The following is a 47,901-nucleotide window of genomic DNA, read 5'->3' as shown; positions in this document are numbered from 1 at the left end:
AGGAAGATGACGTCCGGGTCGGCGCCGTTGATCTCGGCGATGACCCGCTCCCAGAACACCACCGGCTTGGTGTGCGGGTTGTCGACCCGGAAGATCCGCACCCCGTGGTCCATCCAGTACCGCAGCACCCGCACGCTCTCCGCGACCAGCCCGTCCAGGTCGGCGTCGAAGGCGATGGGGTAGATGTCCTGGTACTTCTTCGGCGGGTTCTCCGCGTAGGCGATCGTGCCGTCGGCCCGGTGGTGGAACCACTCCGGGTGCTTGTGCACCCACGGATGGTCGGGCGAGCACTGCAGCGCGAAGTCCAGGGCGATCTCAAGCCCCAGCCCGCGGGCCCGCCCCACGAACCAGTCGAAGTCCTCGATGGTGCCCAGCCGCGGGTGGACGGCATCGTGGCCGCCCTCCGGCGAGCCGATCGCCCACGGCACCCCGACATCCTCCGCCGACGCCGACAGAGTGTTGTTGCGGCCCTTGCGGAACGTGGTGCCGATCGGGTGGATCGGCGGCAGGTACACGACGTCGAAACCCATCCCCGCGATCGCCGGCAGCCTGCGCGCCGCGGTACGGAACGTGCCGTGCGGCTGCTCCGCGGTGCCCTCCGAGCGCGGGAAGAACTCGTACCAGGCGCCGTACAGCGCCCGCTCCCGCTCCACCAGCAACTCCCGCGGCGCCGACGCACTGACGTGCTCACGCAGCGGATGGCGGGCCAGTACCGCGTCCACCTCCGGCGTCAACGCCGCCGCCAGCCGGGAGGCGGTGGGACGGGCCTCGTCCCGCAGGGCGTCGACGGCGGTGAGGAGGACCGTCCGCCCGGCTCCCCCGGCGGGGACGCCGGAGGCCGCCCGCTCGTACAGCCGCGCGCCCTCCTCCAGGACCAGGTCCGTGTCCTGGCCCGCCGGGATCTTGATCTGCGCGTGGTGGCGCCAGGTGGTCACCGGGTCGCCCCAGGCCTCCACGTGGTAGGTCCAGCGGCCCGGACCGTCGACGGTGACGGTGGCACCCCAGCGGTCGGTGCCCGGGGCCAGTTCCCGCATGGGGGTCCAGGGGCCGGTCCGTCCCCTGGGGTCGGTCAGGACGACGTTGGCGGCGACGGCGTCGTGTCCCTCGCGGAACACGGTCGCCGAGACCTCGAACGTCTCGCCGGCCACGGCCTTGGCCGGCCGGTGGCCGTGCTGGACGACGGGGTGGACGTCCAGGACGGGAATGCGCCCGATGCCTGCGGTGTCGCCCGCGGAGGGTTTCTCCGGGGCCGGCGGTCCGGCGTCGACCGGGCGTACGGGGGGTTCTTCGGTGCTCGGTGTCGTGGGTGGTGACGAGTGGTGCGTGGCGGGCATGACCGCTCCTGTCCGCGTCAACGTGGGTGGGCGGATGGCTGTGGGGAGGTGGGTCCTGCGAAGTGTTCCCTGTGGTGCGTCCGGGGGGACGCACCGGGGGGAGCCTTCCCACCCTATTCGGGTGAGCAATCCGGCACGTAACTAACTACTCACGTGTATGTGTACACCCGTGACCGGCCCCGTTCAGGACGAAGAGGCCGGTTCCCGCGCTCTGTCCCTACGAGCCCGGCACCTGGAGGAGTTTGTCCGGTGAACCGGGACCCCGGCCGGATATCCTCCCGGATTCGGCCTCTTCGGCGAGCGCTCTGGACACCTGTGCGGGGGTGGCCGTGGGATGGCCGGCCAGGTAGAGCGCGGCCGCGCCCGCCGCGTGCGGCGCCGCCATCGACGTACCGGAACAGGTGGCCCGGCCGGTGTCGCTCGCGGCGGACGCCGAGGTGATCGACACGCCCGGGGCGAACAGGTCGAGCGCGGAGCCCTGGTTGGAGAAGGGGGCTTTGGCGTCCCTCCGGTCGGTGGCGCCGACGGTGAGCGCCTCCCGCACGTCCGCGGGCGAGTGGAGCGCGGCGGCGGTCCCGTCGTTGCCCGCCGCCACCGTGTAGGTCACACCGGACGCGATGGAGGCGCGTACGGCGGCGTCCAGCTGCGCGTTGTGCGGACCGCCCAGGCTGAGGTTGGCGACCGCCGGCTTGCGGGCGTGCGCGGTGACCCAGTCGACACCCGCGATGACCTGCGCGGTCGTGCCCACGCCCGCGTCGTCCAGGACGCGTACGGCGACCACCTTCGCCTTCTTGGCGACGCCGTAGCGGGTGCCGGCGACGGTACCGGCGACATGCGTGCCGTGGCCGTTGCCGTCCCCGGCCGTCCTGTCTCCGTCGACGAAGTCCCAGCCGTAGGCCGCCCGGCCGCCGAAGTCCCGGTGCGTGGTCCGGATGCCGGTGTCGATCACGTACACCGTCACCCCGGCGCCCGCCGGTCCCGGCGGCCCGTAGCTCCGGTCCAGCGGCAGGCGCGGCTGGTCGATGCGGTCCAGCCCCCATGACGGCGGGTTGCGCTGCGTGCGGTCGAGGGCGACGCGGGTGTCCTGGGCGACCGAGGCGACCCGGGGGTCCGCCGCGAGCCGACGCGCCTGCCGGGCGCTCGCCCGCACCGCGTAGCCGTTGAGCGCACTGTCGTAGGTATGGCTGATTATCGCCCCGTACTCTTCGGCAACGCGCTTTCCGGCCGCCGACCGGGCCTGCGTTCCCCCCTCCAGTGTCACCAGGTAACTTCCGCCGACGGAACCGGGCTGTCCGGCGCCGGATATCCGCCCCTCCGGCGCGGCGTGCGCGGGCAGGGTGATGGCCGAAAGCGCCGCGGCACAGGCCAGCGCGATCAGGCCCCCCGCCCGGCGCAGACGCCGTGTTCGCGTCCGTGCCATGGTGTGTCTTCCCCTCCTCGGCTCGGCGTACGACGGCCGCGGGCCGCCGAGTCCCCCCGGCCCGGCCGGTACACCACCGGAAGCCTCTCGTGCGGGTGTGAAGCGCCACAAGACGGCCTGAGGGGAAGGAACCGGCCAAATCGGCTCACGGAACTCTCAGGGCGCCGCCCGGCGCCGCTCCCCGCCGCGCGGGCCCCGCCCGTCGCCGCGGACGTCCGCCGGCCGCTCGATCGGAAGCGTCGGGCGATGCGCCGTAGTCTTGATCGGAGGCCGTCGGGCGATGCGCCGTAGTTGCGAAGCCCTCCGCACCTATACCGTCGAGCTTGACGACGAGACGCACAGTGCCGTGCGTCCTCTTCCGCACGTCTGGAGAGGTGGCAAGTGAAGGCGATCCGTCGATTCACCGTCCGACCCGTGCTCCCCGAAGCCCTCCGGCCACTCAGCGACCTGGCCCGCAATCTGCGCTGGTCCTGGCACGCGGAGACCCGCGACCTCTTCCAGTCCGTGGACCCGGAACGCTGGGCCGCCTCCGAGGCCGATCCGGTACGGCTGCTGGGCAGCGTGCCGACCCGGCGGCTCGCCGAGCTGGCCGAGGACCGCCGCTTCCTGCGCCGTCTGCACGCCGTCGTGGACGATCTCAACGACTACGTCAGCGGCGACCGCTGGTACCAGTCCCAGACCGCCGGGCTCCCCGCCGCGATCGCCTACTTCTCGCCCGAGTTCGGTGTCACCGCCGCCCTGCCCCAGTACTCCGGCGGCCTCGGCATCCTCGCCGGCGACCATCTGAAGGCGGCCAGCGACCTCGGCGTACCGCTGATCGGCGTCGGGCTGCTGTACCGGCACGGCTACTTCCGCCAGACCCTGTCCCGGGAGGGCTGGCAGCAGGAGCACTATCCCGTCCTCGACCCCAACGAACTGCCCGTCGCCCTGCTCAAGGAGGCCGACGGCAGCCCGGCCCAGGTCTCCCTGGCGCTGCCCGGGGGCCGGCAGCTGCGCGCCCGGATCTGGCTGGCCCAGGTCGGCCGGGTCCCGCTGCTGATGCTGGACTCCGACGTCGAGGAGAACGACCTCGGCGAGCGCGGCGTGACCGACCGGCTCTACGGCGGCGGCAGCGAGCACCGGCTGCTCCAGGAGATGCTCCTCGGCATAGGAGGAGTACGGGCGGTGCGCACGTACTGCCGGCTGACCGGCCACCCCGCGCCCGAGGTCTTCCACACCAACGAGGGACACGCCGGATTCCTCGGCCTGGAGCGCATCGCCGAGCTCTGCGACCAGGGCCTCGACTTCGACTCCGGACTGGAGGCGGTACGCGCCGGCACCGTCTTCACCACCCACACCCCCGTGCCGGCCGGCATCGACCGCTTCGACCGCGAGCTCGTCGCCCGCCACTTCGGCACCGACGCGGAACTCCCGCGCATGGACGTCGGCCGCATCCTGAACCTGGGCATGGAGACCTACCCGGGCGGCGAGGCCAACCTCTTCAACATGGCTGTGATGGGCCTCAGGCTGGCCCAGCGCGCCAACGGGGTGTCCCTGCTGCACGGCCAGGTCAGCCGGGAGATGTTCGCGGGGCTCTGGCCGGGCTTCGACGCCGAGGAGGTGCCGATCACCTCCGTCACCAACGGGGTGCACGCGCCGACCTGGGTCGCGCCGGAGGTCCTGCGGCTCGGCGCCCGGCAGATCGGCGCCCAGCGCACCGAGGACGCCATGACCGTCGGCGGCTCGGAGCGCTGGGACGCGGTCGCGGACATCCCCGACCAGGACGTCTGGGAGCTGCGGCGCAACCTGCGCGAGCAGCTGGTCACCGAGGTGCGGGAGCGGCTGCGGGCCTCCTGGCGCCAGCGCGGCGCCGGCACGGCCGAGCTGGGCTGGGTCGACGGCGTACTCGACCCCGACGTCCTCACCATCGGCTTCGCGCGCCGCGTCCCGTCGTACAAGCGGCTGACGCTGATGCTGCGCGACCGCGACCGGCTGATGGACCTGCTGCTGCACCCCGAGCGGCCGGTCCAGATCGTCGTGGCGGGCAAGGCCCACCCGGCCGACGACGGCGGCAAGCGGCTCGTGCAGGAACTGGTCCGGTTCGCCGACGACCCGCGGGTCCGCCACCGGATCGTCTTCCTCCCCGACTACGGCATGGCCATGGCGCAGAAGCTGTACCCGGGCTGCGACATCTGGCTCAACAACCCGCTGCGCCCGCTGGAGGCGTGCGGTACCTCCGGGATGAAGGCGGCCCTCAACGGCTGCCTCAACCTCTCCGTCATGGACGGCTGGTGGGACGAGTGGTTCCAGCCCGACTTCGGCTGGGCGATCCCCACCGCGGACGGCGCCGGCACCGACCCCGACCACCGCGACGACGTCGAGGCCGCCGCGCTCTACGACCTCCTCGAACAGCGGGTGACCCCCCGCTTCTACGAGCGCGGCCAGGGCGGTCTGCCCGACCGCTGGATCGAGATGGTCCGCCAGACCATCACCCTGCTCGGACCCAAGGTGCTGGCCGGCCGCATGGTCCGCGAGTACGTGGAGCGGCTGTACGTGCCGGCGGCCCTCGCCCACCGCTCGATGGACCCCGGCACGGCCGGCGAACTCGCCGTCTGGAAGGCCCGGGTGCGCGCGGCCTGGCCGTCGGTGACCGTCGACCACGTCGAGACGTCCGTCGCCACGACCACCGCGGAACTCGGCACCACGCTCGGCCTGCGGGTGCGGGTGGGGCTCGGCGACCTCGGTCCGGACGACGTCGAGGTCCAGGCGGTCTCGGGCCGCGTCGACCCCGAGGACCGGATCGCCGACGCGGCCACGGTCCCGCTCAAACCGGCGGGTGGCCTGGACGCGGAGGGCCGCTGGCTGTACGAGGGCCCGCTCTCCCTCGACCGCACGGGCCCCTACGGCTACACGGTCCGCATCCTCCCCGCCCACCGCCTCCTCGCCTCGGGCGCGGAACTGGGCCTGGTGGCGGTCCCGTCGGAGGAACCGGGGGAGGCCCCGGGGGTGTTGCTGCGGTGACGGCTCCGCCGGACGGCGGGGATGACCTCCGCCGTCCGGCGGTCGTGAGGTCACTGTCCGGCGGCCGCGAGCGCGCCGGTCGCGGGCGGGGCGGGGACGCGGGGGATGCGCTCGGTCGCCGGTCCACCGGCCGGTCGCCCGTCCGCCGGTCACCCCGGGCGGCCGGTGGTCAGGCGTCGTTCAGGTCGGCGCAGAGTCTGCGGAGGGCCGTGCCGCAGCGTCGGGCGTACGCCTGTTGCAGGCCCCGGGTCGCCGGGCCGCCTGCCCGGGCGTACCACTTCGCCGCGCGGCTGAACGCGGAGATCGTCAGCCATACCGTGCCGTCGCCCGTGCGGTCCACGACGAACGACTCCTCGCCGCTCTCGGGATGGCCGGAAAGCGTCCCGTAGGCCCAGCCCGCGCGGCGGTGTTCCTCGACCGTCCACACCACGCGGCACGGTGCCTTGATCATGCCGGCGAGGGTGACGGTGACGTCGACGTCCGGGGCGGCCCGGTCCGCGCTCGTGTCGACGCCCATCCCCAGCGCGCGGTGCATCTCCCAGGTGAGGACGGCCTCGGAGGCTCGGCGGAAGACCTCCTGGCCCTCGCCGATGCGGGTGCGCACGTGCAGGCGGTGGAAGCCGGGCGGGCAGAAGCCGGCCTCCCGGGTCGCGCCGACGTCGGCGTACGTGAAGGACATGGGACCCAAGGGTAGGGCGGCCCCCGGAGCAGCTGTCGCTCCGGGGGCCGCCCTTGCCAACTGGTCGGTGACTAGCTGACGTTGACCGCCGTCCAGGCGGCGGCGACCGCCTTGTACTCGGCGCTGGTGGACCCGTACAGGGCGGACGCCGCGCTCAGCGTGCCGGTGCGGGCCGACTTGTAGTTGGTCGTCGACGTGAAGTACGTCGTCAGCGCCTTGTACCAGATCTGCAGCGCCTTGGCGCGGCCGATGCCGGTGACCGCGGTGCCGCTGTAGGTCGGGGAGTTGTAGCTCACCCCGTTGATCGTCTTCGCGCCGCTGCCCTCGGACAGCAGGTAGAAGAAGTGGTTCGCGACGCCCGAGGAGTAGTGGACGTCCTTGTTGCCGACGCTGGAGGACCAGTAGTCCGACGAGCCGCCGTCCTTGCTGGGCTTGTCCATGTAGCGCAGCGGGGTGCCGTCGCCGTTGATGTTGATCTTCTCGCCGATGAGGTAGTCACCGACGTCGTTGGAGTTGGCCGCGTAGAACTCCACGCCGGTGCCGAAGATGTCGGAGGTGGCCTCGTTGAGGCCGCCGGACTCGCCGGAGTAGTTCAGGCCCGCGGTGTTGGAGGTGACACCGTGGCTCATCTCGTGGCCGGCCACGTCCAGCGAGGTCAGCGGGTGGGTGTTGCCGTCGCCGTCGCCGTACGTCATGCAGAAGCAGCTGTCGTCCCAGAACGCGTTGACGTACGCGCTGCCGTAGTGGACGCGGGAGTACGCGGCCACGCCGTTGTTCTTGATGCCGCTGCGGCCGAAGGTGTTCTTGTAGAAGTCCCAGGTCACCTGGGCGCCGTAGGCGGCGTCGACGGCCGCGGTCTGGTCGGTGGTGGAGCTGGAGGCGGCGCCGGTGCCCCACGTGTCGTCCGCGTCGGTGAACAGGGTGCCCGCGGAGGAGCTCGTGGTGTGCGACTTGTTGTACGTCTTGTGGCCGCCGCGGGTGCCGTCGGTCAGCTGGTACGTCGAGCCCGACAGGGTCGTGTTGAGGCTGACCGAGCCCGAGTAGAGGCTCTTGCCGGTGCCGGTCTCGATGCCCTGGTACTCGTAGAGCTTCTTGCCGGTGGCGGCGTCGGTGATGACGTGCAGCTCGTTGGGGGTGCCGTCGTCCTGGAGGCCGCCGACGACCGTCTCGTAGGCCAGGGTCGGCTTGCCGTCGCCGGCCCAGATCACCTTGCGCGGGGCCGCGTCGGCGCTGGTCTTCGCGGAACCGGCGGCCTTCGCCGCGGTCAGCGCCTGCTTCTCCGCCTTGGCGGCGGTGACCTGCGGCTTGACCGAGGCGACCTTGACGCTGGCCTTGACCGCCTTGGTGACACCGCGGGTCGCGCCGGACGCCGACTGGTGGACGACAAGGTCGCCGCCGAGCACCGGGAGGCCCGCGTAGGTGCGCTCGTAGCGGGTGTGGACCGCGCCGTCGGCGTCCTTGACGACGTCCTTGACGACCAGCTTCTCCTTGGCGCCGAGGCCTATCTCCCGGGCCGTCTCGGCGGCGGCGGCCTGCTGCTTCCTGACGAGGGAGGTGCGCGCGGCCGCCGACAGCTGCACCGGGGCGCCGGCGAGCGTGGCGGTCTTGCCGGTGGACTCCGCGGGGGTCTGGGCGGCTGCGGTGCCGGAGGTCAGTCCGGTGGTGAGCAGGGCTCCGGCCGCGACGGCGGTGGCGATGGCCAGAGTGGTGCGCTTGTGACGCGCGTAGAGGGGGCTCACGCAAGCTCCTTTGTGGGGGAGTCCGGCAGGCGTGGGGTCGCCCGCCGGAGCGGTGTGAAGTTGCTGTGCAGCGGCTGGGGGAAGACTGACATTGAGGGCGCGTACATGTCATGACCCCGAAGTGATGTTGGCCGAAAATCGACTATCGGGTGAACATTGCGGGAATGTAAACGGGCTCGGCCCCGGTAAAGGCGACGTCAAGCGTCAACCCGGATGTCGGCATGGTCATGGCAAAGGAAAAGGCGCCGTCCCGGGGAGTCGAACCACCGGGACGGCGCTCTGTCGGGGCCCGTCGGGCCGTGCGGTCTACGGGAAGGTGAGCTTCCAGCTGTTGATGTGGCCGGTGTCCTGGGCCGCCTGGTCCTGGACCTTCAACTTCCATACACCGTTGGCTACTTCGGAGGACGCGTCGACCGTGTAGGTCTCGTTCACGTTGTCCGCCGAGTCGGAGGAGCTGAAGTTCTTCAGGCGGTACGTCGACCCGTCGGGGGCCACCAGATCGACGACGAGGTCACCACGCCAGGTGTGCACGATGTCCACCGCGACCGCCAGGTTCGACGGCGCGTTTCCCGTCCGCCCGGACACCGTGATCGAGGACGTCACGGCCGCCCCGTTGTCCGGAATCGATACGTCGGCGGTGTTCTCGAAGGAGGTGCCGCCACCTCCGCCGCCACCGGGGCGCGACCCGACGGCCACACCCGCCCACGCGTTCTGCACCGCCGTGTACTCGGCGCTCGTCGTGCCGTACAGCTCACCGGCCGCCGCGAGGGTGCCGGTGCGGGCGCCCGCGTAGTTGGTCGTGGACGTGAACTTCGTGGTCAGCGCCCGGAACCAGATCTTCTCCGCCTTCGCGCGGCCGATGCCGGTCACCGGCAGGCCGTCCGAGGTGGGCGAGTTGTACGTGACACCGTTGATCGTCTTGGTGCCGCTGCCCTCGCTGAGGAGGTAGAAGAAGTGGTTCGCCGGCCCCGACGAGTAGTGCACGTCGACCGAGCCGATACCGGAGTACCAGCTGTCCTTGGACGCGCCGTCCTTGCTGGGCTTGTCCATGTAGCGCAGCGGCGTGCCGTCGCCGTTGATGTCGATCTCCTCGCCGATGAGGTAGTCACCGACGTCGGAGGAGTTCGCCGCGTAGAACTCGACCGCCGTGCCGAAGATGTCGGAGGTGGCCTCGTTGAGGCCGCCGGACTCGCCGGAGTAGTTGAGGCCCGCGGTGTTGGAGGTGACGCCGTGCGTCATCTCGTGGCCGGCCACGTCGATGGCGGTCAGCGGGTGGGTGTTCCCGGAGCCGTCGCCGTAGGTCATGCAGAAGCAGCTGTCGTCCCAGAAGGCGTTGACGTAGTTGTTGCCGTAGTGGACCCGGGAGTAGGCGCCGACGCCGTCCCCGCGGATACCGCTGCGCCCCTGCACGTTCTTGTAGTAGTCCCAGGTCAGCGCGGCACCGTAGTGCGCGTCCGCGCCGGCCGTCTCCAGGTTGGAGGCGCTGCCGTTGCCCCACACGTCGTCGGGCCCGGAGAAGAGCGTGCCGGTTCCGGACGTGCCGTGGTTGAGGTTGTACGTCTTGTGGTTGCCGCGCGTGGTGTCGGTCAGGTTGTACGTCGACCCCGACTGCGCGGTGCCGAGCGTGACCGTGCCGCTGTACATGGTGTTGCCGGTGCCGGTCTCGATGCCCTGGTACTCGTAGAGCTTCTTGCCGGTGGCGGCGTCGGTGACGACGTGCAGCGCGTTGGGCGTGCCGTCGTCCTGGAGGCCGCCGACGACTGTCTCGTAGGCCAGGGTCGGCGTGCCGCTGCCGGCCCAGATCACCTTGCGCGGGGCGCGGTCGGCGGCCGGCGAGGTGGCGCCCGCCGACCGCGCGGCGGACAGGGCCTGCTTCTCCGCCTTGGCGGCGGGCAGCGCGGCCGAGGTGGTGGCCGGCCTGATCGCGGCCCGGGTGGCCTTGCGGACCGTTTCGGTGGCGCCCGACTTCGCGGTGTCGACGACCAGGTCGCCGCCGAGCACCGGGAGGCCGGCGTAGGTGCGCTCGTAGCGGGTGTGCAGGGTGCCGTCCGCGTCCTTGACGACGTCGCGGACGACGAGCTTCTCCTTGGCGCCGAGGCCGAGGTCCCTGGCGGTGTCCGCCTTGCCGGCGTCGGCCTTGCGTATCAGCGCGGCGCGCTGGGCGGGGGTGAGCCGGACCGACTCGGCGCCCGGCCGGGCCTTGCCCGCGGCCGACGGGGCCCGTTCCGGTGCCGCCGAGGCGGCGCCGGACTGGACGGCCGCCGCGATCAGGGCGGAGACGCCGACGAGCGCGACGGCCGCGGCGCGGCGGTGCGTGGTGTGCCGGCGGGGGGTGTGGGAGGTGCGTCTGTGGGAGGAACTGCTACTCAACACTGACTCCTTCTGCGTGGCCGCGGGTCTCGCGACCAGGGGAGACCGGTCGGCGGACAAGCCGTCCGGGCAGAACGGGGCGTTGCGCGGAACCAGGTGTGCGTGAGCTGCGGCCACCCGACGCAGCGGCGAAGCTGTGGGGTTGCTGTGAGGCGGCCGTGGGAAGAGTCGCAGGAGATTGCGCTTCCTGTCAGGAGCGCGTCAGGAGATTGGCCGGAAATCCTCCGTTGTCCGGTAGTTCATGTTCGATATGCGGAGCCGTGGGGGTGCGGGCGACCGCGAGGCGAGGGGCCGGAGGGCCTCGGCGGGTCAGCCGTCGGCGGCAGCGTGGCTGGTGGCCGGTGGCTGGTGGCCTACGGCGGTCGTCGGGCTGGTACCCGATAGCCGTTGGCCTACGGCGGATCGGCGGGTCGGCAGGCGGCGGATCGCGTGGCCGCGTGGGTCAGGCCGGGTCCCGCCGGTCCCCGTGCCAGGAGTGCCACAGCGCCGCGTACGCCCCGCCCGCAGCCACCAGTTCGTCGTGCGTGCCGAGTTCCGTCAGCATGCCGTCCTCCATCACCGCGACCCGGTCCGCGTCGTGCGCGGTGTGCAGCCGGTGCGCGATCGCGATGACCGTACGGCCTTCGAGTACGGCGGCCAGGGCGCGCTCGGTGTGACGCGCGGTCGTCGGATCGAGCAGGGCGGTGGCCTCGTCCAGGATCAGTGTGTGCGGGTCCGCCAGCACCACCCGGGCGAGGGCGAGTTGCTGGGCCTGCGGCCCGTCCGTGCGCCAACCGCCGTCCCCCAGGCGGGTGTCGAGGCCCTCGGGCAGCTCGCGAACCCAGTCGGAGGCTCCGACCGCGTCCAGGGCGGCCCACAACGCCTCGTCCGCGGCGGCCGGTTCGGCGATCAGCAGGTTGTCGCGGACGGAGCCGAGGAAGACGTGGTGCTCCTGGGTGACCAGTACGACCTGCCGGCGCAGCCGCTCCGGACCGAGGCCGACCACTGGCACCCCGCCCACCGTGACGGTGCCCGCGCTCGGCGCGTCGATGCCCGCCAGCAGCCGGCTCAGTGTGCTCTTCCCGGCACCGGACGGCCCCACCACCGCGAGCCGCTCCCCGGGCCGTACGGTCAGGTCCACGCCGTGCAGCACCTCGCCCCCGCGGTCGTAGGCGTACCGCACGCCCGTCACGTCGATCCGGTCGCCGGCCGGCGCCAGGGCGTCGTCCGCCGTGGCCCGCGGCGCCCGGGCCAGCCCCTCCACCCGGGCGAACGAGGCCCCGCTGCTCTGCAGGTCCTCGATCCGCATGAGGACCTGGTCGAGGGGTTCGCTGAGCTGCCGCAGGTACAGGGCCGCCGCCACGACCGACCCGAGGCTCATCACGCCCCGCGCGTGCAGCGCCCCGCCGATCAGCAGCACCCCCGCCACGGGGACCAGGTAGGACACCTCCACCACCGGGAAGAACACCGTGCGCAGGTACAGGGTGTGGAAGCGGGTGCGCCGGGACGTCTCCAGTGCGTCCCGGCTCGCGGCGACCCGCCGGTCCTCCAGCCGCAGCGCCTCGACGGTGCGGGCGCCGGCCGCGGTCGCCGCGAGGATCTCGGCGACGTCCGAGGTGGCCGCGCCCTCGGCGAGATAGCCGTCCCGCGCCCGGCGCAGATACCAGCGCAGGACGCACCAGATCGGCAGCAGACACAGCACCCCGACGGCGCCGAGCAGCGGGTCGAGCAGGAACACCACCCCGAGCAGGAACAGGAACTCCGCGCCGTTGATGAGCAGTTCGGGCCCGGCGTCCCGCAGGGTGGTGCCCACCGTCGCCACGTCGGCGGTCCCGCGCGCGGTCAGGTCGCCGGTGCCGGCCCGCTCCACGACCGAGGCGGGCAGCGCCAGCGTCCGCTCGACGAACTCCTCACGCACCCGCGCCAGCGTCCGCTCCCCGAACCGGTGCCCCACGTAGCGGGCGGACCGCGCCAGCAGCAACTGCGCGAGCGCGCACAGCAGGATCCACGGCGCGAGCCGGTCCACGGCCGCCACCCCGCCCCCGGCGCGCACGTCGTCGATGATCCGTCCGAGCAGCCAGGGCCCCGCCAGCCCGGCGGCCGCCGCCAGCGCGTTCAGCCCCACCACGGCGGCGAAGGCCCCCCGGTCCGCCCGCAGCAGTCGCCCGGCGGCCCGCCGGACGTCGGCCGGTTCGGCGACGGGGAGTTGGCCGGATGTCGGCTGACTCATCGCAAGGTCTCCTCGGTGGCGGTGGCGGTGGCGGTGGCGGTGGCGGTGGCATCGGCATTGGCATTGGCGTTGGCTGCGGTGGTGCCGGCACTGTCGGTCACGGTCGCGGTCGTGCTCGCGGTCACGGCCATCGCGTCGGCCGCGGCAGTGGCCGCGACCGTCGCCCGCTCCACGACCCTCGCCCGGTCCACAGGCGGCGGCCGCCCCGGTTCGTCCTGTGCCGACCGGTCCGGCGGCGGGGTCACCGCACGGCGTCCTCGGCCGCCGTGTCGCGGGCCACGAGTGCCCGGTAGCCCGGCTCGCGGTCCAGCAGTTCGCGGTGGCTGCCGGTCGCCGCGACCTTGCCGTCGACCAGGTAGTGCACGGTGTCGGCGCGGGCCAGGACCAGCGGCGAGGTGGAGGTGACCAGGGTCGTACGGCCCTCGCGGGCGGCCTGGAGCCGTTCGGCGACGCGGGCCTCGGTGTGGGCGTCGAGCGCCGAGGTCGGCTCGACGGCGAGCAGCACCTCCGGGTCGGCGAGCAGCGCCCGGACCAGCCGCACGCGTTGCCGCTGCCCGCCGGACAGGCTGCGGCCCTGCGCGTCGACCGCCGAGTCCAGGCCGTCGGGCAGGCCCTGCACGATGTCGTCGGCGACCGCCGTGTGCAGGGCCCGGGCCAGGTCGGCCGGTTCCCGGTCAAGCCGCCCGCCGACCAGTTCCCGAAGCGTGCCCGCGAAGAGGTCGGCCTCGTGGTCGGCGACCAGGATCCGGTCCCGCAGCTGCGGCAGCGCGATCTCGTCCAGCCGTATCCCGCCCCAGGTCGCCTCCGTCGGGACGTACCGGCCGAGCCGGTCGACCACGGCGGCGCAGTCGGCCGGGCGGCCGGCGGCCAGCACGGTCAGCCGCCCCGGCAGCACCCGCACCCCGGACTCCGGGTCGTGCAGCGCCGCGGGCTCCGCGGGCGCGTCGCGCGTACCGCCGTCCGGCATCGGCTCCAGCCGCAGGAACCGTACGACGCGCCGTGCGGCCACCAGACCGCGGCTGATCTGGTAGCCGCACTCGACCCAGAACGCGACCGGGCCCACCAGCACCGCGACATAGCCGTACACCGACACCAGTTGGCCCACGCTGATGTCCCCCCGGGCGGCCGTCCGGGCCGCCAGCCAGGTCACCACGGCGAGGAACAGCGTCGGCAGGCCCACCCCGAGGGCCTGGACCCAGCTGGCCACCGCCCCGACCCGGTAGCCCTGCGCCCGCAGCCGCTGCGAGTCCTGGTGGAAGGCGTCGGCGAACAGGCGCTTGCCGCCCAGGCCGTTGAGGACGCGCAGTCCGCCCGCGAGGTCGGCGATCCGCGCGGTCAGCACGCCCTGCCGCTCCCGGTACTCGGTCTCCGTGCCCTGCAACCGGGTGAGCAGTGGCCCCACCACCACGATGATCAGGGGCATGCCGAGCAGCACCACCGCGGCCAGCTCCGGCGAGAGCGCGACCAGCAGTCCGGCGACCGCCAGGTAGGCGACGACCGCGCCCACGCCGGGGCCGACGACGGTCAGGGCCTGGCTGATCGTCTGCACGTCGCCCACCCCGATCGTGACGACCTCACCGGCCCCCACCTGCCGGGGCAGCGCGGCGCCCAGCCGCAGGGCCTGGCCGACGACCACCTTGACCGTGCGGAAGTTGGCGTCCATCCGCACCCGGGTCATCGTGCGGTGCCGCATGATGCTCAGCCAGGCGTTGAACGCGCCCACCGCGAACAGCGCCCCGCACCAGCCGGCGAGCGCCATGGAGTCACCGGGCTCCAGCCCCTCGTCGATCGCCCGGGCCATCAGGTACGGCGTCGCCGCCAGCAGCACCATCCAGGTGCTGCCCAGCAGCGCCCCGGCGGCGGCGCGGCCGGGCTGCCGGCGCACCAGCCACCACAGATACCGGGCGCCGCCACGGCTGTCGGGCGTGCCGGGGTCCTCGTACGCGTCGATCAACAGGTCCCCCTAGGGCGTGGTTCACGCCAGACTGTCCTGCCAGGCCCGGTGCAGGTCCGCGAACCGGCCGGTGCCCGCGACGAGTTCGTGCGGGGTGCCGTCCTCGACGATCCGGCCGTGTTCCATGACCAGCACCCGGTCGGCGATCTCGACGGTGGACAGCCGGTGCGCGATCACGACCGCGGTACGCCCGCGCAGCACCGTCGACATCGCGCGCTGCACGGCCCGTTCGCCCGGGATGTCGAGGGAGCTGGTCGCCTCGTCGAGGATCAGCACCGCCGGATCCGCCAGCAACGCCCGTGCGAACGCGACGAGTTGGCGCTGCCCCGCGGAGATGCGGCCGCCGCGCTTGCGGACGTCCGTGTCGTAGCCGTCGGGCAGCGCGCTGATGAAGTCGTGCGCGCCGATCGCCTTCGCGGCCTGCTCGATCTCGTCGCGGCCGGCGTCGGGGCGGCCGATGGCGATGTTCTCGGCGACCGTGCCGGAGAACAGGAACGCCTCCTGGGTCACCATGACGACCCCGCGCCGCAGTTCCGGCACGGACAGCTCGCGCAGGTCGACGCCGTCCAGCAGGACCCGGCCGTCGGAGGCGTCGTAGAACCGGGCGAGCAGCTTGGCCAGGGTCGACTTGCCCGCCCCGGTGGAGCCGACGACGGCGACCGTCTGCCCGGCCGGGATCGTCAGGTCGAAGCGGGGCAGGACCTCGCCGCCGGTGCGGTAGGCGAACCGGACGCCGTCGAAGGCGACCTCGCGGCCGGGGTGCTCGGAGGCGAGCGGCGGCAACTGCCGGGGGGTGGCCGGCTCGGGCACGGACGGCGTCTGCGCCAGCAGCCCCGCGATCTTCTCCAGCGAGGCCGCCGCCGAGTGGTAGGAGTTCAGGAACATGCCGAGCCGGTCGATGGGGTCGTACAGCCGGCGCAGGTACAGCACGGCGGCCGCCAGCACCCCCAGCTCCAGCGAGCCGCCCGCGACCCGCTGGGCGCCCCACAGCACGATCAGCGCGACGGCCGTGTTGGCGACCAGCCGGGAGCCGGTGACATAGCGGGCCATCTCCAGGAGCGCGTCGCCGTTGGTCCGCTCGTGCCGCCGGTTCAGCACCCCGAAGTCGGCTGCGTTGACGGCCTCGCGGCGGAACGCGCGCACCGGCCGGATGCCGTTCATCGTCTCGACGAACTTGACGATGACGGAGGCGATGGCGGTGGAGCGCTGCGCGTACACCCGCTCGGCGCGCCGCCGGTAGACCCGCACGAGCAGGTACAGCGGCACGAAGGAGGCCACCGCGACCGCGCCGAGGCCCAGGTCCAGCCAGAGCAGCAGGGCCGAGACGTAGACGAAGGACAGGACGACCGTGATGAGTTCCTGCAGTCCCTCGCTGAGCAGTTCGCGCAGCGACTCCACGTCGGTGGTGGAGCGGGAGATGATCCGGCCTGAGGTGTAGCGCTCGTGGAAGTCCAGGCTGAGGGCCTGCGCGTGCCGGAAGATGCGGCCACGCAGGTCCAGCAGCACGTCCTGGTTGACGCGGGCGGAGGCGACGACGAACGCGTACTGCAGTCCGCCGGAGACCAGCGCGCACAGCAGACCGCCCACGGCCACCGCGATCAGCGGCCCGTGGTCGGCGCGCCGGAAGGCGGGCACCGCGCTGTCGATGGCGTACGCCACCAGCAGCGGGCCGGCCTGCACCGCCGCCTGCTGGAGCAGCAGCAGGAGGGTCGTGCCGGCCACCCGGGCCCTCATCGGCGCGAGCAGGGAGCGCAGCAGCGCGGCCGTCGCGCCCGGGGGAGTGGGCAGGACGTCCCGGTCGAACAGGTCGCCGGAGGCGTCCGCCCGGGGCGCCGGGTGCTCCGCGCCGGCCGGCCCGTCACCGGACGGTCCCCCGCCGGGCCGCTCCTGGCCCTTTGCGGTGGTCGTGGGCGCCGTCATCGCTCGTCCTCCTCGGTGCCGACCATCAGGTGGGCGTACTCGGCGTTGGTGCGCAGCAGTTCGTGATGGGTGCCGACGGCCGCGATCCGGCCGCCGGACAGCAGGGCCACCCGGTCGGCGAGCAGCACGGTCGACGGGCGGTGCGCCACGATCAGCGCGGTGGTGTCCGCCAGGACCTCGCGCAGTGCCGCCTCGACGGCGGCCTCCGTGTGCACGTCCAGCGCGGACAGCGGATCGTCCAGGACGAGGAACCGGGGCCGGCCGACCACGGCTCTGGCCAGCGCGAGGCGCTGCCGCTGCCCGCCGGACAGGCTCAGCCCCTGCTCGCCGACCTGGGTGTCCGTGCCCTGCGGGAGCGCGTGCACGAAGTCGGCCTGCGCGACGGCCAGCGCCCGCTCCAGCTCCGCTGTCCCGGCGTCGCCGGCAGCCCCCATCAGGACGTTCTCGCCGACGGCGGCCGAGAAGAGCGTGGGTTCCTCGAAGGCGACGGCCACCTGGGAGCGCAGCTCCTCGCGGGACATCGCCGTGATGTCGGCGCCGTCCAGCGTGATGCGGCCCGAGGTGACCTCGTGCAGCCGGGGGACGAGCGCGGTCAGGGTGGTCTTGCCGCTGCCGGTCGCGCCGACCAGGGCCATCGACTCGCCGGGGCGGATGTGCAGGTCCACGCGGTCCAGGACGGGGACCGTGTCCTCGGGGGCGTCGGGGTAGCGGAACCGTACGCCGTGGAAGCGCAGTCCGCCGTCCCCGGCTTCCGGGCGGTGACCGTCCGCGGTGGTCGCCGGGTTCTCCGGCTCGGCGTCCATCACCTCGAAGTACCGCTCGGTGGCCGTCGCCGCCTCCTGGCTCATCGCCAGCAGGAAGCCGATGGAGTCCACGGGCCAGCGCAGGGCCAGCGCGGTCGACAGGAACGCCACCAGCGTGCCCGCCGACAGCTCCCCGTCGGCCACCTGCACGGCCCCCAGGACCAGCGCCGCGCCGACCGCCACCTCCGGCAGCGTCACGATGACGCCCCAGATCGTCGCCAGCAGTCTCGCCTTGTGCAGCTCCGTGCCCCGCAGGGTCCGCGACAGCTCGCCGAACGCCCGCGCCTGGCTGCGGTGCCGCCCGAAGCCCTTGATGATCCGGATGCCGAGCACGCTCTCCTCGACGACCGTCGTCAGATCCCCCACCTGGTCCTGCGCGCGCCGCGCCACGTCGGCGTACCGCCGCTCGAAGACCACGCAGGTGACCATCACGGGGACGGCCGGGCCGAGGATCACCAGCCCGAGCGTCCAGTTCTGGAGCAGCATGATGATCACGCCGACGAGGATCGTGACGGCGTTGACCAGCAGGAACGTCAGGGGGAAGGCGAGGAACATCCGGACCAGCATGAGGTCGGTGGTGGCCCGGGAGAGCAACTGGCCCGAGGCCCAGCGGTCGTGGAAGGCGATCGGCAGCCGTTGCAGGTGTCCGTACAGCCCGGCCCGCATCTCCGCCTCGACGTGCGACAGCGGCCGCGCCACCAGCCAGCGCCGCAGCCCGAACAGCAGGGCCTCCGCGCAGCCGAGCAGCAGCAGGTACAGCGCCCCCAGCCACACGCCCGCGGTGTCGCCGTCGGCGACCGGCCCGTCCACCATCCACTTCAGGACGAGCGGGATGACCAGCCCGGTGCACGAGGCGACTATCGCGACGACGGCCGCGGTGAACAGCCGCACCCGCACCGGCCGGACGAACGGCCACAGGCGCAGCAGGGTGCGGACGGCGGAGCGGTCCTCGGCGGTTGCACGTGTAGTGGACATCAGTGCCGAGCCTACGGATCGACACTGACATCGCCCACCGAGTTTTGGCCGGACCCGGGTCCGCCTCCGGTCGTAGGACCTGCGGGTTCGAGGGGGAGGGCCACCCGTCCGTCCGACCGGTCGTACGCGCGCGTCAACCGATCGGTGGATGCCCCTTCGAGCGCGTCGGCCGATGTGCCGGACCGCCGCCCGGCGCGACGCTGGGGCCATGCCCGTCATCGAAGTGACCGACCTGCGCAAGTCCTACGGCGGCCGAGCCGTCGTCGACGGCGTCTCCTTCTCCGTCGAGGAGGGCGAGATCTTCGGCGTCCTCGGCCCGAACGGCGCCGGCAAGACCACCACCGTCGAGTGCGTCGGCGGGCTGCGCGTGCCCGACGCCGGCCGCGTCCGTGTCACCGGCCTCGACCCCGTCGCCGACCACGGGAAAGTGGCCCGCGTCCTCGGCGCGCAGCTCCAGCAGAGCGAGCTCCAGGACAAACTGACCGTGCGTGAGGCCCTGGAGCTGTACGCGGCCTTCCACGCCCACCCCGCCGACTGGGGTCCGCTGGCCGAGCGCCTGGACCTCACCGCCCGCCTCGGCACCCGCTTCGGCCGGCTGTCCGGCGGTCAGAAGCAGCGGCTGTTCATCGCGCTCGCCCTGGTCGGCAACCCCCGGATCGTCGTCCTCGACGAGCTCACCACGGGCCTCGACCCGCGGGCGCGCCGGGACACCTGGCAGCTCATCGAGGACATCAGGGCGAACGGTGTCACCGTCCTGCTGGTCACCCACTTCATGGAGGAGGCGCAGCGGCTGTGCGACCGGATCGCGGTGATCGACCGGGGGCGGGTGGCCGCCCTGGACACCCCGGCCGGTCTGATCCGGCGCGCGGCGGGCTCCACCGTCGTCAGCTTCACCCCGTCCGCGCCGCTGGACGACCGCGACCTGAACGCGCTCCCCGGGCTGGCCTCCGTCGAGCACCGGGACGGCCGCGTCACGCTCTCCGGCACCGACGAGACGGTCAACGCCGTCATCACCCTCCTCGCCCGGCGCCACGTCACCGCCCACCAGCTCCGGGTCGGTGACGCCACCCTCGACGACGCGTTCCTCGACCTCACGGAGTCCGTGGCATGAGCACCCTGGTGAACCCCGCCGTCCTGCGCACCGAGATCCGCCTCTTCCGCCGTGAACCCGCCGGAGTCTTCTGGATCCTGCTGTTCCCCGCCCTCCTGCTGGTGATCCTCGGTTCCATCCCCTCCTTCCGCGACCCCGACCCGTCCTTCGGCGGCCTGCGCCCGGTCGACGCCTACGTCCCGGTGACCGTCCTGCTCGGCCTGATCGTCGGCGGCCTCCAGTCGATGCCGCAGACCCTCACCGGCTACCGCGAGCGCGGCATCCTGCGCCGGATGTCCCTGACGCCCGTCCGGCCGTCCGCCCTGCTGTCCGCGCAGATGCTGGTGTACGGCGGCGCCGCCGTGGCGTCGGCGCTGCTCGCCCTCGCGGTCGGCCGGCTCGCCTTCGCCGTACGCCTGCCGAGGCAGCCCTTCGGATACGCCGTCGCCCTGCTCCTCGCCGCCCTGGTTGCCCTCGCGCTGGGCGCCCTGATCTCGGCGCTGTCCCGCACGACGAAGATCGCCGGCGCCGTCGGGTCGGCGGTGTTCTTCCCGTCGATGTTCTGCGCGGGCGTGTGGCTGCCGGTGCAGGCCATGCCGGACACCCTCGCCCGGATCGTCGGGTACACGCCGTTCGGGGCCGCCGCCCAGGCGCTGAACCGGGCCGCGGCGGGCCACTGGCCGGGCTGGACCCACCTGGGCGTGCTCGCGATGTGGGTGCTGCTGCTGTCCGGCGCGGCGACGCGCTGGTTCCGCTGGGAGTGAGCCCGGCCGTGCCCGACACTGAGGCCATGACGGACAGGGCGGTGACGGCCGGGGCGGTACCGGTGGGGGCGGGGCCGGACCGGGCGGAGGGCACGGCGGCCGTCCGGACGTCGATGCCGGGCATCGCGGTCCGCGGCGCCGTCGCGGTGGACGGGACGCGGCGGGCGATGTTCCACCGCTGGGGGCCCTACGGGCTCCTCGCCGTCAGCACCCTCGCCTGCGTCGTCTCGGCCGCCCTCGTCGGCATGACCCGGACCGGGGAGTACGCGACCACCGTCCTCGTGCTCGCGAGCCTCGCCCTCCAGCTGGCCTGGGGCAGGGCGGCCCGCACCCGGCCGGGCCCGTCCGGGGCGGGCGCCGCCTACTACGTCCTGCGCTGGATCCTCGGCTTCCTGCTGTGCTGGCTCAACCCGTTCTTCGGCTTCTACGCCGTCACCGGCTACTACGACGTCACCCGTCTGCTGCGCGGGCGGGCGGTGAAGGTGGGCCTCGTCGCCACCGCCGTCACCATGTCCGGCTCCCAGGTCGGCGGCATGCCGCCGCACGGGCTGGTGCTGTGGCTGGGCTTCGGCCTGGTGCTCGGCGCCAACATCGCCCTGCTCGCCGTCTTCAGCCACCTCGCCGCGCAGGACGACGCGCACGCCCTCGTCCAGACCGCCACCATCGCCGAACTCGAACGCACCAACACGGCGTTGCAGCAGGCCCTCGACGAGAACGCGGCCCTGCACGCCCAACTCCTGTTCCAGGCACGGGAGGCCGGGGTCGCCGACGAGCGCCGCCGCCTCGCCGCCGAGATCCACGACACCCTCGCCCAGGGCCTGATCGGGATCATCGCCCAGCTCCGGATCGTCGCGGACACCCCCGACCGCGACGCGGCCCGCGCGCACCTGGACCGTGCCGCCGGACTGGCCCGGCACAGCCTGGGAGAGGCCCGCCGTTCCGTGCAGAGCCTCGCCCCGGTGGCCCTCGCCGACGACCTTCTGCCCGAGGCACTCCGCAAGACGGTCGCCGAGTGGAGCGAACGCACCGGCGTGCCCGCCGAGTTCACCGTCACGGGCACCGCCGAGCAACTCCACGACGAGGTCTCCGCCACCCTCCTGCGCATCGCCCAGGAGGCCCTGTCCAACACCGCCCGGCACGCGGCCGCCGGCCGGACCGGGGTCACGCTGTCCTTCATGGGCGACGAGGTCGTCCTCGACATCCGCGACGACGGCCGCGGGTTCGACGCCCGCGCCCGCCCCGCCCGCACCGGCACCGGCGGCTTCGGCCTGGCCGGTATGCGTGCCCGCGCCGAACGCATCGCGGGCACCCTCACCGTCGAGTCCGAACCGGGCCACGGCACGGCGCTGTCGGCTCGCGTACCGTTGGTTCGCCATGACAGCTGACGCGCCCGTCTCCCTGCTGATCGTCGACGACCATCCCGTCGTACGGGACGGTCTGCGCGGCATGTTCGAGTCCGCGCCCGGGTTCGCCGTGCTGGGCGAGGCGTCCGACGGCGCCGAGGCCCTGGAGCGGGCCGCCGCCCTCGACCCCGACGTGATCCTCATGGACCTGCGCATGCCCGGCACCGGCGGTGTGGCGGCGATCGCCGAGCTGACCCGGCGCGGCGCCCGCGCCAGGGTCCTCGTGCTGACCACGTACGACACGGACTCCGACACCCTGCCCGCGATCGAGGCGGGCGCGACGGGCTACCTCCTCAAGGACGCCCCGCGCGACGAACTGTTCACCGCGGTCCGCGCGGCCGCGCAGGGCCGTACGGTCCTGTCCCCGGCCGTGGCCTCCCGCCTGGTCTCCGCGGTCCGTACCCCCAGGGCTCCCGGCAACGAGCCGCTCTCCGCCCGGGAGCGCGAGGTGCTGGCCCTGGTCGCCCGGGGCACCTCCAACCGCGAGATCGCCCGGGAACTGTTCATCAGCGAGGCAACGGTGAAGACCCACCTCACCCACCTGTACGCCAAACTCGGCGTCAACGACCGCGCGGCGGCGGTGGCGACGGCGTACGAACGCGGAATCCTCGGCTGAGCCGCTGGTTCAGCCCCTCCGGCGTTCGAGGAGCCGGGGGTCCGGGGGCAGCGCCCACGGAGACGGTCCGCTCAGCGCACCTTCAGCAGAAGCACCGACCGCGCGGGCACGGTCACCACCGCCCCCGCCCGATGCGTCACCCCCGGCGCGTCGGCCTGCGCCTCCCGCGACGTGTCGACGACGACCTCGTACCGCTCCGCCCACGGCGGCCCCGGCAGCTCGAAGCCCGCCGGCCGGTCCCCGGCGTGCAGCACCGCGAGGAAGCTGTCGTCGAGGATCGCCACCCCCCGCTCGTCGCGGCCCGGGATGTCCCGCCCCGACAGGTACATCCCCAGCGTGGCGGCGGGCGCGTACCAGTCCCGTTCCGTCATCTCCGTGCCGCGCGCGGTGAACCAGGCCAGGTCCCGCAGCCCGTCCGCCGAGTGCGCCCGCCCGGAGAAGAAGGCCCGGCGGCGCAGGACGGGATGCTCGTGCCGCAGCCGGATCAGCCGGGAGGTCAGGTCGAACAGGGCCTTCCAGCCGGGGTCCTCCAGCAGCCCCCAGTCCAGCCAGCTGATCTCGTTGTCCTGGCAGTAGGCGTTGTTGTTGCCGCCCTGCGTACGGCCCAGTTCGTCCCCGGCCACCAGCATCGGCACGCCCGTCGACAGCAGCAGCGTGGTCAGCAGGTTGCGCAACTGCCGCCGCCGCAGCGCCCGTACGCGCTCCTCGTCGCTCTCGCCCTCCACGCCGCCGTTCCACGAGCGGTTGTCGTCCGTCCCGTCCCGGTTGCCCTCGCCGTTCGCCTCGTTGTGCTTGCGCCCGTAGGACACCAGGTCCCGCAGGGTGAAACCGTCGTGCGCGGTCACGAAGTTGACCGAGGCGTACGGCCGGCGGCCACCCCACGCGTACAGGTCGCTGGACCCCGACAGGCGGTAGCCCAGATCCCGTACGTCCGGCAGCGCGCCCCGCCAGAAGTCCCGCACGGCGTTGCGGTACCGGTCGTTCCACTCCGTCCACAGGGGCGGGAAGGCGCCCACCTGGTAGCCGCCCGACCCCACGTCCCACGGCTCGGCGATCAGCTTCACCCGCCGCAGCACCGGATCCTGGGCGATCACCGCGAGGAAGGGGGACAGCATGTCGACGTCGTGCATGGAACGCGCCAGCGCGGCCGCGAGGTCGAAGCGGAAGCCGTCGACGCCCATCTCCGTCACCCAGTACCGCAGTGAGTCCGTGATCAGGCGCAGCACGTGCGGCTGCACGACGTGCAGGGTGTTGCCGCAGCCCGTGTAGTCCGCGTACCGCCGCGCGTCCGACTGCAACCGGTAGTAGCCCCGGTTGTCGATGCCCTTCAGGGACAGCGTCGGGCCCAGCTCGCCGGCCTCCGCCGTGTGGTTGTAGACCACGTCGAGTATGACCTCGATCCCGGCCGCGTGCAGCGCGCCCACCATGCGCTTGAACTCGCCGACCTGCTGCCCGGTGGTGCCGGAGGCGGCGTAGCCGGCGTGCGGGGCGAAATAGCCGATCGAGTTGTAGCCCCAGTAGTTCTTCAGCCCCCGGCGCAGCAGGTGGTCCTCGTGCGCGAACTGGTGCACCGGCAGCAGCTCGACCGCCGTCACACCCAGCTTCACCAGGTGCTCGATCGCCGCCGGATGGGTGAGACCGGCGTAGGTGCCGCGCAGTTCCTCGGGGATGCCCGGATGCAGCTTGGTGAAGCCCTTCACGTGCAGTTCGTAGATCACGGAGTCGGCCCACGGCGTCTTCGGGCGCCGGTCGTCGGCCCAGTCGTCGTCGTCATGGACGACGACCCCCTTCGGGACGTACGGCGCCGAGTCCCGGTCGTCACGCACGGTGTCCGCCACCTGCTGCTGGGGCCAGTCACGGACGTGCCCGTACACCTCGGGCGGGAGGGCGAAGTCGCCGTCGACCGCGCGCGCGTACGGGTCGAGAAGCAGCTTCGCCGGGTTCCAGCGGGCGCCGGTCCACGGGTCCCACCGGCCCCGCACCCGGTAGCCGTAGCGCTGTCCGGGCATCACCCCCGGCACGAACCCGTGCCAGATCTCGTGCGTCAGCTCGGTCAGCCGCGCCCGCGTCTCGCGGCCCGCCTCGTCGAACAGACACAGCTCCACCGACTCCGCCCCGCCGGCCCACAGCGCGAAGTTGGTGCCCGCCACCCCGTCCGGGCCGACCCGGAAACGGGCCCCCAGGGGCGTCGAGGCACCAGGCCACACCGGCACGGGCACCGTGCGGTGCACGCCGTTCGCGGCGGCGGGGCGCCCGTCTCCGGCGGCGCGCCCCTCGGCCACCGCCTCCTGCTCGGCTGCGCTGGACACCTGTTCAGCCTCCCACGACTCGTGGAACGACCTGAAAGGCGCGTACGGCGTCCCGGCCGCGGCTCCCCGTCGCGTCGTTCTCCCCACTGTTCTGCCCAGAGCTTGGCTCGCACTCACGTTTCCCCGAAGCGCACCCGGTCGTTGGGTATCCCGTGAGGCATGCACAAGGGCGCGCGCGACGCGTGGGGGCCGCACTGGCCGCCGTACTGACATGGGCAGGACTGCTGGCCGGAGCCGCCGGCTGTACTTCGGAGGGCCCGAGTGCGATCGGGCAGGTGTTCGGGAAACCCCCGGCACCGGAGGACGTCATCCGGGTCACACCCGACGACGGGAGCCGGGACGTACGGCCCGGGGAGAGGCTCCTGGTGCGGGTGCCCGGCGGGCGCATCGAGTCGGTGCGGGTCGTCAGGTCCCAGGACGCCCAGGAGTCCCCGGTGCCGGGACACGTCTCCGAGGACGGCCTGCGCTGGGAGCCGGACCAGGCGAGGCTGGCGCTGGCCGCCCGCTACACGGTCGACGTGGTGGCCCTGGACGGCCGGGGACGGCGCTCCGCCCGGCACACCACCTTCACCACGTACGTCCCCGACAAGCGCTTCATCGGGTACGTCACCCCGGAGAACCGCTCGACCGTCGGCACCGGCATGATCGTCTCCCTGGAGTTCAACCGGGAGATCGCGCACCGGGCCGCCGTCGAGCGGGCGATCCACGTCACCGCGCAGCCGCCGGTCGAGATCCGCCCGCACTGGTTCGGCCACGCCCGCCTCGACTTCCGCCCCGAGCGGTACTGGAAGCCCGGAACACAGGTCACCGTCTCCCTGCGGCTGCGGGACGTCGAGGGCGCGCGCGGGGTCTACGGGCTGCAGTACCGGACGTTCTCCTTCACCGTCGGCCGCAGCCAGGTCTCCCTGGTCGACGCGGCCCGGCACACCATGGACGTCCGGCGCGACGGCGACCTCCTCGCCACCGTCCCGGTCACGGCAGGCGCCCCGAAGACGACCACGTACAACGGGAAGATGGTCGTCACCGAGATGCTGGAGGTGACCCGCATGAACAGCCGCACGGTCGGCTTCGGCGGCGAGTACGACATCCCGGACGTCCCGCACGCCATGCGCCTGACGGACTCCGGCACCTTCCTGCACGGCAACTACTGGGCGCCGGACGCCCCCGGACACGTCAACGTCAGCCACGGCTGCGTGGGACTGCGGGACGTGAAGGGCGGCAGCTCCGACTCGCCCGCGGGCTGGTTCTTCGACCGCAGCCTGGTGGGCGACGTCGTCGAGGTCGTCCACAGCAATGACAAGAAGGTCGCTCCCGACAACGGCCTCGGAGGCTGGAACATGGGCTGGCGGGCGTGGAAGGCGGGCAGCGCGCTGCCCGGCGCGGTTGGGACTGAACGGTGACCTTGAGCTGACACGATGCTCAAAACCCGCCGGTTACTATGCGCCGATGCGTGCGCTTGGCGCGCCGGGGCGGGCCTGACCAGGCCCGGCGAGGGGAGAAGAGTTGAACGTGCCGATATCGGGGGCGTCGGTTGACGCGCGCGGGCGGGGCCGTAAGAACCTGTGGGCACCGGTGGTCGGGGTGCTGCTGCTCGCGGTGACGGCGTGCGGAGGGGGCGGCGGTACGGAGTCCGGAGCCGGGGGCGCGAAGGACCAGGACTCCTCCGCCGCGCCGGGCAAGCAGTCGGAGGCGGTCGTCTCGATCGCCCCGAAGGACGGCGCCAAGTCCGTCGACACCAGCGGCGCCCTGAAGGTGGGCGCGGTCAAGGGCAGGCTGACGCAGGTCGAGGTCAAGAACCCCAGGGGCACCGCGATACCGGGGAAGATCACCGCCGACGGCGCGAGCTGGACGCCGGACACGCACCTGGCCGCCTCCACCACCTACACCGTGCACGCCGTCGCCAAGGACTCCGCGGGCCGTACGGCCGCCGAGGACTCCCGCTTCACCACCCTGACCCCGCAGAACACCTTCATCGGCAACTTCACTCCCGAGGACGGCTCGAAGGTCGGCGTGGGGATGCCGTTCTCGATCCGCTTCACCCGGGGCATCACCAGCCCCGAGGACGTCGAGAAGGCCATCACGATCAGGACCGAGCCCGCCGTCGAGGTCGAGGGCCACTGGTTCGGCAACGACCGTCTCGACTTCCGTCCGGAGAAATACTGGAAGGAAGGCACCAAGGTCACCGTCGGCCTCGCGCTCGACGGTGTCGAGGGCCGCGACGGCGTCTACGGCAAGCAGTCCAAGACCGTCACCTTCACCGTCGGCCGCGACCAGGTCTCCGTCGTGGACGCCAAGAAGCACACGATGAAGGTCATGCAGGACGGCAAGGTCGTCAAGACGATCCCGGTCACCACCGGCAAGCCCGGCTACGACACGTGGAACGGCCGTATGGTCATCAGCGAGAAGCTGCGGGTGACCCGGATGAACGGCGAGACGGTCGGCTACGGCGGCGAGTACGACATCAAGGACGTGCCGGACGCGATGCGCCTGACCAACTCGGGCACGTTCATCCACGGCAACTACTGGGGCGGCGACGCCTTCGGCAACTACAACGCCAGCCACGGCTGCGTCGGCCTGCAGGACGTGCGGGGCGGCTCCGACCGCGGGCTTCCCGCGGGCTGGTTCTTCGACCACTCGATGGTCGGCGACGTCGTCGAGGTCAAGCACAGCAACGACCGGACCGTCGACCCGGACAACGGGCTCAACGGCTGGAACATGTCCTGGGACAAGTGGAAGGCGTGACCCTCCGGCGTGCGGCGTCCGGCGTGTGACGCCTGCCGTCCGACGCCCACGGCCCCGGTGTGAGGTACCGCACCGGGGCCGTGGGCGTTAGTGCCCGTTAACCTGCCTGCATGACCGTGAATCTCGAAGTCGCCGAAGGCGTCGGCACCCTGCGGCTCGACCGCCCGCCGATGAACGCGCTGGACGTCGCCACGCAGGACCGGCTCAAGGAGCTCGCCGAGGAGGTCACCCGTCGCGAGGACGTACGCGCGGTGGTGATCCACGGCGGGGAGAAGGTGTTCGCGGCGGGCGCGGACATCAAGGAGATGCAGGCCATGGACCACACCGCGATGATCCTGCGGGGGAAGGCGCTGCAGGACGCGTTCACGGCGGTGGCCCGCATCCCCAAGCCGGTGGTGGCCGCCGTCACCGGCTACGCGCTGGGCGGTGGCTGCGAGCTCGCCCTGTGCGCGGACTTCCGGATCGCCGCCGACAACGCCAAGCTCGGCCAGCCCGAGATCCTGCTCGGCCTCATCCCGGGCGCAGGCGGCACCCAGCGCCTTGCGCGGCTCGTCGGCCCCTCGAAGGCGAAGGACCTGATCTTCACCGGCCGGATGGTGAAGGCGGACGAGGCGCTCGCCCTGGGGCTGGTGGACCGGGTGGTCCCGGCCGCGGACGTGTACCCGCAGGCGCACGCCTGGGCGGCGCGGCTGGCGCAGGGCCCGGCGATCGCGCTCCGCGCCGCGAAGGAGGCGATCGACACCGGCCTGGAGACCGACATCGAGACGGGCCTGACCGTGGAACGCAACTGGTTCGCGGGCCTGTTCGCCACCGAGGACCGGGAGCGCGGGATGCGCAGCTTCGTGGAGGAGGGGCCGGGCAAGGCGAAATTCGCCTGAGCCCCTTGCTGTTGACACGGCGTCTGATCCGGGTCCCCCGATGGGACGGTTTATGGCAGCCTCAAGGCAGCCATAAGACCGTCGTGCCGGGGGAGCCCGCCGATGATCTCCGGCCGGCCCTGCTCCGCAGGTGAGGGGGGCTGTCAGGAGCGCCGAAGTGCCCCGGGCATATGCCGAACGACTCTTGCGGAACAGGGGATTCCGGGGGGCGTATTCGGTGGGAACGGCCCCGGCGGGCGTTCTGGGCGGCCATGATGGGGGCATGGCGGGGCTGGAAGGCATCGAACAGCCGCGGGGACACAGTCGTGCGGCCGCGGCACGCTGGTCGCCTGCGGTCGAGGACGAACACGCGCTCAGAGCATTGGAGTTGTTCGGCAATCCCGCCGAGGCCGAGGTTCCGCTGTCGTCCCGCCCCGAGTCCGCCGCCACCGCCCGCCGGCTGACCCAGGTGGTGGTCCTGCGCCAGTGGGGCCTCACCCCGAAGATGACCGAGGACGCCGTCTTACTCGTCTCGGAGCTGGTCGGCAACGCCGTGCGCCACACCGGCGCCCGCGTCTTCGGGCTCCGCATGCGCCGGCGCCGCGGCTGGATCCGCATAGAGGTCCGCGACCCCTCCCGCGGCCTGCCCTGTCTGATGCCGGTCCAGGAGACGGACATCAGCGGACGGGGCCTGTTCCTCGTCGACACCCTGTCGGACCGCTGGGGCGTCGACCTCCTGCCGCGGGGCAAGACCACCTGGTTCGAGATGCGGGTCGCGGACCGCTGACGGCACCGTAAAGACTCCGGACAGAACCGCCGCCACTCCACCAAATAGCCGGTTTTCACCCGCAACACCCCTTAAATGGTGCGGGTGACCACGACCGACCGCCGCGCCGCGCTGCGCACGGGTGCCGCGCTCCTCGCCGGGAGCACGCTCGCCGCCGGGTGCTCCACCGACGGCGCCGTCGCACCCCCCGCCACCACCTCCCCGACCGCACATCCCCCCGCGCCGGGCCCCGCCCCCCGCCGGTTCCCCGGGCAGCCCGTCCAGCTCACCCACGGCCCGCGCGACCGCCCCCGCATCGCCCTCACCTTCCACGGACAGGGCGATCCCGCCATCGCCCGCGCCCTCCTCGGCGAGGCCGAACGCCACGGCGCCCGCGTCACCGTGCTCGCCGTCGGCACCTGGCTCGACGACCACCCCGAACTCGCCCGCCGCGTCCTCGACGGCGGCCACGACCTCGGCAACCACACCCAGCGCCACCTGGCCGTCAACGCCATGTCCGAGGCCGAGGCCCACGCGGAGATCACCGGCTGCGCCGACCGGCTGCGCAGGCTCACCGGCTCCATCGGCACCTGGTTCCGCCCCTCCCGGGCCGCCCGCGCCTCGCCGCTCGTCGAACGCCTAGCCCGCGCCGCGGGCTACCCGCACGTCCTGTCCTACGACGTCGACTCCCTCGACTTCACCTCGCCCGGCGCCCCCGCCGTCACCCGCACCGTCCTCGGCCGGATCCGCAACGGGTCAGTGGTGAGCCTGCACTTCGGCTACCCCGGCACGGTCGCCGCGCTGCCCGCCGTACTCGAAGAGCTCGACCGCCGCGGACTGCGCGCGGTCACCACCACGGAGTTGCTGAGCTGATGCGCCCCACCGATGTCACCCGCGCCCTGGTCCTCACCGCCGCCCTCTCCGTCCTCGCCTCCCTCACCGCCTGCGGCTCGACCGCACCGCGGCACGCGGACCACGGCCACGAGACCAAGACCGCCCACGTGCCGGCCCCCCCGCCCAGGAAGAAGACCGCGCCGGGCCTGGCCGGCATGCCACCCCTGCTCGACCCGCGGGACGTGTACGCGGCCGACCGCCCCGGCCGGCTCTCCCCGGTGGTGCGCGACTTCCCCTCCCGGGTCTACGTCCCCAACACGGAGTCCGACACCGTCTCCGTCATCGACCCGAAGACCTACCAGGTCATCGACACCATCAGGGTCGGCCGCCAGCCCCAGCACGTCGTGCCGTCCTGGGACCTGAAGACGCTGTGGGTCAACAACGACCGCGGCAACACCCTCACCCCCATCGACCCGAAAACCGGAAAGGCCGGCCGGTCCGTCGACGTCCACGACCCCTACAACCTGTACTTCACGCCCAACGGCAGATACGCCGTCGTCATGGCCTCCCTCGACCGCGAACTGGCCTTCCGCGACCCGCACTCCATGAAGCTGCTGAAGACGGTCCCGGTCAGCTGCTACGGCGTCAACCACGCCGACTTCTCCCCGGACGGCCGCTACTTCATCGTCTCCTGCGAGTTCAGCGGCGAACTCCTCAAGGTCGACACCGCGCGGATGAAGGTCGTCGGACAGCGGAAACTGCCCTTCCCGGGCGCCATGCCCCAGGACGTCAAGATCTCCCCCGACGGGAAGAAGTTCTACGTCGCGGACATGAAGGCCGACGGCATGTGGGTCCTGGACGGCGACACGTTCGGCGCGCCGGTGCTCCTGCCCACCGGCAAGGGCGCCCACGGCCTCTACGTCAGCCGCGACTCGCGGGAGATGTACGTCTCCAACCGCGGCGAGGGCACCATCTCCGTCTTCGACTTCGCCCGCGGCGAGGTCACCAGGAAGTGGCACCTCCCCGACGGGGGCAGCCCCGACATGGGCGGCGTCTCCGCCGACGGCAGGGTCCTGTGGCTGTCCGGCCGCTACAACTCCGAGGTGTACGCCATCGACACCCGCGACGGCGCCCAGCTCGCCCGCATCAAGGTCGGCAACGGTCCGCACGGCCTCGCCGTCTACCCGCAGCCGGGCCGCTACTCACTGGGGCACACGGGCATCTTCCGCTGACCCTGGCCGTCGCGTGGCCGCTCAGCGGGGGGTGAGGAGTGCCTCCGCGCCCACCGGCGCGTAACCCGCCGCCTGGAACGCCCGCATGCTGCGGGCGTTCCCCGGTGCGATCTGGGCCCACACCGGCTCACCGCCGCCCAGGTGCCGCGCGGCCACCGCCAGGGCCCGCCCCAGCCCCCGGTGCCGTACCCCCTCGTCCACCTCGACGGCCACCTCCAGCCTGCCCGCTATCCCGCGGCCCAGGACCAGCACCCCGCCCTCGGCGGTCCACACCCGCACCTCGTCGCGCCGCCCGAGCGAGCTCAGCACCCGGGGATGGCCGGGATCACCGACCTCCGCCAGGGCGAGCGGCGGCCCGCCCGGCAGTGGGGAGCCGACCGTCATCACGTCGATCGTGTCGGTGCGGCGCCCGGTGCGGGCCAGGAAGGCGTCGAGGAACCGCGCGTTCATCGAGGCGGCCAGCGCGTCGCAGTCGGCGTCCGCCAGGGTCCGGCGCACCCACGCCGGGTCCTCGTCCGTGAAGACGACGGAGTGCGCGGTGAACGACAGGACGCCGGCGTCGCGGTGGGAGTGCTGAGCCACGACCGTCGTACCGCCGTCGGCCGGCGGGAAGACGCCCCTGGCCGCCGCGTCGAGAATGTCCCGCAAGGTCTGCGCCATCGTTCCCCGTCCCCTTCGTGCGCCTCCCGGGCCCCTGCCCGCGGAGAGGCCCACCCTCGCAGACGTGCCCGGGTGGTCGCGGCACGGGACGCTCGGACGGGCCGATAACCTGACCTGCGTCAGCACGACAGCACGTAACGAGCAGCACGAGCAAAAAAGGGGCGGACCGGTGGCGGACATCGACGAGGCACGCAAGCACTTCGAGCGGATCGACACGGACGGTGACGGCTACATCACCGCGGCCGAGTTCAAGACCGCCCTCGCCCAGGGGGGCGACTGGAACGTCACCGAGTCGGTGGCCGAGGCGATCATCAAGAGCCGTGACCTCAACGGCGACAGGGTGCTGGACTTCGACGAGTTCTGGGCGCACCTGAACAAGTGACGCGGTCCGCAGGGGCGCCGGTCCGGCCACGGACGGGCGCCCCTTCGCCGTACCCGGCGCACCCGTTCGGGCCCCTTCCGGAATAGGGCGATGCGTCCGGTGGTTGGTGGTGCCCGTCGGCGGAGCCGCCCGGCTCCTCGGACATCCGACCCCCGGAAACGGCGAGGCGAGTCATATGAAGATCGGCATCATCGGCGCGGGCAACATCGGCGGCAACCTCACCCGGCGGCTCAGCGCCCTCGGTCACGAGGTCTCCGTCGCCAACTCCCGCGGCCCGCAGACGCTCACCGAACTCGCGAAGGAGACGGGCGCGACCCCCGTCACGGTCGAGGAGGCGGCCCGCGGCGCGGAGATCGTCGTGATCACCGTCCCCCTGAAGGCGGTGCCCGGCCTCCCGTCGGGCCTGCTGGACGGCGCCGCCGACGGCGTGGCCGTCATCGACACCGGCAACTACTACCCGAAGCAGCGGGACGGCAGGATCGCCGAGATCGAGGAGGGCGTCACCGAGAGCCGCTGGACCGAACGGCAGCTCGGCCACCCCGTCGTCAAGGCGTTCAACGCGACCTTCGCCCAGGACCTCCTCGACCGTCCGCGCCCGGCCGGCGACCCCGACCGCGTGGCACTCCCGGTGGCCGGCGACGACGAGGCCGCCAAGCGCAAGGTGCGCGACCTCATCGAGGAACTCGGCTTCGACACCGTGGACGCGGGCGGCCTCGACGACTCCTGGCGCCAGCAGCCCGGCACCCCGGCGTACGGCCTGACCGAGGACGTGCGGGGCGTGACCGACGCGCTGGCGCAGGCGAGCCCGGAGCGGTCGCCGGACTTCACCGCGTAGGCGGCCCGCTCACACGGTCTCCAGGGGCACATGCGGTCCGTCCGGCAGCGTCACCTCGACCGGGTCGCCGGGCCGCACGGTCCCGCCGCTGACGACGACACTCATGATCCCCGAGCGGAACCGGGTCGTCCCGTCCTCGCCCCGCACCACCAGCTGCCTCATCAGTCCCTTGCCGAGGGTGTCGATCTGCGCGCAGGGGTTCCGCAGCCCGGTGACCTCGACGACGGCCTCCTCGCCGAGCCGCAGCAGCGTCCCGGCCGGCAGGCCCAGCAGGTCGATCCCCCGGGTGGTGACGTTCTCCCCGAGCGCTCCCGCCGTGACCTCGAACCCGGCCGCCCGCACCTCCTCGAACAGCTCCTCGTGGATGAGGTGCACCTGCCGCAGGTTCGGCAGCGAAGGGTCCCGGCGCATCCGGAACCGGTGCTTCACCGTCGTCCCGGCGTGCACGTCCCCCTCCACGCCGAGCCCGGCGAGCAGGGTGATGCTCTCCCGGTTCGGCTTGGTGAACGAGTACCTCCCGTTGCTGCTGACCGCAGCGACCGCGCCACCCATGACCCGAGGCTCCCCTCATCCGCGCGGTCGCCGTCGCACCGCGGTCCGGAGCCTAGTGCGGGGGAGCGGGTCAGGCGTCCTGGGCCCACTTCCGCAGCGCGGCCCGGCTGGTGAAGTCGGCGACGTCCTTGTCGTGCGGGCTCTCGCTGTACTGGTGGAACCGCCACTTCGCCCTGATGCGCGGCTCGCCCGCGGTGACGTAGTCGGCGATCCACAGACCGTCGCCGGCGTACGAGGTGGTGTCGATGTTCAGCCAGAAGTCCCGGTTCGTGTAGAGGATGACCCGGTGGTGGGGCCGCAGCTCCTTCACCTTGCGGATGAAGCGGTCCTTCTCGGCGTTGCCCGCGTGCGTGCCCTCGCCGGTCGTCTCCCAGTCGACGGCGAGGATGTCGCCCGCCTTCTCCGGGGCGTGCTTGACGAAGTACTCGGCCTGGGCGGTGAGGTCGCCGGGCCACAGGAAGTGGTAGAAGCCGACGACGAGCCCGGCGTCCCGGGCCCTCTTCGTCTGGGCGGCGAGCCTCGGATTGACGTACGAACGCCCCTCCGTCGCCTTGATGAAGACGAAGGAGATGTTGTCCGTCTCGTAGGACGACGACTGATACGCACTCACGTCTATGCCACGCAACATGGGGTCTCCCTGAAGTGCCGTGGAGGGGCCAGGCGTTGGCCTGTCCGACTCTGTTTCCCACCTTGACACGGGAGATCCGCCCGCACGCGGGACTTGTCGCGGAAACGTGACGGCCGCCAGCCCGGGGGAGCGCCGGCTCGATGGCGGATGAGCGAGTGCCCCGCCCGCACTTTCCCGCTCCTGGCCCCGTCGGTGCCGCCGCTGGGCCGTCCTGGAGTTGTCAGGACCTGGCGAGAGCCAATCTCTGACAGGCATCCTCGATCCAGCCGAAGGGGACCCCGCTGGGCAGAGCGTCGTCACGCATGTCGGTTGTCAGCGCGCCCCAATTGTCATAGCCGTGGGCCTTCGCTATCGAGTCCCTGACCCTGTTCTCATGCCGAGGTGTCACCTCCGTGCGGCTCATCTTGTGATCCCTCAGTCGGCGAACCGCATGCCACAGCATCACTTCCGTCTCGAACTGCCTGAAATGATGAATCTTGTCCATCAGGTTCGCGGACAGAGACGGAATGTCCAGGAAGAGGTGCGCGAGAACCGGCTCGACCGAGGAATTTCGGGACAGCTTCGACTCGCCCCCGGTGGTCAGTCCTCCGAAATCCAGCTGTCCGGCCAGCAGGAACCGGATGTATTTCTGATACCGACCGGTTCCGAAGATGAACGGAGGAAGTAACAGATCGAGTTCTTCGCGGCTGTGGCCGAGAAGCGGGTCGTGCGAGCAGTATCGCGGCCCTTGGCTGAATTGACGATCGTTTCCATCGGCACCTGCCTGGTCGGGCAGGATCGAAAGAAAGCGAACAGCTCTCAGCGCGTCCACCTTCTTGATGTCGACGGAGGCTGCGACTTCACCTATCACGCCACTCGGGTCATCGATCCCGGCCTTCTTGAACAGAAGCCGCCAGACCCGGTCGGGATAGTACGACTCGGCGGCGACGCGGTGAAGCTCCACACCCTGGGATCGGGTGATCAGCTTGAGGCCGTACAGCTTTCGGATCGCTGCACGAATATTGACCAGGGCGACGCTCACCGCCGAGTGGTCGTTGTCGGGATCCGTCGCCACCACCACGGGGTCATCCGACTCGAAGAGGCCGGACCTGTACATCCTGTAGACGGCTCCGACACCGTGGACGCCGACGGGCCAGCATTCCGCGGCCCGTATGGCCCCCATACTGGACGCTCCGACGATCTGAGCGCCGTCGCGAGCCACCTCGACTACCTCTCGTGGTGACACCGGGAGCACCTGCGAAAAGGATCCGTCGATGATGAGGATCCGGGAGCTTCCGCTTTCTCTGGCCCTGTAGACGTCGCCGCGTTTCGCGGGGGGAAGAACGTGCGCCTGTGGCAGAAGGGCCCGTGCCTCGCCCGGCGGCAGGGACGGCCCGGTGAATATCGTGGTTTTCATGGCTCAGATCACCGATTCCAGCAGGCGGAGGGTGGGGGTGCGTGAACTCTCACCGTAGGGAGACGCGAGGCCCGGAATCAGGACACGAACCACCGGCACGCCGAGATCCTCGCGGGTAAGTTCTGTCACCAGGCACTTCTCGTGTCCTGCGTCCCGCAGCCGGCCGACGACCGCGTGTATGTTCTGCAGGATGCTGTCGCTGCCGCCCTTGGCCTGCGGGAACGCCAGGGAGCCGGGGTTCCGGTAAAGAGAGTCGATCCGCTTCAGCTCGGCCGGCCTGCGCCTGGCGCGCCCGGTTTCGAACACCTCTCGCGCGCCCGTGGCGAAGCTGGCGTGACCTTGGCACGCCTCGGTGAGAGCGCGAACCAGCGCTCGTTCGGGCTGGAGGTCGGCCCCGTAGCCGGGGAAGTAGGTCACCCTGCCCTCCTGCCCGAAATAGCCGTCGTCGAAAAGGACGACCCGGATGACCGGCACATCGATCACGTTGGTCAGATCCTGTATCCGGACAACCAGCCCCTGACCGGTGAGCGCTTCGATGAGCTCCTTCGCGGTTCCGGCTGGAACCGACTCCGGGGATATGACCCTCAAGGGTCGACGAGGGGAGAAAAGCGGGTCGTGGTGAGCGGTGTAAAACGCTTCCTCCGACACCGCGTCGCGCTCGATGAGCTCACAGACCGCGTGGAGGACCGCCTCCGAATACGTATTCCCGGAGGCGAGCCCGTTGGTCTCTATCCGAGCCGTCATGCATTCCGTGGACGGATTGAGGACGAGGTCGGTCGGCACCAGATGATGGCCCCCCTGTGCCAGGTCGTATGCTCCCGTCCAGGAAAAAACAGCGTCGGGCCGGTACGTCGTGTCGTGCGGCAGGCTGAAGTCTTCCGGGTCGACCGCAGCGGCGGGAGCGAGTTCCTTGTAGGAACCCCTGACGATCCGGCGGGCCGGAATTTCCTCGGCCGAGACTCGCTCGATCGCCTCCATGACGGCGCTGAGCTTCGCCGCGATCGGCGTCGCCCCCTTTCCCGCGCTCACTGTCAGGTCCTTGGCCAGAGGGGTCACGGCCGACCACACGGGGGAGCTGATGTAATCCAGGGGGGTGGTGTCGTACACGCGCGTGACGGGGACGCGAGGCAGCAGTGGTTTCAGGGAGTCCCATGTCTCCTCGAAACTTCTGGCGTGTCCGGCTTCCGAACTTTCCGCATCAGGCTGAAAGCTGTCCGGGCGCAGGGCTGTCAGGCTGTTCGGGTTGACCATCATTGCGATGCCTTATCTGGAAGCGGAGATCGACGGGAACGCGGACCGCCGCGCGTCGCTGCGGTTCAGGAGCCGGCGGAGACGGCCGGCGAGGACCGAGGGGTGACGATCGCCGCTCTACGCGGCCCTGCCTGTGCTCGTCACGGCACAGGGGACCGCGACGGCCCGGTCCGCAACCGTGCGGCCTGCCTCAGGCATCCCGCGTGACCACGAGGTCGTCGGCGAAACGCGCCCCGAAGTCCCCCTTCCACACAGCGGTCAGCCGAGGCAGCTCCTCCAACAGGCCTGTCGACGCGAGTTGCAGCATCATCTCCCTCATGACCTGCCGCGTGAGTCCGGCGGCCAGACACGCGTGCCGGCCCCGCCCGAAGGCGACATGGCGAGCCCCGGCCCTGTCCGCACGGAAGGTGCCCGCGTCGGCGAACCGCCTCGGGTCGCGGTTGGCCGCCACGAGTACGAGGACCACGCGCGACTCGGCCCGTACGGTGTGACCGTGCAGGGTCAGATCGGACAGTGCGCGCCGCGTGGCCAAGTGGAAGGGCGTGGCCAGCCGCAGCGCCTCGTCCACGGCTCCGTCGATGTCTTCCTTCAGGTCTATGGCGGCGCTCTCCGGGCCGGTCAACGCCTCCAACAGGCGTGCGACAGCCGCCGCGGTGGGTTCCAGCGCGCCACTCACCAGCTGGGCATATATCGCGGTCGCGTCCAGAAGATCCAACGTCCCGTCGGACAGAGCGCGGCTCAGCGCCGAGGCGAGGACCCCCCGGGGAGCCGCGCAGCGCTGCGCGACGAGCCCGGTCAGTTCGTCCAGGGCCTCTTCCGCGAGCCGCCCGATGCCAGGGTCGTACGTCTCGATCGGCCCGACGGCCAGAATCCGGGTGGCGCAGTCCGCGAGCTGTGCCAGGCCGTCCGGCTCCTCCTCCAGGAGATTGCTCAGGCCGGCTGCCAGAGCCGGCCTGACGACATTGGCGAACAACCTGTCAGGCGTCACCGTGGAACTGGTCGCCGCGACGGAATCCGCCATCGCGGCGACCATCTGCCGAACAGCGGCAGGCGTGAACAGCGGCAGGAGCAGACGCCTCATACCGGTGTGCCGCGGCGGATCGGAGAACACGGGCCAGCGGTCGATGAACTCCGTCACCCGCCAGTAGGTGTTCTCCTGCTCTTGCGTCAGCGAGGGCGGGCAATAGGTCTCCACCTGGGCGCCGAGCCGGAGATCAGGGAGAAGTTCGTACACGTCGTCGTATCGCGTCACGTACCACGTGTTCGTCCTCTCGTCCCAGTGCACACCGTGCGACTCACGCAGTTCGTCGAACCACTTGACCGGTTCCGCTTCCCGGTCCGTCGGGATCTGCGGCACCGTGGTCTCCGCCGTTACGTTGTCCATCACAAACCAACCCGTTCAATTCACGCGCTTCATAAGGCTGACGGAGTACCGGGGGAGGGGGCTACAGGAGCGATCGGTCAGCGAGCAGATAGCTCGTCAGCTCCTGTCGCGCTTCGGCCGACTCCGGCACGGCCGCATACGTCGTGGTGATCTGCCGCCGCTTGTCGGCACCGCCGAACGACGCATGGTAGGAGTGCGGATCGAAGGCGATGAGGTCACCGGGGGAGGAGTCGATGGTGAAGGCGGGCACCTCGGCAGGCCGCATCCCGAGGCGACGCAGCGGGTTCTCCATCTCCGCGGCGAACGAGTCCCAGCTCCCTCCTCTGCGGTGGGTGCCGGGAATGATCCGCAGCGCTCCGGTGTCGCCGTCGAGCGGCTCCAGATACTGGACGATCTTGAGGAGCCGCAGAGCACGGTGGTTGCCGTCCCGGTGCCAGTAGGTGGCACCGTCGTAGCGGACTCCGTCGCCGCCGACATAGACGACGTCCGTGCCCAGCAGCCGACGTGCCACCTGAGGACACCGGTCGTCGGCCAGGAGCACCTTCTGGAGCACCTCGCTGCGCTCGGCGATCCGGGCGACACCCGCACGCCCCTGCCGACCGACCTGCGGGAAGTTCTCGAAGACGTCTTCGAAGGCGTCGTCGACGGCCGGCACGACATCGTTCTGCACGCCGCGCAGGTGGAGGAACCCGAACGTCCTGAAGCGGGTGACCCCGGCGTCGGTCACCGACAAAGAGGTGAGTCTCATCCGATTGACACCGATCCGGAGACGTAGCGGTTGAGGAAGTAGCGACGCGTGTCGCGCTGCTCGGTCTCGGTCACCGGGTCACCGACACAGTTGAACGCCAACTGTCGTCGTATACCGCCGTGCCATGCCGAGTGCAGGACGTTCGTGTCGAAGACGATGACGTCCCCGGGATGGGAATCGACGACCACCGCCGGAACGTCGCCGCCGGGGAGGCCGAGGTCCTCCCCGTGCCTGATGACGTGCTGGGTCGGTTCCCCGAGCCAGCCGTTGTCGGCTCGATGCGAACCGGGAAGGAAACGCAGGGCACCCGTGTCGTGCGCGGTGGCATCCAGGTACAGAACGAAACGCAGGAACGGCGTGGTGTAGAAGCCGTCCGAGTGCCAGTACGAGTCGCCGACGAGTGCGTTGGCATCGCTGGTGATGACCTGGTGGTTGCGCTCGAAGAACGCCCCACAGATCGCACCCACCCACGCCGATCCGGAGATCAGCTCCAATTCGGGCATCTCGTTGAGGGCATCGAACCTGGTGACCCTCTCGTTCGGCGTACCGTCCGCCGGCAGATCGATCAGCCGGCCGAAAGCACGCTGCAATTCCTCCACGGTGTCCGCGGCCGCCCCCCGGAGGTGGGCGAATCCGAACACCCGCAGCTGCTGCGCGACGTCCGCCTCATCGAGTGACATGGGACCGCCCGGGTGCGGAGTGCCGAGCAGCGGACGTGAGCCAGGCCGGCCCCGCCCCGTAGTCATCCAGCTGCTCCCTGGTCCGAGGGCCGATGACCACGGCTTCGGGGCTGTAGATCTCGTGAATCTCGGAGATCCTGGCGGCGATCGCCTTCGCCCTGCGCTCGGGCGGTACCGCCCGCAGCCGAGAGCCGCCCGAGAAGAGACTGCGGACCACGAGACGGTAGTCGGCGAGGAGGCGCGTCACGTTCGTGTCCTGCGGATCCAGCTGGTCCGCCTCGCACATGACGACGCTGCCGGCGGGTAGCCTGCCGGCGATCTGAGGCAGACTCACGTCCGGCAGGAGCACACTGACGCCCACCAGATCCGCCTGCCCCGTCTGTGAGCAGTACCGGGCGAACCCGGCGAAGTCGATGCCCGACACACGCCTCGGCTCCGGATTGTGCACGAAGGCGACCTCGACGTGGTCGCGCCCGAGCCGCTTCAGGCTTCCCTGCAGCGACTTGGCCATTCCTTCGAGGCTGTAGTCCAGGGTGGGAAGCGGCGTGGTGGTGTCGATCCCGACCTTGGTCCAGACCGACGCGTCGCCGGGAAGGTACGCGCCGAGGTCTTCCTCCGCTCTCCCGCGGGCATACACGGGCGAGGTGTCGAACGTGGTGAAGCCCTGGGCGATCGCACCTTCGACGAACTCCCGGCCCTCGTCCTCGTCGCGGCCCAGCACCATCAGGCCGTTGAAGGACCCCGAGCAGCGCATGGTGCCGATCACCACGGACGGCTGATCCTGCATCGTGTTCATGGACAACTCACCCTTCGTGGGATTCCGAACGGCAGATCGCCATGCAGGCCAGACCGGTGGTCGGTGGTTCGCAGAACGACTGCTCGAGCGCTTCGCTGATCTCCTGCCGCGTCGCGAAGACCGACACCTGCTGAGAGCTGTCGTACGGGCAGCGGCGCAGAAAGCCGTCCGCTGACAGGTACAGCCGCGCGGACTGGCAGGACCGGACGACCGGGCCGCGCAGCCACTCGTGGTACTCCGACACCACTGTTCTCAGCTGCTCCGACATGCCGAAGAACGTGTCGATCAACGCCAGGTCGCGTTTGAGGTGGGGATTCTCGAAACGGAATGTCGGCGACGGCAGCAGCGGGCTGACCTCCACCGGGACGTCGGCCGTCTCGACCACCGAGACGATGGCCTTCAGGTCGTCTTCGTCCAGCTCGTAGGCGGTGACATGCAGGCTCGCCCGACGGTGTCCCAACGCCTCGAAGACCTTCGGCGTCGAGAGGATCGTCCGGCCGGTGCGGCCGATCTCGTCCGCTCTACGGCTGTCGGCGGAGACGGTGACGTGACTGAGCATGCCGGCGACACCGGCGAGGGCATCGAGTCGCGGCCCGGTCCTCGCGGCGGTGACCACCGAGGTGCGGAAACCGAACTGGAGCGCGACGCGCACGAGTTGACGGAACTCCGGGTGATCGGTCGGCTCGCCGCCCGACAAGCACAGCTCGTCCACGCCGAGTTCGTGGAGCCGCGACAGAGCCCGGGCGTAGGTGCTGAGGCTCAGGACGTCGCGTCCGACATCGGCCCGGAAGCAGAACCGGCAGTTCACTTCGCAGTTGTCGGCGGTCGAGACGAGCACTCCGCGGAGTGCTCCGAGGCTGTCGGTCACTGCAACCCCGTCTGGTCGGTGAGGGCGAGTTCGAGACCCACCTGGAAGAAGTCGCACATCTGCGGATCGGGCTCGGGGTTGTTCCGGAGCGAGACGTCGTTGCGGGACGGACCACCGCACACGGCGGCGGCGGGGCACTCTCCGCACTGCTTCGCCGGCAGGAGGTTCTTGGCGGCTCCGGCCAGCAGCTCCGGCTGCTCCCGAAGCTGACTGATCGGGAAGACGAACGAGTCGTCACGCCAGTTCAGATCGAGGATGGAGATGCGCCCGCGGGACAGCAGAGCCGCGTTCAGGCCGCCGTCCTGCTGAATGTGCTCGTACATCTTCGGCAGGCGGGTGTCCAGGGCCTGATAGATGCGGTCGAGTGAGGAGAACAGCATGGCACCGCGGGACAGCGCGAGAAGCCGCGAACGGAACACCGCGCGGCACAGCGCCTCGCCGTCGACGTGCCAGCGGCCGGAGATCGGAATGGGGGTGTTGACGTAGATGAAGTTGATGCCGAGGGACAGCACGTACTCGACGGTGTCCGGCAGGTTGCTCACATTGATCGGCGTGGGGGTGAGGTTGCAGCCCACGTGCACCCCGGCATCGATCAGCCGCTGGATGTTCCGGTGGATCCGCTTGTCCGCAGGTTTGCCCGACAGCAGGAACCGCTCGACCTTGTTGTCGTCCGGAGCCCCGTCGAAGGACACGCCCACGCCGTACTTGAACTTCTTGAAGTGCTCGATCATGGGGTCCTTGATCAGGACACCGTTGGTGACGACGGTGAACTGCACGCGCCCCACGCCGTGCTTCTCGGCGAGTTCGAGAGCGTACTCGTCTCCGTACTGCATCAGGTCGAACCGCGTGGTCGGCTCACCGCCGAACCACTGAATGGTGACCTCCTCCTCGCCGGCGTTCTGCTCGAAGAGGTACTCGAGCCCTTCGCGGAGGTCGGGGATGGTGATGTCGTCGGCGCCCGTGTTGGTGTCCACGAAGCAGTACGTGCAGGTCATGTTGCAGCGGTCGGTCACCACGATGCGGTATCCGCTGATCCGGGGCGGCTTTCCGGTCATGCCCAGCCCGTTGATCCGGTCGAAGATGAGATCACGCTGAGGTGCGGCCGGCGGCTCGGAAGTGAAGCCCAGCTGTTTCATCTCCGACAGGATCTGGCGCTCGTTGTCGCGGATCCGCTTCATCTCATCGGCGGTGAGACTCGCGCTCGCCAGGGTGACGGGATCGAAAACAATACCCTCCGCCCCCTGAGCGACAAGCAAATACTTGTTCCAGAGTCGCTCGGCATCGTTCGTCACGGTGAACTCCTTAAAGAAACGGAACCAGCCATGCGTCGGAACGAACCGCACAGCGAGAAGCCCGCTGCGGTGTCACCGTCGCTTTCCGATGACACCGCAGCAGGATGGATCGATCAGTCTTCTTGCGCGATGTTCGCGTCCTTCAGGACACCCTGAACGATCTCGGTGTAGTGCTTCTTGAGATGCTCGGTGTTCTCGGACGTCGCACCGTCGGCGAGGACGATGATGCCGGGCAGCGACGGATTGGGCGCCATGAGAACGATGCCGGGCGGGTCAAGGCTGATCGCCATGACGGCGTCCTCGACCGGCACCCACTCGATCCGCTCCTTGACGGCGTCCATCACGCTGACCTGCTTGGCCTTGAAGTCTTCGCGCTCGCCGAACCACACGCCCGACTTACCGCGCGACCCCACGGCGTCGGCGTAGATGAGGTGGTTGTCCTTCTGTTCGCGAGGTTTGGGCATTCAAACGCCTCCTAAGAAAGGGCCGAATTCGGTCCGCGCTGCCCCGGAGCTGAATTGCCGACTGCTCCACGGCTTTCTGTGCGCATATTTCGACCGCTGGCGCTCACTCTCGCACGCCGGGGAATATACGTGGTCCATCTCCGGTATATTCGACGTGCGCCTCGCCTTTTCGGTATTCCCGCTCCACCGCGAGGGGGATTTTAGCGACGTGACGCGATGTGCCGATATGGGCCGGCGACCGGTACCGTCACGGTTCGTCCGTCGGTGCGGAGCCGCCCGGCAGATGATCGAGGATCCGGCTGACAGCGTTGGCATCGGGCAGGCCGAGACCGGTGAAGAGTTCGTGCGCCTTGCGGAGCTGGACACGGGCGGTGTCGATGCCGCCGCGATCGGCCTCGGCCCGGCCCAGGACCATCAACGCGTAGGCGTGGTCCCGTACGGCTCCGATCTGCTCGCACCGGGCCACGGCCTCGGTGGCGTACCGCACCGCCTCGTCGTACCGCCCTGTCCGGCGGAGCGTTTCGGCGAGGCGGTACAGGGCGTGGGCCTCGCGCCCCCGGATGCCGGCGGACCGGCAGACCGCGAGGCACTCGGTGTAGCGGGCGATGGCGTCGCCGAACCGCTCGTGTTCGTGCAGCGCCAGAGCCAGCACGTACAACGCGTAGGCGACTCCCGGAAGGTCGCCCATGGAACGCAAGGTCACCAGTGTCGTCTCACAGGCCGGTATCGCCTCGGCGGCCCGGCCGCTGCGCACGCGGGCGAGCGCCGCGTTGATGGTGGTCGCCGCCTCGCCGGACCTGTGGCCGAGGACGCGGGCGAGTGCGATCGCCTCGTCGAAGCACTCCACCGCCTCGTCGTATCGATGCAGAAACATCACCGCCACACCGAGGTTGTTGAGCGCCTGCCGGAGGATGACGGTGTCCTTCGTGTTCCTCGACGCTGTGACGGCCAGGCGCGCGTACTCCTCGGTGTCGGACGGGCGGGCGGCCTGCAGTGCGATGCTGCTGCACAGCAACTGCGCCCGGCCCAGAACCCGTTGGTCACCCCGCAGCTCGGCCTCCCGCGCGAGCTCCAGGGCGGCGGACCGCAGCCCCTCGAACCGGACGTTGGCGCAGAAGGGACTGACCGCGATGAGCAGGTCCACGGCGGTCCGCAACTGGCCGGCGTAGGGCTCCGTCCGCTGGCCGACGGTGTGCAGCGCGGCCGCTGTCACCAGTCCGATCTCGCCGGTGATCCAGGAACGCGCCGCGTGGACGTCGCCGAAGTGCAGCCCTTGGGACCGCAGCGGGCCGAGGGAGTTCGCCACCGGGTCTCCGGGCACGGCTTGCGCGAAAGCGTTGCACGCGGTGGCCAGCAGGTAGTCGAGCAGTCTGCCGAAGGCCTGCCGGGTGTCGTCCTGGTGTTCCGGCTCCGCGCATTGGGCGAAGGCGCGGAGCAGGTCGTGATAGCGGTAGCGGCCCGGTTCGGGGGACTCCAGCATGGCGGCGTCCACCAGGGCTTCCAGCATCTCCTCCGCCGTCTCCTCGTCCGTCGCGAGTGCGGCCGCGGCCACCGGCAGACCGAAGTCGAGGGACCCCGGGACGGCGAGCAGCCGGAAGGCGCGGGCCTGCTCGGACGGCAGTTGCCGGTAGCCGAGTTCGAAGACCGCGTGGATCGACATGTCACCCACGCGCAGTTCCTCGATGCGTCGCTGCTCGTTGGCAAGCCGGGCGGTCAGTGTCGCGATGGCCCACCGTGGCCGGGACGCCAGCCTGGTGGCCACGATCCGGATGGCCAGCGGCAGGAATCCGCACAGCCGGAGCAGTTCGAGCGCCTGTTCCCGCTCCGCGTCGAGCCGCTCGTGCCCGATGACCGTGCCGAGCAGCGAGAGGGCCTCGTCGGGTCTGAAGGTGTCTATGCTGAGCTGTTTGGTGACCGGCAGACCGAAGAGACGGGACCTGCCGGTGATGATGACTCCGCAGCCGACCGATCCGGGCATCAGGTCCAGGACCTGCGACGCGTCACGTGCGTTGTCCAGGACGATCAGAACCCTGTGGCCGTCCAGCATCGAACGGAAGAGTTTGCAACGGTCTTCGAGGGTGTCGGGTACGGCCTCGGCGGCGACGCCCAGCGACAGCAGGAACCCCGTCAGCACGCCGGCGGGCTCGGCGGGGTTGTCGTCCGCTCCACGCAGATCGGCGTAGAGCTGACCGTCCGGGTAGGCGTGGCGTACGCCGTGGGCCGTGAACAGGGCCAGTGAGGTCTTCCCGATCCCGCCCATCCCGGCTATCGCCACGACGGTCGGCGCTCGGCGTCCGGGCGTCGTCAGCAGGGTGTGCATGTCGCTGACGGCGTCGGTGCGGCCGGCGAAGTCGGGCAGCAGCGGCGGAAGCTGCGCAGGAACGGGCAGCGGGTCCCGGTCCCGGGCGGCCGCGGGGAGGGGCTCGGCCGCCTTCGTTTCGTCGGACACCGCGGGTTCCTCGACGGCCGCTATGGAGAGGGCCGGATCATTCTCCAGGACCTGCCGGTAGACAGCGGTCAGCTCAGGTCCGGGATCGATGCCCTGCTCCTCCAGCAGCAGCTTCCTGACACCGCTGAACACCGCGAGCGCGTCGGCCTGTCTGCCCGCCCCGTAGAGCGCGCGCATCAAGAGGCCGTACGGACGCTCTCGCAGGGGGTGCAGGGCCGTGAGGTCCGCCAGGTCGGGAATGACCTGGCGATGGCGGCCGAGGGCCAGGTCGAGGTCGAAACGTTCCTCCAGCAGAGCGATGCGTAATTCCTCGAGCCGGTCACGCTGCCGCATGGCAAAGGGGCCGGGCACTCCGGCCAGAGTCTCTCCCTGCCACAGGGCGAGTGCGCGGACCAGCCTGTCGTTTGCCTCCTCCAACCGGCCCGAGGCACGTGCCTGCGCCGCCTCACGAGTGAGCGATTCGGCCTGCCCCACGTCGAGCGAGGACGGGGGGACGACCAGGCGGTAGCCGTCGCCGACCGAGACGAGCACACTTGGCGTGGAGCGGTCCGGTTCCAGGAGTCTGCGCAACTGCCAGGCGTAGGTGCGGATCGTGGTGGTCGCCTTGCTGGGGGGCGTGGGGCCCCACAACGCGTCCACCAGCTGTGTCTTCGACGCGGTGTGGCCCGGTCGCAGGAGCAGGACCGCCAGCATGGCCCGGAGCTGTGGTGGACCGAGGTGAAGTTCTGCGTCGCCCCGGTATGCACGGACCGCCCCGAGAACGGCGAAGAGCAGTTCTTCCGTCACCTCGCCACGGCCCTCCTTGCCCGACCACTCCGAACGCCGTCGTCACCACCATGGTCACGAACTCACCGTGGGGATCGGTTCACGCTTGGATCGATCACCTGTGCGCTGAGGCGGCCAGCCGACCGCGGTCGGCGAGCAACCAGCCTATCAATCACGTCGGTTCATCCTCGAAAATGCGTATACACCGTGAGGCCGCCGGGATTGCGGGGCAGGGGACACCGGCTCCGGGGGAGGACATGCGAACGGCCGGCACGTGCTCGCCGTGCCGGCCGAAGTGCCGTGGACATCGCTCCGGTCGCGTGACCGGGCGGTGCACGGAGCCGTGGCGGGTGACCGGTGACCCGACACATGAGCGGGTGCCCGTACGGGCACCCGCTCATGAACCGTCAGTGGTCGGTTCGACCGGAACCGGAGCACCGGTCAGCACTCCGGCAGGCGCTTTCCCCGCCGCGCCGCGGTCCTCGTCTCCGGCCGGACCTGTCGGCACGATCGGAGAGCCGATGACCTCTCAGACCAGTGATTCCCAGTCGACGATGCCCTCCGCGAGGTCGCGGACATCGGCGAGCAGGCCCAGCCTGTTGGCCCGGACTGCGGGGACCTCGGCCATCACCAGGACGTTGTCGAAGAAGATGTTCACCGCGTCGACCAGCTCGCCCGTCTCCGCGTTGAAGCGGACGAGTGAGGTCTCCCCGTCGAGGACCTGCCGGCACTTGACCAGGGCGGCGTGCAGAGCCTGCTCGGCGGGCTCATGGAGCTCCTCCGGGTCGTACACCGCCTCCAGCCCGGCCGGCACGATGCGCCGAACCCGCTGGAATGCCGCAAGAACGGTGGCGAACCGGTCGTCACCCTGCAGGCCTTCCAGCTCCTCCAGGGTCCGCGTGGCCAGCCGCGGCGAGTCGCCGCGCACCAGCACCGCGCGGACGTCGGTGGTGGAGTGCCCCAGCTCGATCAGCTGCTGCTCGAAGCGGCGCAACACGAACTGGGCCGCGTCCTCCAGATGCTTCTGCTCGACCGCGACGGCCTGGTACTCCGCCGCGATGGCCAGCACCTGGCCGAGCCTGATCGCGGCCAGGTCGCTCCTGCTGAGGAGGATGTTGACCACGCCCAGCGCGGAGCGGCGCAGCCCGAACGCGTCCGAGCTGCCCGTGGGTTCGGCCCCGATCGCGAAGAGACCGACCAGCAGATCGAGCCGGTCCGCCAGGGCCAGCAGGGCCCCCGGCAGGGTTTCGGGCAACGCGTCGCCGGCGAAACGCGGCAGTTCGTTCTCGTAGAGGGCCTGCGCCACCGCCTGGCTCTCGCCCGCGCGCACGGCGTATTCGCGCGCCATGATGCCCGCGAGGCTGGACAGTTCGGTGACCATCTGCGAGCCGAGGTCGAACTTGGTCAGGGCCGCGGCCCGTTCCAGGACGTCGTGGTCCGTGCCGGACAGGCCGATGACCTTCGCCAGCCGGCGGGCGATGGCCGAGATGCGGTCGGCGCGGTCCGCCATGGAGCCGAGACGCTCCTCGAACGTGAGGAGGTGCGTCTTCTCCCTCATCTCGCTCAGCGGGGTCTCCAGATCCGCCTTCCAGAAGAAGGAGGCGTCCTCGTACCGGGCCCGCAGCACCGCCTCGTTGCCGTGGCGGACGACATCGTGGTCGCACGTTCCGTTGGCCACCGCGACGAAGTGGGGCAGCATGCTGCCGCTCGCGTCCACCACGGGAAGGTAGCGCTG

General features: G+C 71.1%; 38 protein-coding genes (1 of these 38 running past the window's edge). 13 read left to right on the top strand and 25 right to left on the bottom strand.

Annotated elements, in window-relative coordinates; all coding sequences use genetic code 11:
- The coding region (locus tag AC07AZ_RS23185) for a maltotransferase domain-containing protein (RefSeq protein WP_478850654.1) at positions 1–1,334 on the bottom strand (1,334 nt) is incomplete at its 3' end.
- A 217-nt stretch (positions 1,335–1,551) separates the two neighbouring features.
- Positions 1,552–2,754, bottom strand: a complete 1,203-nt coding sequence (locus AC07AZ_RS23180) for a S8 family peptidase (protein WP_478850652.1) — start codon at positions 2,752–2,754, stop codon at positions 1,552–1,554.
- Between the two features lie 381 nt (positions 2,755–3,135).
- Between AC07AZ_RS23180 and AC07AZ_RS23175 the strand changes: the two genes are divergently transcribed.
- Complete coding sequence (locus AC07AZ_RS23175; RefSeq protein WP_478850650.1) at positions 3,136–5,754, top strand: glycosyltransferase family 1 protein; 2,619 nt, start codon at positions 3,136–3,138, stop codon at positions 5,752–5,754.
- Positions 5,755–5,923: 169 nt separating this feature from the next.
- Here AC07AZ_RS23175 and AC07AZ_RS23170 read toward each other — a convergent pair whose 3' ends face one another.
- The 8 genes from AC07AZ_RS23170 to AC07AZ_RS23135 form a co-directional block, all read right to left on the bottom strand.
- Positions 5,924–6,433 carry a DUF1990 family protein gene (locus AC07AZ_RS23170; RefSeq protein WP_478850648.1) on the bottom strand — a complete coding sequence of 170 codons (510 nt, stop codon included), beginning with the start codon at positions 6,431–6,433 and terminating at the stop codon, positions 5,924–5,926.
- A gap of 71 nt (positions 6,434–6,504) precedes the next feature.
- Positions 6,505–8,172: a M4 family metallopeptidase gene (locus tag AC07AZ_RS23165; RefSeq protein WP_478850646.1), complete on the bottom strand. Its 1,668-nt coding sequence runs from the start codon at positions 8,170–8,172 to the stop codon at positions 6,505–6,507.
- 306 nt (positions 8,173–8,478) lie between these two features.
- Entirely contained in the window at positions 8,479–10,542 is a 2,064-nt protein-coding gene (locus AC07AZ_RS23160; protein WP_478850644.1) for a M4 family metallopeptidase, read from the bottom strand.
- Positions 10,543–10,984: 442 nt separating this feature from the next.
- Positions 10,985–12,751 carry an ABC transporter ATP-binding protein gene (locus tag AC07AZ_RS23155; RefSeq protein ID WP_478850642.1) on the bottom strand — a complete coding sequence of 589 codons (1,767 nt, stop codon included), beginning with the start codon at positions 12,749–12,751 and terminating at the stop codon, positions 10,985–10,987.
- Positions 12,748–12,924 carry a hypothetical protein gene (locus AC07AZ_RS23150; RefSeq protein WP_478850640.1) on the bottom strand — a complete coding sequence of 59 codons (177 nt, stop codon included), beginning with the start codon at positions 12,922–12,924 and terminating at the stop codon, positions 12,748–12,750. Before AC07AZ_RS23150 ends, AC07AZ_RS23155 begins: the two co-directional genes overlap by 4 nt.
- Positions 12,925–12,992: 68 nt before the next feature.
- Positions 12,993–14,705, bottom strand: a complete 1,713-nt coding sequence (locus tag AC07AZ_RS23145; RefSeq protein ID WP_478850638.1) for an ABC transporter ATP-binding protein — start codon at positions 14,703–14,705, stop codon at positions 12,993–12,995.
- A gap of 21 nt (positions 14,706–14,726) precedes the next feature.
- Positions 14,727–16,625 (bottom strand): ABC transporter ATP-binding protein, encoded by a 1,899-nt coding sequence (locus AC07AZ_RS23140; RefSeq protein ID WP_478850636.1) that lies wholly within the window; start codon positions 16,623–16,625, stop codon positions 14,727–14,729.
- Complete coding sequence (locus AC07AZ_RS23135) at positions 16,622–18,403, bottom strand: ABC transporter ATP-binding protein (protein ID WP_478850633.1); 1,782 nt, start codon at positions 18,401–18,403, stop codon at positions 16,622–16,624. The genes AC07AZ_RS23140 and AC07AZ_RS23135 overlap by 4 nt, the downstream gene beginning before the upstream one ends.
- A 208-nt stretch (positions 18,404–18,611) precedes the next feature.
- Here AC07AZ_RS23135 and AC07AZ_RS23130 point away from each other — a divergent pair, with 208 nt between their 5' ends.
- The 4 genes from AC07AZ_RS23130 (at position 18,612) to AC07AZ_RS23115 (ending at position 22,276) form a co-directional block, all read left to right on the top strand.
- Positions 18,612–19,514 carry an ABC transporter ATP-binding protein gene (locus AC07AZ_RS23130; protein WP_478850631.1) on the top strand — a complete coding sequence of 301 codons (903 nt, stop codon included), beginning with the start codon at positions 18,612–18,614 and terminating at the stop codon, positions 19,512–19,514.
- 8 nt (positions 19,515–19,522) lie between these two features.
- Positions 19,523–20,257 carry an ABC transporter permease gene (locus AC07AZ_RS23125; RefSeq protein ID WP_478850671.1) on the top strand — a complete coding sequence of 245 codons (735 nt, stop codon included), beginning with the start codon at positions 19,523–19,525 and terminating at the stop codon, positions 20,255–20,257.
- Between the two features lie 113 nt (positions 20,258–20,370).
- On the top strand, positions 20,371–21,642 hold the full coding sequence (locus AC07AZ_RS23120; protein WP_478850669.1) for a sensor histidine kinase: 1,272 nt from the start codon (positions 20,371–20,373) through the stop codon (positions 21,640–21,642).
- Positions 21,632–22,276 carry a response regulator gene (locus AC07AZ_RS23115; RefSeq protein ID WP_478850629.1) on the top strand — a complete coding sequence of 215 codons (645 nt, stop codon included), beginning with the start codon at positions 21,632–21,634 and terminating at the stop codon, positions 22,274–22,276. Before AC07AZ_RS23120 ends, AC07AZ_RS23115 begins: the two co-directional genes overlap by 11 nt.
- Positions 22,277–22,347: 71 nt before the next feature.
- On the opposite strand, the gene glgX is transcribed toward AC07AZ_RS23115, so the two are convergent.
- Complete coding sequence (glgX, locus tag AC07AZ_RS23110) at positions 22,348–24,585, bottom strand: glycogen debranching protein GlgX (RefSeq protein WP_478850627.1); 2,238 nt, start codon at positions 24,583–24,585, stop codon at positions 22,348–22,350.
- A 152-nt stretch (positions 24,586–24,737) separates the two neighbouring features.
- On the opposite strand from glgX, the gene AC07AZ_RS23105 reads away from it, so the two are divergent.
- From AC07AZ_RS23105 to AC07AZ_RS23080, 6 genes are all read left to right on the top strand, one after another.
- Positions 24,738–25,985 carry a L,D-transpeptidase gene (locus AC07AZ_RS23105; RefSeq protein WP_478850625.1) on the top strand — a complete coding sequence of 416 codons (1,248 nt, stop codon included), beginning with the start codon at positions 24,738–24,740 and terminating at the stop codon, positions 25,983–25,985.
- 103 nt (positions 25,986–26,088) lie between these two features.
- On the top strand, positions 26,089–27,327 hold the full coding sequence (locus tag AC07AZ_RS23100; protein ID WP_478850623.1) for a L,D-transpeptidase: 1,239 nt from the start codon (positions 26,089–26,091) through the stop codon (positions 27,325–27,327).
- A gap of 110 nt (positions 27,328–27,437) precedes the next feature.
- Positions 27,438–28,205, top strand: a complete 768-nt coding sequence (locus AC07AZ_RS23095) for an enoyl-CoA hydratase/isomerase family protein (RefSeq protein ID WP_478850621.1) — start codon at positions 27,438–27,440, stop codon at positions 28,203–28,205.
- Positions 28,206–28,467: 262 nt separating this feature from the next.
- Entirely contained in the window at positions 28,468–28,971 is a 504-nt protein-coding gene (locus AC07AZ_RS23090) for an ATP-binding protein (protein WP_478850619.1), read from the top strand.
- Positions 28,972–29,046: 75 nt separating this feature from the next.
- On the top strand, positions 29,047–29,823 hold the full coding sequence (locus tag AC07AZ_RS23085) for a polysaccharide deacetylase family protein (RefSeq protein ID WP_478850617.1): 777 nt from the start codon (positions 29,047–29,049) through the stop codon (positions 29,821–29,823).
- Complete coding sequence (locus tag AC07AZ_RS23080; RefSeq protein WP_478850615.1) at positions 29,823–31,016, top strand: YVTN family beta-propeller repeat protein; 1,194 nt, start codon at positions 29,823–29,825, stop codon at positions 31,014–31,016. Before AC07AZ_RS23085 ends, AC07AZ_RS23080 begins: the two co-directional genes overlap by 1 nt.
- Positions 31,017–31,037: 21 nt before the next feature.
- On the opposite strand, the gene AC07AZ_RS23075 is transcribed toward AC07AZ_RS23080, so the two are convergent.
- Entirely contained in the window at positions 31,038–31,676 is a 639-nt protein-coding gene (locus AC07AZ_RS23075) for a GNAT family N-acetyltransferase (protein ID WP_478850613.1), read from the bottom strand.
- A gap of 169 nt (positions 31,677–31,845) precedes the next feature.
- Between AC07AZ_RS23075 and AC07AZ_RS23070 the strand changes: the two genes are divergently transcribed.
- Together AC07AZ_RS23070 and AC07AZ_RS23065 are read left to right on the top strand one after the other, a co-directional pair.
- Positions 31,846–32,058 (top strand): EF-hand domain-containing protein, encoded by a 213-nt coding sequence (locus AC07AZ_RS23070; RefSeq protein ID WP_478850611.1) that lies wholly within the window; start codon positions 31,846–31,848, stop codon positions 32,056–32,058.
- 175 nt (positions 32,059–32,233) lie between these two features.
- Positions 32,234–32,893, top strand: coding sequence for an NADPH-dependent F420 reductase (locus AC07AZ_RS23065; protein WP_478850609.1), 660 nt, complete (start codon positions 32,234–32,236; stop codon positions 32,891–32,893).
- A 9-nt stretch (positions 32,894–32,902) separates the two neighbouring features.
- On the opposite strand, the gene AC07AZ_RS23060 is transcribed toward AC07AZ_RS23065, so the two are convergent.
- From AC07AZ_RS23060 to AC07AZ_RS23000, 13 genes are all read right to left on the bottom strand, one after another.
- Positions 32,903–33,445, bottom strand: coding sequence for an MOSC domain-containing protein (locus AC07AZ_RS23060; RefSeq protein WP_478850607.1), 543 nt, complete (start codon positions 33,443–33,445; stop codon positions 32,903–32,905).
- Between the two features lie 70 nt (positions 33,446–33,515).
- Positions 33,516–34,073 (bottom strand): glycoside hydrolase family 25 protein, encoded by a 558-nt coding sequence (locus tag AC07AZ_RS23055; RefSeq protein ID WP_478850605.1) that lies wholly within the window; start codon positions 34,071–34,073, stop codon positions 33,516–33,518.
- 220 nt (positions 34,074–34,293) lie between these two features.
- Positions 34,294–35,469, bottom strand: coding sequence for a TfuA-like protein (locus AC07AZ_RS23050; protein WP_478850604.1), 1,176 nt, complete (start codon positions 35,467–35,469; stop codon positions 34,294–34,296).
- A 3-nt stretch (positions 35,470–35,472) separates the two neighbouring features.
- The gene (locus AC07AZ_RS23045; protein WP_478850602.1) at positions 35,473–36,723 is read right to left on the bottom strand and encodes a YcaO-like family protein; all 1,251 of its coding nucleotides are present in this window, start codon (positions 36,721–36,723) and stop codon (positions 35,473–35,475) included.
- 187 nt (positions 36,724–36,910) lie between these two features.
- On the bottom strand, positions 36,911–38,104 hold the full coding sequence (locus AC07AZ_RS23040; protein WP_478850599.1) for a cytochrome P450: 1,194 nt from the start codon (positions 38,102–38,104) through the stop codon (positions 36,911–36,913).
- A gap of 61 nt (positions 38,105–38,165) precedes the next feature.
- Positions 38,166–38,852 (bottom strand): phytanoyl-CoA dioxygenase family protein, encoded by a 687-nt coding sequence (locus AC07AZ_RS23035; RefSeq protein WP_478850597.1) that lies wholly within the window; start codon positions 38,850–38,852, stop codon positions 38,166–38,168.
- Complete coding sequence (locus AC07AZ_RS23030; RefSeq protein ID WP_478850595.1) at positions 38,849–39,532, bottom strand: phytanoyl-CoA dioxygenase family protein; 684 nt, start codon at positions 39,530–39,532, stop codon at positions 38,849–38,851. The genes AC07AZ_RS23035 and AC07AZ_RS23030 overlap by 4 nt, the downstream gene beginning before the upstream one ends.
- Positions 39,519–40,328 carry an aldo/keto reductase family protein gene (locus tag AC07AZ_RS23025; RefSeq protein WP_478850593.1) on the bottom strand — a complete coding sequence of 270 codons (810 nt, stop codon included), beginning with the start codon at positions 40,326–40,328 and terminating at the stop codon, positions 39,519–39,521. Before AC07AZ_RS23025 ends, AC07AZ_RS23030 begins: the two co-directional genes overlap by 14 nt.
- Before the next feature lie 7 nt (positions 40,329–40,335).
- Positions 40,336–41,196 (bottom strand): radical SAM protein, encoded by an 861-nt coding sequence (locus tag AC07AZ_RS23020; protein ID WP_478850591.1) that lies wholly within the window; start codon positions 41,194–41,196, stop codon positions 40,336–40,338.
- Complete coding sequence (locus AC07AZ_RS23015; protein ID WP_478850589.1) at positions 41,193–42,488, bottom strand: radical SAM protein; 1,296 nt, start codon at positions 42,486–42,488, stop codon at positions 41,193–41,195. The genes AC07AZ_RS23020 and AC07AZ_RS23015 overlap by 4 nt, the downstream gene beginning before the upstream one ends.
- A 113-nt stretch (positions 42,489–42,601) precedes the next feature.
- Complete coding sequence (locus tag AC07AZ_RS23010; protein ID WP_075029623.1) at positions 42,602–42,952, bottom strand: hypothetical protein; 351 nt, start codon at positions 42,950–42,952, stop codon at positions 42,602–42,604.
- 247 nt (positions 42,953–43,199) lie between these two features.
- Positions 43,200–46,187, bottom strand: a complete 2,988-nt coding sequence (locus tag AC07AZ_RS23005) for an AfsR/SARP family transcriptional regulator (protein WP_478850586.1) — start codon at positions 46,185–46,187, stop codon at positions 43,200–43,202.
- A 508-nt stretch (positions 46,188–46,695) separates the two neighbouring features.
- Positions 46,696–47,901 carry the end of a glycine--tRNA ligase gene (locus AC07AZ_RS23000; protein WP_478850584.1) on the bottom strand. It continues 1,827 nt past the right edge of the window, so 1,206 of the gene's 3,033 nt are visible here — the last part of the coding sequence; its start codon lies beyond the right edge, outside the window; its stop codon occupies positions 46,696–46,698.

The sequence above is a fragment of the Streptomyces sp. NPDC043878 genome (genome assembly GCF_056435735.1).
This window is presented reverse-complemented; position numbering and strand designations above follow the sequence as displayed.

Coding starts and splice junctions, on each gene's coding strand:
- AC07AZ_RS23180 (WP_478850652.1), bottom strand. CDS start 2,754: ATGGCACGGACGCGAACACGGCGTCTGCGCCGGGCGGGGGGCCTGATC.
- AC07AZ_RS23170 (WP_478850648.1), bottom strand. CDS start 6,433: ATGTCCTTCACGTACGCCGACGTCGGCGCGACCCGGGAGGCCGGCTTC.
- AC07AZ_RS23155 (WP_478850642.1), bottom strand. CDS start 12,751: ATGAGTCAGCCGACATCCGGCCAACTCCCCGTCGCCGAACCGGCCGAC.
- AC07AZ_RS23140 (WP_478850636.1), bottom strand. CDS start 16,625: ATGACGGCGCCCACGACCACCGCAAAGGGCCAGGAGCGGCCCGGCGGG.
- AC07AZ_RS23135 (WP_478850633.1), bottom strand. CDS start 18,403: ATGTCCACTACACGTGCAACCGCCGAGGACCGCTCCGCCGTCCGCACC.
- AC07AZ_RS23130 (WP_478850631.1), top strand. CDS start 18,612: ATGCCCGTCATCGAAGTGACCGACCTGCGCAAGTCCTACGGCGGCCGA.
- AC07AZ_RS23120 (WP_478850669.1), top strand. CDS start 20,371: ATGCCGGGCATCGCGGTCCGCGGCGCCGTCGCGGTGGACGGGACGCGG.
- AC07AZ_RS23115 (WP_478850629.1), top strand. CDS start 21,632: ATGACAGCTGACGCGCCCGTCTCCCTGCTGATCGTCGACGACCATCCC.
- AC07AZ_RS23095 (WP_478850621.1), top strand. CDS start 27,438: ATGACCGTGAATCTCGAAGTCGCCGAAGGCGTCGGCACCCTGCGGCTC.
- AC07AZ_RS23090 (WP_478850619.1), top strand. CDS start 28,468: ATGGCGGGGCTGGAAGGCATCGAACAGCCGCGGGGACACAGTCGTGCG.
- AC07AZ_RS23085 (WP_478850617.1), top strand. CDS start 29,047: ATGGTGCGGGTGACCACGACCGACCGCCGCGCCGCGCTGCGCACGGGT.
- AC07AZ_RS23080 (WP_478850615.1), top strand. CDS start 29,823: ATGCGCCCCACCGATGTCACCCGCGCCCTGGTCCTCACCGCCGCCCTC.
- AC07AZ_RS23075 (WP_478850613.1), bottom strand. CDS start 31,676: ATGGCGCAGACCTTGCGGGACATTCTCGACGCGGCGGCCAGGGGCGTC.
- AC07AZ_RS23065 (WP_478850609.1), top strand. CDS start 32,234: ATGAAGATCGGCATCATCGGCGCGGGCAACATCGGCGGCAACCTCACC.
- AC07AZ_RS23060 (WP_478850607.1), bottom strand. CDS start 33,445: ATGGGTGGCGCGGTCGCTGCGGTCAGCAGCAACGGGAGGTACTCGTTC.
- AC07AZ_RS23055 (WP_478850605.1), bottom strand. CDS start 34,073: ATGTTGCGTGGCATAGACGTGAGTGCGTATCAGTCGTCGTCCTACGAG.
- AC07AZ_RS23050 (WP_478850604.1), bottom strand. CDS start 35,469: ATGAAAACCACGATATTCACCGGGCCGTCCCTGCCGCCGGGCGAGGCA.
- AC07AZ_RS23045 (WP_478850602.1), bottom strand. CDS start 36,723: ATGATGGTCAACCCGAACAGCCTGACAGCCCTGCGCCCGGACAGCTTT.
- AC07AZ_RS23040 (WP_478850599.1), bottom strand. CDS start 38,104: ATGGACAACGTAACGGCGGAGACCACGGTGCCGCAGATCCCGACGGAC.
- AC07AZ_RS23035 (WP_478850597.1), bottom strand. CDS start 38,852: ATGAGACTCACCTCTTTGTCGGTGACCGACGCCGGGGTCACCCGCTTC.
- AC07AZ_RS23030 (WP_478850595.1), bottom strand. CDS start 39,532: ATGTCACTCGATGAGGCGGACGTCGCGCAGCAGCTGCGGGTGTTCGGA.
- AC07AZ_RS23025 (WP_478850593.1), bottom strand. CDS start 40,328: ATGAACACGATGCAGGATCAGCCGTCCGTGGTGATCGGCACCATGCGC.
- AC07AZ_RS23010 (WP_075029623.1), bottom strand. CDS start 42,952: ATGCCCAAACCTCGCGAACAGAAGGACAACCACCTCATCTACGCCGAC.